Source organism: Flavobacterium sp. MMLR14_040 (assembly GCF_033657265.1).
In the GTDB taxonomy this organism is placed as follows: domain Bacteria; phylum Bacteroidota; class Bacteroidia; order Flavobacteriales; family Flavobacteriaceae; genus Flavobacterium.
In genome coordinates this window covers 57,672-115,342 of sequence record NZ_JAWVWO010000011.1, presented here as the reverse complement: position 1 = coordinate 115,342, position 57,671 = coordinate 57,672, and the positions used below count along the sequence as shown (strand labels likewise).

The following is a 57,671-nucleotide window of genomic DNA, read 5'->3' as shown; positions in this document are numbered from 1 at the left end:
TATAGAAAGCACACAGGATTTGGCTCTGACTTATCCTCATATTACTCAGATTGCAAATGAGAAAGTAATTAAAGTTGAGGGATCTTTTCCTGAATTTACTGTAATTACAAATAAAAACTCATACAAGACTAAAAATATCGTAATCGGAATTGGTTCTGCCAATACTTTTGATATCGAAGGTTTAATGCAATATATTGAACCACACAAAAAAGCTTTACCCGAAAAACAACGTATTCAGCTAAAAAACGACGATCATAAAGTCGCTGATGGCATTTATGTTATTGGAACTCTTGCAGGCTGGAGAAGTCAACTGGCTATTGCCGCAGGAAGTGGCGCCGCTGTTGCAACCGATATTCTGACTTTCTGGAATAACGGAGTACAAACTCACGCTCACGATAGCATTCGGTAAGAAAAATTAACCATATAAGTTATATAAGTTCATATAAAATACTTTGCGCATAGATTATATGAACTTATATAACTTATATGGTTAAAAAATAAATTTATGTTATTATTTCACTGAAACAATCTCTTGTACTTTCATGTGTTTTTCGTCGTCAGTTTTCCAGATTTCTCCTTTTAATGAAACCTCATCTCCTATTTTAACTTGCTTGTAGTTTTGAGGCCCGCCGACATTTACAATGCTGATTGTCGCGAAATAAACTTCTTTTGTATCAGTTATAACTTTTGCTGTGTAACCATCCTTTCCTGATTCTATTGATTCTACTTTTCCTGAAATGGCCTTGTTCGTATCTTTCATAGCTGTACAAGAAATTACAAATGCCATTAAAATTAATAATGCACTTATGCTTTTTAAATTTTTCATATTTTGTTTTGTGTGTATTTAACCGCAACGAACACTAAGATTTACGCAAGGTTCACTAAAGTTTTATTTTGAATTTATAGATACAAAGTTCGCAAAGTTGGAACGAGTAACGTTACATTATATTTTAAAAAATTATTATTATTTAATTATTGCAAAACGACACAGCTTCCGGCGATTACCTGAAGATCTTCATTAAACTGTTTCCACACTCTGATATAACGGTAAGCACCACCTAACGGATTACCATCATAAGTTCCCCTTAATGAAACGGTTACTGCAACAACTGCAACATCATCTATAATAGTAATAAGTTGATCTGAAGCTTCCAACGTTTCAACTTTCATTTTACCCAAACGATACGATTCCAAATCAAATTCTTTGGTAATGGTATTTCCGTCAGGAAGATTGAATAACAAATCGTCATGGAGCATTTTTTCTAAAACTGGAACATCTGCTTTTTTGATTGCCGTTAAAAGTTCGATTTCTGCATTAACAACTTCTTCTGTTTTCATATCAAAAAAAATTAAATTATTTTTTCTTCGGATTTAAAACTGTTTTAATCATTGCATCTTCCTTCAAAATCACATCATAATAATACAGTTCTCCGTATAATTGTCGGGCAAATTCTGCTGTAATGTAGCGATTTACCAACGCTTTTGTTTTGTCTAATTTTAAGTCTAAACCTGTCATTAAAATATAGTTTTGAAACTTTTTGAAATAGGCATCGGAACTTTTCATTTTGGTTAAAAACTCATTAAAATGAAGTCCGGCAAATGCATTTCTGTTTTTATCTAATTCTTCAAAAACAAAGTGTCCTACTATTCCCGTTTGCAATAAATAAGCAACATTTTCATTTCCGTGTTCCGCTTCCATCGGTACAAAAACATCCGGAACAATTCCGCCGCCGCCGTAAACAATTTTCCCTTTTGGTGTTTTAAACTTTAAGGAATCGGCTACTTTTATACTGTCTTTTGCATAAAGTTCTCCAGATTTTATACGATCTTCAGATTCTTTGTAATATTCTTCGTTTCCTTTTTTATACGGTTTTTGAATGGATCTTCCTGTTGGCGTGTAATATCTTGCCACGGTTAATCGAACTGCAGATCCATCGTTGAAATCCATTTCACGCTGTACTAAACCTTTCCCGAAAGAACGTCGACCAACAATAGTTCCGCGATCATTGTCCTGAATCGCACCGGCTAAAATTTCACTTGCCGAGGCACTATTTTCATTAATTAAAATATATACCTTTCCAGTTTCAAAACTTCCGGCCTGTGTCGCATATGTGTTTTCGGTTGTTCCGTTTTTGTTTTTGGTAAAAACAATCATTTGTTTATCTTTCAAAAACTCATCGGCAATAGCCACAGCTTCTTCCATATAACCGCCTCCATTATCGCGAAGATCAATTACAAGTGACTGAATTCCGTTCTGTTTTAATCTTGTCAACCCAGTTTTGAATTCTTTATAAGTAGTTTCGGCAAAACGATTGATCTTAATGTAACCCGTTTTATTATCCAATAATAAGGAGGCGTCGACACTTTTTAGCGGAATAACATCTCTCTTAATTTTAAACTTGAGTTTCTTCTTTTCCGATTTTCTAAAAACGGTTAATTCAATCTCAGAACCTTTTATGCCTTTCAATTTCGAAAATAAACTGTCTGAAGGTAATTTTCGTCCAAATAATTTCGTTTTTCCGGCAAATAAAATTCGGTCACCGGATTTTAGTCCGGCTTTCGCCGAAGGTCCATTTTCAACCGGCCTGATAATCGCCACAGAATCGCGGTACATATAAAAATTGATTCCAATTCCCACAAAATCACCTTTCATGCTTTCGGCAACTTCTGCCTGTTCGCTTGGCGGAATGTAAACAGAGTGCGGATCTAATTTTGATAAAATATTATCTACGGTAAGATTTACAATAGAGTCTGTGTTCACTTTATCAACATATTCATTATTGATAAAATCAATCAGTTTATTCAGCTTGGTTTTTGAACTGGTTTTAGCCAAAAGCTGGTCATCGGCAGGAGCATTGGTCATGCTTCCTACAATAATACCAAGAGCAAAAGTAGCTCCTATAATGATGGGTAAATATGTTGGATTAAATTTCATTTATTCTTCTAAAACAGGAATATGTTCAACTTCGATACCTGCTTTTATTAAAAACTGAATTCCCGAATCGTCACGATAACCATCCTGATAAACGACTCTTTTTATCCCAGACTGATGGATTAATTTACTGCATTCTTTGCAGGGCGAAAGTGTAATATACAATGTCGCTCCTTCGCAGGATTGTGTCGATCGTGCTACTTTTAAAATCGCATTTGCTTCGGCATGCAGAACATCCCAGCGTGTTAGTCCTTCTTCGTCTTCGCAGCAATTCTCAAATCCAGATGGCGTTCCGTTGTAACCATCAGAAATAATCATTCGATCTTTTACGATAATCGCACCTACTTGTTTACGCTTGCAATAAGATAGTAAACTCCATTCTTTGGCAATTCGAAGATACGCTTTATCGTATTTATTTAATTTTATTTCCATTTAATTTTATCTGTTCCAAATTGGGCTTTCTACAATCATCGGAATTACAACTCCGATAATAAAAGCCGACATTACAAGTGCCCAATCGCGTTTTGAAAAACGAAATACGGTTTGCACTATATATGATAATAACAAAACTACAAAAACAACAACTAGTTGTGCCGCTTCGATACCCAACGCAAATTCTCCTAAAGGTAGTAATTTTGACGTTGCACTACCTCCTAAAATTGTTTTAAAATAATTAGAGAATCCAAGTCCGTGAATTATCCCAAAAAACAATGTTACAAAAAATATCAAATTCAGTCCGTCATTTTTAGTTGCTTTTCCTGCTGTAAAGAGGTGATAAAAAGCAGTTATCAGAATCGTAATTGGAATTAAAAACTCAACCAGACTTACTTTGACAGCAATGATTCCAAAAACAGAAAGTACGAGAGCTAAGGTATGACCAACTGTAAAAACGGTAACCAGAAGTAAAATTCTTTTCCAGTCTTTAAAGGTGTAAGGTACTGTTAATGCGATTAAAAAAAGAACGTGATCATAAGCGTGAATATCTAAAACGTGCTTTAATCCTATCTGAAAATAAATCCAAAATTCTGACATAGGTATGATGGTATTAATTGATTAAGGGGTGGTAAACTTACGATTTATTTTGAAAAAACTGAGAAACCCCGATATTAAATCAACGTGGAAAATAAAGTTAAATTTTATGAGAAAATTAAAATTATTAATTTAAAATAACTTTTATCTTTGTTTCATAAAAACTAATTAATTATGTCATTTTCAGATTTATTCGATAGCGAATTCAAACAAAGAAACAAAGGTCACTTTTCAGCAATCGTTCGTGTAGCATTAGCAGACGGAATTGTACTTCCTGAAGAGAAAAGTTTCTTGGATAAATTAGCTGCACGTTTAGAAATTTCAGAGACTGAATACGAAGAAATTCTAAGCGATCCATTAAAATACCCAATTAACCCTCCTTATTTACATGTTCAACGATTGGAGCGTTTATACGATTTAACGAGAATGGTACATGTTGACCATCATCTTGAAGACCAACAGGAGGTAATGTTAAGAAAACTAGGAATTGCTTTAGGTTTTACGCCAAGCAACGTAAATTATATCATTGCAAAAGCATTGTCATTAGTAGACAAAAAAGTAGATGCTGACACTTTTGTTTACGAAATGCAGCACATGCATAAATAGTAATCAGTTTCAATCTCAGTTTACAGTTTTGCACTAAGTCTAAAACTAAGATCGAAATTAAGGTATAAACCCGACAGATTTTTAAAATCTGTCGGGTTTGCTATTTAAAGTCCAAACTGAAAACTGAGACTGAAAACTACTCAAATGATAAACCCGACAGGTTTTTAAAACCTGTCGGGTTGCTGTAACTGAAAACTGAGACTGTAAACTATTGAGCTTCTGCCATAAACTGTTCTGCTTTTTCTACCATATTTTCGCTTCCGCAGAAAAAAGGAACCCTTTGATGCAATTCAGTTGGCTGGATTTCCATAATTCGCCCAAAACCGTCTGTTGCTTTTCCTCCAGCCTGTTCGGCAATAAATGCCATCGGATTACATTCATATAATAAACGTAACTTTCCTTTTGGTGCTTTTGAACTTGTTGGATAAATATAAATCCCGCCTTTGATCATATTTCGATGAAAATCAGAAACCAGACTTCCTATGTATCTTGAAGTATAAGGTCTGTCATCTTCTTCACGCTGGCAATATTTAATGTAGTTTTTTACGCCTTGCGGAAAGTGCACATAGTTTCCTTCGTTTACCGAATAAATATGTCCATCTTTTGGAAATTTCATATTTGGATGTGACAAATAAAATGTTCCGATTGCCGGATTCAGTGTAAAACCATTTACGCCAAAACCTGTTGTGTAAACCAACATGGTCGATGTGCCGTAAATTACATATCCTGCCGCCACCTGATTTACTCCCGGTTGTAAAAAATCCTCGCTTGTAACCGGAGTACCAATTGGTGTTATTCTTCTAAAAACCGAAAAAATAGTTCCCAGAGAAACATTGACATCAATATTTGAAGATCCGTCAAGCGGATCCATTAAGATCACGTACTTATTATTATGACAGTTGTCGCTCCCCTGAACTGTAATAAAATCGTCGTTTTCTTCTGAAGCAATTCCACAGACAATCTCACGGTTTATTAACGTCTGAATAAATACTTCGTTGGCATACACATCTAATTTTTGCTGCTCTTCTCCCTGAATATTTTGTTCGCCCACGGCGCCAATAATATCCACTAACCCGGCTTTGTTCACTTTATAGTTGACGACCTTTGCCGCCAAACGTATAGAGTTGAGTATTCGGGAAAGTTCTCCCGACGAATACTGAAATGCTTTTTGGTTCTCAATAATAAACTCTCCCAGTGTTTTATTGCGTTCTTCCATTGCTATATCGTTATAGTTTTAATTTTAAGTCACAAATATCGCTTATTTTGTGAGAATGATTTAAAAATTATTTTGTTAGTTTGCTACTATTGTATATTTGCTAATTAAAGGCAAAAAGAATACAGGAAAAGCATATTTTTTGGCTTATAAATAATTAATAATAAGAATAATGAATATTAGAAAGGGAAATCCTGAAGACATGAAAGCGGTTTTGGAACTGATACAGGAGTTGGCAATATTCGAAAAAGAGCCTGAAGCTGTTGTGATAACCGAAGAAGATTTAATACGTGACGGTTTTGGCGAAAAACCATTATTTAATGTTTTTGTAGCCGAAATTGAAAGTGAGAAACAGCAAAAAGAAATTGTTGGAATCGCATTATACTACTACCGTTATTCTACCTGGAAAGGAAAAACAATTCACCTTGAAGACTTAATTGTAAAGGAAAAAATGCGTGGTACCGGTTTAGGATCTGCACTTTATGCCGAAATTATGAAACAGGGGAAAAAAGATAATGTGAGAAGAGTGGAATGGAATGTATTGGACTGGAATACACCAGCTGTAAATTTCTACAAGAATTCTGGCGCAAGAATTCTTGACGGATGGCAGGTTGTTCAAATGGACGAAACAGGAATTAATTCTTTCTTAGAGAAAAATTAAAAAATATTTAGCCACAGATTATTAGATTAAAATGATTTTAAAATCTTTGTCAGTTTGCCACGAATTTCACAAATTGGCGCGAATTAAATTAGTGAAAATTTGTGCAATTCGTGGCTAAAAAAAAATCTGGAAAATCATTTTAATCTGTGGTAAAAAAACATAAAAAAATAGCAGTTTTCAGTTAATCTGGAATCTAAAATTAAAAATCTAAAATTAATAATGAGAGTATTTAAATTTGGTGGTGCATCGGTAAAAGATGCTGCGGGAATTAAGAACGTATACGACGTTTTACAAAAAGTGGGTTATGAAGATGTGATTTTGGTAGTTTCGGCTATGGGGAAAACCACAAATGCTCTTGAAGTTGTGATCAAGAATTATTTTGATCAGTCACCAGAGTTGAATACATCTGTACAGGAAATTAAAAATTATCACAATCAAATAATATTAGATTTATTTGAAAATGAAAAACACGAAGTTTTTGCTGCCGTAGATGCGCAGTTTACTGAATTGGAATACTTTTTGGCACATAATAAATCTCCAAATTACAATTTCGTTTATGATCAGATTGTGAGTTTTGGAGAATTGATTTCGACCACAATTTTAAGTCATTTCATGAATTTTATGGGTATCCAGACGAATTGGCTTGACGTTCGTAATTTCATTAAAACAAATGCAAACTACAGAGATGCCGAAGTAGATTGGGAAACAACAGAAGAGCTTATCAGCAAAAATGTACCGAGAAAAACTTTAAATATTACACAAGGATTTTTAGGTGCCGATGAAAACAACTTCACAACAACTCTTGGTCGTGAAGGTTCTGATTATACTGCCGGAATTTTTGCTTATTGCCTTGGAGCCGAAAGCGTAACAATCTGGAAAGACGTTCCTGGAGTTATGAACGCAGATCCGCGTTATTTTGAAAATGCGAGTTTACTAAACCAAATTTCCTATCGTGAAGCAATCGAATTGGCTTTTTACGGAGCGACGGTTATTCACCCAAAAACATTACAGCCTTTACAGAAAAAAGAGATTCCGTTGTATGTAAAATCTTTTATCAACCCGTTATTAAAAGGAACTTGTGTTTCTAAAGGTGTTGATCTTGAGCCTCAATATCCTTGTTTTATTGTAAAAAGAGAACAACTTTTGATTTCTCTTTCATCAATAGATTTCTCTTTTATTATGGAGGAAAATATTAGTGAAATTTTTGGTTTATTCCACGAATTCAAAATCAAAGTAAATTTAATTCAGAACTCGGCGATTAGTTTTTCTGTTTGTGTGGAAGATAAATTTGGGAATTTTAATGATTTGAATGCTATTCTTTCGAAAAAATTCAAAGTTGATTATAGCGAAAATGTGACTTTATATACCATTCGCCACTTTACAGAAAATGCCGCGCAGACTGTTGAAGAAAACAAAGCTGTTTTATTGAAACAAGTGAGTAGAGAAACAATGCAAATTGTGACTAAAGAACTTAATTAAGAGTTTTAGAAGGTAAGTAACGCTAACATATTTCGCACAAAGACGCGAAGACGCAAAGTTTTTCTCATTTTATGTCATTTCGACGAAGGAGAAATCACATCCAGTATTCGACAAAGATTGGCGAATTTCTTTGTGGAGTTTCTCCTGTGATTTCTCGTTCCTCGAAATGACAAACAAAACAGGTTAATTTAAATTCATGGTAAAAGGTTTCACGGAATGTGAAACCTTTTTTTAGTTTTACCTCGCCCTATTATTCTCCGTCTCCCCAATCTCCGATTTCTTATAATTGGTTTTCTTCGAATTCCCAAAACTGTATGTTGCAACAAGCTTAAAATAATTTGTTGTGTATGTTCTGTGATAATATATTTCGGTTTGCCCGACTGTATAATTTCCTGAAACCATGAAGTCGTGAAAAATATCGTTTACTGTAAAGTTTAGTTTTAAAACATCTTTAAAAAAGTTTCTTTCGATTCCTAAAGTAACGGTCGATCGGCTGTTGTCACTTCGTAAACCATAACTTTTGTCACCCAAATACCAGGCAAGCAATTGAATTTTAAACCAATCCGGAATTGTAAAAGTATTATTCGAATACAAATATATTTGTGGTTTTACAGGTCCCAAAGCGTAAGCGTATGCATTATCAACTGCTTTGGTTAAATTCATACTTATGGTATTGGTAGAAGTCCACCATTTTGAAGTAAACGATCTTGAAATTGAAGCAAAATAAGTGTGCTCTTTTTCCAGATTTAAAGATCTTAAAATATAACTGTTTGGTGTATCACCACGCAAAGCTGCGGCAGAAATTGGATCTGTTTTATACGTATAACCTATTTTAAAATCAAACTTTTTGTACATCACTCCAATTTCAAAGGCATGAATTTTTTCGGGTAATAAGTTCGGATTTCCTTCTATTGTCGTAAACGGGTCCTGATAAATAACATATGGATTTAATGCCTGATATCGCGGCCTTGTAATTCTGGAAACATACGAAGCATGCGCTTTTAAATCATCCGAGAAATCGAAATTTAAAAGCAGGTTCGGAAAGATATTGCCGTAACTTTTACTAAATTTTCTATTTCCGTTTGCGTTGGTGAACAATTCATAATTTGTGTATTCACCGCGTGCACCAACCGAAAAATTAAATTTTTCACCAAAGGAATTTCCATAATTAAAATACGCTGCACCAATTTTTTCTTTATAAGAGAAATCACTTGAGAGTTCATTATCCAACTCAAAAACTTCGTCTTCCGGATTTGAAATTAAAAAATCTGTACCCGAATTTATAGTGGCATGACTAAACTTTGCTCCTGTCTCTAACTTTGTACTTTTATTATTTTTTTTAGAATAATCCACTTGTGCCATTACTATATTTATACCATTAGCAACATTATTCTTCAAATATTTTTCAGTATTAATCTCATTTTCAAGACTATTTTCGTCAATAAAGTCATGTATGGTTCCATTATAATTTGAATATTGAGTTCCTATAAATAATGATGAACCTTTGGCATCTGTGGCAACATTATAATTTAAATTGATGAACTGATTTAGTAAAACATCATTTTTAGCAATATCCGTCGCATAAAAATTATTTCCTGTATTATCTTCAATTGAATTTCGGCTTTCAACAACTCCGCCCAAATCTTCAATATTTCCGCTATAAGCCAGAGAAATATAATCTTTATCAGAGAAAGCATATTGCAGTCCAAAACCAAAATTGGAGTAATTATTAAACTGACGTTTCCAATCTGTGGTAAGTTGAGATCGCATAAATTCATCAGGATTTGGCCGCGTTCTTGTTGTGTATAAAAGTTCTCTGCCCTTTCCCAATTGTAATCCGTAATTGGTTATAAAAGAGAATTTTCCTTTAGTGTAATTAAAATCTAAAAGCGTGTTTGTGCTTGTTCCGGCAAATTCTGAATTTGTAATTTGCTGCGTCACCGTTCCCATTTGTCCGTTTTCGATATTTCTTTTGGTAATAATATTGATTACTGCTTTTCCTTCGGCATCATATTTTGAAGATGGATTGGAGATCACTTCTATTTTTAAAATTTGTGAAACCGGAATCGCGGCAAAACGTTCGTAATTAATCAAGATTCCGTTAAGGTAAATAATGGCTTCTCCTTTTCCCAGAACACTAATTTGTCCTTCGGCAACGACAACGTTTGGAACTCTGCTTAATACTTCATTTAGAGAACTGCTTGTAGCCAATAAGGTATTGGCAACATTTACATCAATAGTTCCGTTTGCACCATATTTTAATAGTGAAGTTTGTCTTTTTATTACAACTTCGTTTAACTCATTATTTTGAGGTTCGACTTTCGCTAGAATTGCTGGTTTAGTTTGTGCTTTTGCATTTGTCGAGGCAAAAACAAAACAATAAATAAAGATGAAAACTGAGATTAAAAACTTCATAAATTTTGCGATTGAGGATTTGACTTTTTGTAGTGACAAAAGTCAGCTCAAAACCGCGAAACGAGGTAATAGAAAGGGAATTCAGGAGTACGAATTTATAAATTAAGACTCTGTTTAAGGCTGAAATCCCTGGATTTGAAAGCTTAAAGGCGTTGTTCCGGTATGTTTTTTAAAGGCTGCAAAAAATGTTGATTTTGAATTAAAACCAACATCATAACCTATCGATTCCAGAGTCAGTTTATCATTCGAAGCAATAATTGAGCAAGCTTCATTAATTCTAAACTCATTTACAAAACTTGTAAAGTTCTTGCCCAGATTGTTATTTAAAAACTGCGACAATTGATGACTTGTTATATTTATTTCTCGGGATAAATCCTGTAAACTCAAATTCGGGTTTTTATACAAACTCTTTTCCAGTATTATATTTTCTAATTTTTCAGATAAAATTGATGCTTCTTTTGGATCTAATTTTTTTCCTTTTTGGATATTCAACACAAATAAATCATCTGTTTTTTTTCGATGCAAGAGAATTAGAAAAGCCAAATACAAAACAAACGTAAACGACAAACAACCTGTAACACAAGATATAAAAGGAACTCTGACAAAGCCAAGAAAATAAAAAAGAAATATAATTGCGTTACCTGAGAAAATCATTCCGAACCATTTTTCGGCCGGAGTTGTATCATTATAATTTTGAATCATTTTTTGAAGCAATATTCGACTTTCAAAACCTGATATAAAAAGGTAACTAAACCATTGCAGAAAAATCATTGCCACAAAATAGTCGTTCCATAAAACCGGATAATTTTGATACGGAAATAAAAAACCAATCACGAATATAGCAATGACCCAAATCATCAAATGATATTTCCATGTTTTAGGAATTTTATTAATCGAATGAATTCCCGCTTTTAAAAAATAATATAAAAACGGGCCAATTAACAAACAAGACGAAAGTCCGATTTGAAGATACGTTTTAGGTAAAGCGTTATTAAAATATACAAAAACCGTAACTGCGATTCTGACACTTAAAGCCAAAAGCAAGGAGCCTAGAAAAAGATTAGTCAAATATTTTTTTCTGGTAAAAAATAAAAAGTACGCACTCAGAATAAATCCATTGAATGCGCCCAAAGCACCAAAAAAGAATAATATTTCTTTACCAATATTCATAACCTAAGTTTGTAAAGCCTGAAGCTGATAATTTAGAGGCGTTGTTCCGGTATGCTTTTTAAAAGCTGCAAAAAATGTCGATTTTGAATTAAAACCAACATCATAACCTATCGATTCCAGAGTGAGTTTATCGTTTGAAGTAATGATTTTACAAGCTTCATTAATTCTTAATTCATTGATAAAACTCGTGAAATTCTTCCCTAAATTATTATTTAAAAACTGTGATAATTGATGACTCGAAATATTAAGTTCCTGTGATAAATCCTGTAAACTCAAATTCGGGTTTTTGTATAAACTTTTGTCGCTCATTATTCTTTCTAATTTCTCCCATAATATTTTGGCTTCCGCCGAATCTATTTTCCTGCCTGAATACTTTTGATTGCTCAGCAAAAATAAATCGTCGGTTTTTTTTCGGTATAAAAGAATAGAAATAATCAAATATAAAATAAAAGAAAACACAACTGCGCCACTAATATACGTTGCTCCCGGAGCACCCATAATCGAAAGGAAATAAAAAAGAAACAAAAGAAAATTACCCAGAAAAAGCATTCCAAACCATACTTCGGCAGGGCTTGATTTTTGTCTAGGATCGATTATTTTCTTCAGAATTGTTCGAATGGTATATCCTGAAAAAACAATATAAACAAACCATTGAAAATAAATAAACCTAATTAAATAGCCTCCCCAAAGTTTTGGATAATCTTCATAAGGATATAAAACGCCAACAGTAACAATGACGATTCCCCAAAACAGTAATGCAAATTTCCATGATTTTGGCATTACATTTATTTCTTCAACCGCCGATCTTAAAAAGTAATACAAACACGGACCAATAAAAAAACAAGCCGTTAACCCAAATTGTAAATACATTTTTGGCAAGGCCGGATGAAAATATACAAATACCGATTTGCCAATTCGAATGCTTAAAGCAAATAATAGTGCGCCCAAGAAATAATTAGTCAGGTATTTTTTCTTTGTAAAGAAGAAAAAGTAAACCCCAAGAATAATTCCGTTGAAAGCTCCCAAAGCACTAAAAAAGAATAAAAGTTCTTTGCCAGTATCCATAATTGAAGTTTTATATCTGACAAAGCTAAAAAAAATTGATTCCTGTCAGAATAATTTTGAAAAAGTTTATTTTTAATTTTACAAAAAATAAGATTATTCCTAAATTAAAAATATTTAACTAAATTTACTTTGTACCAAAAGAATAAGTCGATAAATATCAATCCTTTACGATTATGCGAAATGATAACGAACCTAGCGAAGAAACTAAAAATGAGTGGGAAAACGATCCGGATAACTGGATATGGGGAATGTTTTATTATAACCCAAAAGACAAGAGATCTTATTTTCCAAAAAGGATAAAAGAATTTGGCTGGCATGCTAATTATGCAGATCCTAATTACATTGTTATTGTCTTATTGTTAGTTGCAGTAATAGTTCTTTTTATAAAATATGCCAGATAATCAGCATTAATCCATTATAATTACTGCTAAAACTAGAATAGCAGCCACAACATTTCCCAATTATAAATACTACTTTTGGCTTTTTTAGAGTTAAAGTGTTTATGTTGAAAAAATTACTGTTTTTTACGGTGCTTATTTGGTTTTCTGGTCTTCGGGCGCAGGAAACGGAATCATCGTATCAGACAAAAAAAGTAATTGTAACGCGAGATACAATTCACTTAGAAAAATTCAGCATTAATTCGAGCTTTTTCGAACTTTTAAATACTAAAAATGAACCCATTGATTCGACATTTTATAAAATCAATTTTCAAAAGGGAATTTTACTTTTAAACGAAAAATTCTCTTCAAATTCAGATACTTTAGTTGTCAATTATTTAAAATATCCTGACTTTTTAACCAAAGAATATTCGCTTTACAAGGACAGTCAGGTTGTGAGTAACGATGTTGGCTCAGAAAAATTATATAAACTTGAAAATACAAACACCAAAAAAGTGACTCCGTTTGACGGATTGAATACTTCCGGAAGTATAACGCGTGGCGTAACAATTGGAAACAATCAAAATACAGTTTTGAATTCGAATCTTGATCTTCAGATTACTGGAAAAATATCTGATAAAGTTAGCTTGAGAGCTTCACTTCAGGACAGCAATATTCCGCTGCAGGATGGCGGATATTCTCAAAAACTGGATCAGTTTGATAATATTTTTATGGAACTTTTTACCGATGACTGGAATATTCGCGCAGGCGATGTTTTCTTAGAAAATAGAAAAACACAGTTTCTTAGTTTTAATAAAAAAGTTCAGGGACTTTCCACAAGTTTTGATTTTGGCGGCGAGGATAATAAAACCAATGTTTTTGCATCGGTCGCTTTTGTAAAAGGACAATATGCCAAAAGTACTTTTACGGGACAAGAAGGCAATCAGGGGCCCTATAAACTGAAAGGTCAAAATGGCGAATTGTACGTTTTGGTTATTTCGGGTTCTGAACGTGTTTATGTAAATGGTGTTTTGCTGAAACGTGGCGAAAACAATGATTATACGATTGATTATAATGCAGGCGAAATTGTGTTTACGTCGCTTTTTACGATTACCTCAGAAATGCGTATTAGTATTGAATACCAATATTCTGAACGAAATTATAACCGACTTGTTACGTACGCCGGCGCGACACATCAAAATAAAAGCTGGAGTTTTGGCGGTTATTTGTATTCTGAAAATGACATGAAAAACCAGCCTTTGCAGCAAAATCTTTCTCCAGAGCAGGTTCAGATTTTGAGTCAGGCGGGAGATGATCAAAACCGAATGGTAGCGCCATCTGCTTACGAAGATGCTTATGCTGATAATAAAATTTTGTACAAAAAAACGATTATTAATTCTGTAGAGGTTTATGAATATTCGAATAACTCGAGTGATGTTTTGTACAATGTAAAATTTAGTCTTGTTGGCAATAATCTTGGAAATTATATTATTCAAAACAATAACTCTGTCGAGCGTATTTACGAATATGTTGCGCCTGTAAATGGCGTTTTGCAGGGAAATTATGAGCCAATTGTAAAGTTGGTTGCTCCTATGAAAATACAGGTTGCGACTTTTTTAGGAAAATATAATCCTGATGAAAAAACGCTGGCTGATTTTGAAATTGCCGTGAGTAATAATGATCAAAATTTATTCTCAAATATTGATGATGCCAACGATGACGGAATTGCTTTTAAAGCTAATATTAAAAAACGCCTTTTTACCAGAGACTGGACTTTGGATGGTTTTGCCAATTATCAATTTGTTCAGGAAGATTTTAGATCTGTAGAACGTTTGTATAATATTGAATTTAACAGAGACTGGAATTTAAGTACGACAACACTTTTGGGCAATCAAAGTTTGCTGGTTACGGGATTAAATTTTGATTTATTTTCGAAAAAGGAAACTACAAACATTGGTTTATTTACGTATCAATTTGAAAAACTGGATTATACTGAAAGTTATTCGGGAGCACGACATACAGCGAATGCATTTTTTAAATTAAATAAATGGACAATTGAAAATCAGGGCAGTTTCCTGAATTCTGATGCTACGACTTCTACTTCAAAATTCATTCGAAATCTGGCTAAAACCAAATATCATTTTGGCAAAAACTGGGTTGGAGGAAGTGTTCAGATTGAAGATAATCAGGAGAAAGATAAAGTTACAAATGAGTTTTCGGCCCTGAGCCAAAGGTTTTCAGAATATGGCGTTTTTGTTGGACGCGGCGATAGTACAAAAGTTTTTGTTGAACTAGGATATTTGCAACGTCGCAACGATAGTTTGCAAAATGGTTTATTACAACATGTGAACGATTCACGAATGTATGTTTTAAAATCGAAATTGATTCAGAACAAAAAAACAGATTTGGCGGTTTATGCCAGTTACCGAACGTTGAATTTTACGGATGTTTCGCGAAAAAACGAACCTTCATTAAATTCGAGAATTCTATACAACGATCGTTTTTTTAATCAGTTTATGCAAATTGGTACGGCTTACGAAACGAGTTCGGGAACTATTGCGCAACAGGAATTTACGTATGTCGAAGTTCCAACGGGACAAGGCGTTTATACCTGGAATGATTATAATGGCAACGGAATTCAAGAACTGGAAGAGTTTGAAATTGCTCCCTTTCCCGATCAGGCTAAATTTGTACGCATCTTTTTGCCAAATCAAGTTTATATCAAAACCAATCAAAATAAGTTTTCGCAATCTGTAACTTTAAATCCGTTGCAGTGGCAAAACGAAACCGGTTTCAAGAAACTGGCTTCTTATTTTTACAATCAGACATCTTTTATTATGGATCGCAAAGTAAAAAGTGAGGGCGATCGTTTAGAGTTAAATCCGTTTAGTTCGTCTGATGAAAATATGCTGGGATTAAATTCAAGTTTTAGAAACAGCTTTTATTATAACAGAGGAAAACAAAAACATTCTGTTACGTATTCTTACCTTATTAATAAAGGGAAAAACTTGCTTTCTATTGGTTCTCAAAATGTCACCAACAATTCGCATCAATTGCAATACACACATTTGCTGCAAAAGAGCTGGTTGTTTAATTTCTTTACTAAAACCATAAAAACCACTTTAGTTTCTGAAGATTTTACCGAGAAAAATTATGATCTGGATGGCTATCAAATTGCTCCGAAAATCAGTTATTTATTCTCGAAAAACACAAGTCTGGATTTCTTTTATGAGTTGCAAAACAAGGAAAATAAAATGGGGAATTTTGAAACACTGCGTCAAAATAGATTGGGAACTTCTTTTTCTTATGCCGGCGAGAAAAAGATAACAGTAAATGGCGAGTTTTCTTTTTATGAAAATAAATTTGAAGGAAATGAATTTTCATCTGTAGGATTTCAGATGCTTGAAGGGCTTCAGGCTGGTCAAAACCTCGTTTGGAAGCTTCTATTACAAAAAAACATAACACAATTTTTAGACATTAACTTAAATTATCAAGGAAGAAAAAGTGAAACCGGAAATACGGTTCATACAGGAAATATTCAGCTTCGCGCTTATTTTTAATACTTTGAGAACAACATTACTATAATTTGATTATTTTTAATTGAAATTTTAACCTCTCAACTTATGAAAAAATTATTTTTAATCTGTTTCGTGTTTGTTCTTTCCGGTAATTTCTACGCTCAGGAAACAACAACAAAAACGACTAAGTCGAAAACAGAAACTAAAACGAAAAAAGCAAAATCTGATGCAGACAAAGCTGCTGCTGATGCGAAAAAAGAATCTGCAAAAGCTAAAAAAACATCAGACAAAGCAAAATCTGACGCTGACAAAGCAACTGCTGATTCAAAAAAAGAAACTGCAAAATCTAAAAAAGCAAAATCTGATGCTGACAAAGCTGCAAGTGATGCGAAAAAAGAATCTACAAAAGCTAAAAAATCTGCAGATAAAGCTACTGATGCCTCTACAAAAGCTCAAAATGCTGTTGGAACATCAAAAAAGTCTACTACCAAAACTGTAAAAGAAACTACAGAAAAAGCACCCAAGGTAGCAGATAAAGTTACTGGAGAGTATAACGGAAAGAAAGTATATACCGGGCCTAAAGGTGGTAAATACTACATCAATTCAAACGGGAACAAGACGTATATACAGGATTAATTAAAGCTACTGAGGTGCTAAGGTACTAAGGTGCTAAGATTCAATCAAGACTAAGAAGCCGAACTTACGTTCGGCTTTTTATTTGCTGAGAAAAAACTTAAAACCTTAGTACCTTAGCACCTCAGTATCTTAAATAAGAGTTAATAATTTAGTAATATGACCGAAATAGCAGAAAAGACTTATTTATATATCTTCGTCAAAAAGCAAACTTGATATGAGTATTGAATATTCGGCAAACAAAACTATTTTAGTCGCACCGTTAAACTGGGGCTTGGGCCACGCCACAAGATGTATCCCGATTATAAAAGCATTACAGGAAAATAATTTTATTCCGATAATCGCTTCTGACGGAATTGCACTGGCTTTGTTAAGAAAAGAATTTCCATATGTGCAAACTTTAGAATTGCCTTCTTATCATATTGAGTATGCTAAAAATGGTAAAAATTTTAAATGGAAGCTGATTAAAAATCTTCCTAAAATGATTACAGCCATTCGTGATGAAAAGAAAATGGTAAAATCATGGGTTAAAAAACACGGCATTGATGGTATTATTTCAGATAACAGATTAGGTGTTTTTAGCAAAAAAATTCCATCGGTATTTATAACGCATCAATTGAATGTGATGACCGGAAATACCACATGGTTTACGAGTAAATGTCATCAGCATGTTATAAAAAAATACACAGAATGCTGGGTTCCTGATACGAATGAAAAGGTAAATCTTACCGGCGATTTAGGGCATCTTGAAACCAATGAACTAAACTTAAAATATATTGGGCCTTTGAGCAGAATGCGCAAAAAGGAAACTCCAAAGGTTTATGATTTGATGATTATTCTTTCGGGACCGGAACCTCAACGTACTTATTTGGAAGAAAAATTAAAGAAAGAGGTTGTTAATTATGAAGGAAAAGTTGTGTTTGTAAAAGGTGTGGTCGAAAAAGACCAAACCAAACTAGAATCCGGAAATGTTACTTATTACAATTTCATGAATTCAAAACAATTGGAACAAACCTTCAACGAAAGTGATATGGTTTTGTGCCGTTCGGGTTATACTACCGTGATGGATCTGGCAAAATTGGGCAAAAAAGCTTTTTTTATACCAACTCCGGGGCAATATGAACAGGAATATTTAGCGATAAAACTTCAGGATGAAAATTTGGTACCGTATGCATTGCAAGACGACTTTACCATTGAAGATTTATCAAGAGTAAAGTCGTTTACAGGTTTTTCTCAGTTTCAGGATAACATCGACTGGGATTCTTTATTTTCTATTTTTGAGGATAAAGCTTAGAAGTTAAACTGCGCTTGCAATCGCAATAAGTTTCCTTGTTGTCTGTTGATTGGGAGCGCACTGTCTTCAAAAGTTCTGTCGGCAATAACATATTCTGCCGTAAGTTCGAATGCTTTAAGTGGCTGCCATTCTACACCAATTTCGTAATCACGTACAACATAACTTCTGGCGTCTTTTTCATATTTTTTTCCTCCGTCATAATACTGAAATTTGGCGAAAGGGTAAATATGCTGTTTTTTTATGTCTAATTTATAATTCAAAATTACATAACCACCGTTTAGATCTGTTTCATCAATAGTGTTTGTTAGCGTATTATAGCGAGGTCCGGTTCCAATATTGTATTCCGTTTGAATTCCGAATGGCTTTGGATACAAAACAAAAGTTGCCCCAACTCTCTGGTCCTTTACATATTGAGGATCATTGACTGTAACGCCATTTGAAATTTCGCCTGTAAAAGCCCATTTTCCGGTATAGGCCTGAAGTCCCGGTTCAATAATCTGATTTCCGATAACAAACGGGTAAGTAACCCTGGCTACTACATTTAAATCTCTGTTTCCGTCAAGTTTATTAGCAATTTGTCCGTTGTAAACTCCAAAAGCAAAAACTCCAAAATCGCCGGAACCTTTATAACCATCTTTTACCAACATCGAGAAACGCTCCCTGATTTCGGCAGGAGCCCAATAAAAGAATAATCCTAAATCACGTTCGTTTAATATAGCACTGTTCATGGCGTCGTTTCTGTCTAAAGCCAATCGTTGCGAGCTAGATTGCATGTTTTCAAAACCATAAGGAATTTTACTTTGCCCAACACGCACACGATATTCCTTTTTCTTATCAAAAGAAAGATCAAAATACAAATCACGAATTTGAACGAAATTTTGGATTCCGGTACTTGGCGAACTGGCAAAATCTGGCTGGAAGTAAAAAAACACATTTGGATGCACTTGCCCAGAAAACACTAAACGTGCCCGTCTGATAAAAAGTCCGTTGTTTGCTTTTGCATCGGGAGCTGTAGAAGTTGTTCCCCATGATTTATCGCATTGTTCACAAGAAACATTATCGTTTGTAGAAAACAAACCATTGTATCGTATTTGTGCATAACCTCTTAAAGAAATTCTGTCGTACCAGTGTTCATCGTTACTAACGCCCGATTTGGTATCCGGCAGTTTGGCTTTGTTGATAGAATCAAGAAGACGAACTACTTCTTTTTTTACATCTTCTTTGGTTAACTCTTGCGCATTTGCTACACAAGTAATTAGCAATAAAATTGCAATTATTTTTCTTTTCATCATTTTTTTCTCTAATGCACTAAAATTCAAGGTGCAAAGATGTATCACTAATGTTAAGAAATCATTAACACCGTGTTATCATAATAAGAAGATTTGTTTAGAAATAGTTATGCAAATATTATTGGTCTTGTTAAACCTTATTCTTCGGCACTTAATAGCTATGAAGCTTACAATTTTTTAACTTCTACTTTCTGTGCTTTGTATGCTTTTTCGAGTGTAAAAGAGAATTCAGAACCAATTCCGAATTCACTTTCTACATATACTTTCTCTTTATGTGCCTCAATAATATGTTTTACAATGGCCAATCCTAAACCAGAACCACCTTCAGATCGGGTTCCGCTTTTATCGACACGGTAAAAACGTTCAAAAAGTCTTGGAATATTTTGTTTTTCAACTCCTTCTCCATTATCACTAATTCTAATTAAGACTTTTTTCTTGGTTAAATTAACGACTCCAACTTCGGTTAAACCACCTTCTTTTCCGTATTTAATTGAGTTTACAAGTAAATTTTCGAGAACCTGCTGAATTCTGTCCTGATCTCCGCGAACGATAACCGATTTTACATTTCTGCTTTCAAAAGCCAATTTGATTTTTTTCTTTTCGGCTTTCATTTCCAATAAATCAAAAACATTCTGAATCAGCTCAACGATATCAAAATCAGTCATATTCAAATCCAGATCACCAGACTCAAGTTTGGTAATCATATCGAGATCTTCTACTATATATATAAGTCGCTCTACTCCTTTTTCGGCACGCTTTAAATATTTTTTTCTGATGTGTTTATCATCCATCGCACCATCAAGCAAAGTCGAAACATAGCCCTGAACCGTAAACAAAGGTGTTTTAAGTTCGTGTGAAACGTTCCCTAAAAACTCCCTGCGGTATTCTTCACGAATTTCGAGCATTTCGATTTCGAGTTTTTTATCTGTAGCAAACTTTTTTACTTCACGCGAAAGCGTTTCCATATCTGTCGTTATAGGCTGATTGATAAGTGTTGTCGATTCTAATAACGAAACCTCATCGTATATTTTTTTTACTCTTCGGTATATAAAACGTTCTACACGATATTGCAAAACCAGGAAAGAGAAAATATAAATGGATAAGAGAAAAACTAATCCAAACCCTATTTGATGTTTCAGTTGATTTTTATAAAACAACGACATTAAAATCATTACAAATCCTGTCGCAAAAAGACTTATATATAATGCCGACTTTACAGCAAATTTGTATGTTTTTTTAAAATTAATTTTCATTGAATATTTAATAAACCAATTAGAGATTATTATTTTTCACCATATAAGTGATATAAGTTCATATAAAAGTAAAGCTTATTCTATAATCTCAAAAGTCAATCTTTGTCAAAGTTTAATTTGACAAAGATTGACTTTGATTATAAAAAGTACGGGGTATAATTTAATGTTAGATCTCAATAAAATACTTAAAAATACTTAGCAACTTAGTATCTTAGAACCTTAGCATCTTAAAAAGATTAAACTTCAAATTTATAACCTACTCCTTTTATTGTTTTAAAAAGATCTTCTCCAATCTTTTCACGTAATTTTCTGATGTGAACATCGATTGTTCTTCCGCCAACTACTACTTCGTTACCCCAAACTTTATCAAGTATTTCATCTCTTTTAAAAACTTTTCCAGGTTTTGAAGCCAGCAGGTAAAACAATTCGAATTCTTTTCTTGGCAATGCAATTTCTACATTCCCTTTTATGATCTTATATTCTTCGCGGTTAATTTCGATTCCGCCAACATTTAAAGTATCACTAACAACTTCTTGTTCTTTTAACCTTCTTAACAAAGCCTTTACTTTGCTTACCAATAATTTTGGCTTTATCGGTTTTGTGATATAATCATCAGCACCTGCATCGAAACCAGCTACTTGCGAATAATCTTCGCTTCTTGCTGTTAAAAATGTTATGATAACATTATTTAATTCTGGTATTTTTCTGATGTTTTCACAAGCTTCCATACCATCCATTTCTGCCATCATCACATCCATAATAATCAGGTCTGGTAATTCTTTCTGAGCTTTTGCAATCGCATCTTTTCCGTTTGAAGCTGTTACAATTTGATAGCCTTCCTGAGCAAGGTTATAGCCTACGATTTCTAAGATATCCGGTTCATCGTCGACCAATAAAATCTTGGTTTGAGTTTTTTTCATAAAATAGCAAAAATTGAGTTTTCTCATCAAATTTGATCCTAATAAATCTGATGGTTTTTAATTGCGATGGTAAATATAATAATAAATCGACGGTTAAAAATCGCGGTTAACGGTAATTTAATCTCGTAACAATTTGATAATCTACAGAACACAAAAACATAACAAGTGCGTAACATGAACTTTACAGGGCGGTTCTTTCTTTGCAAAAAAATAAATTAAACACAACTAAAATGAAATTCAATCTAAAATTTCTATTATTTACATTATTTATCTGCACGATTTCGGTCGCTCAAAACAAAGGTACAATTTCTGGTGTATTAACAGACAAAGAAATGAACAATCAATCGCTTCCTTTTGCGAATGTTTTAATAAAAGGAACCAACATTAGCGCAAATACTGACATTGACGGAAAATATTCTATATCTGTAAATCCTGGAAGCTATACTTTAATTTTCAGCTTTTTAGGATACCAAACTATAGAAGCTCCGGTTACTGTTAAAGCAAACGAAACTGTAACAATCAACAAAACACTTACTTCTGGAGAAGGTTATGCTTTGAAGGATGTTGTGGTGCAGTCATCTGCCGGAAACAGACAAAAGGAATCAGCTTTATTATTAGACCAAAAAAATGCAGTTTCTTTTAAAGCTGCAATTGGTGCCGAAGAAATAGCACGAAAAGGAGTTAATGATGTAGCAAATGCCGTTTCTAAAGTTAGTGGCGTTTCTAAAAACGAAGATTCAGGAAATGTTTTCGTAAGAGGATTAGGAGATCGTTATAATGTTACAACATTAAACGGACTTCCATTACCATCAAACAACCCTGCAAATAAAAATATACTTTTAGATATTTTCACAACAAATATTGTAGACAATATTGGAGTAAGCAAAACTTTTGAAGCTCAAAATTATGCAGATTTTGGTGGAGCCAATATTGACATCACCGCAAAAAAATTCAGCGGAAAACCATTCGTTAGCTTTTCAATCGGAACAGGCGCTAATACAAATGTTTTAGGACAGGATCATTTTTATCTACAGGATGGACCTACTTATACCGGATTTAAAAAAGTTGGAGTTCCAGACTCTCCATTACAACCATATAGCTATGCAACAAGCTGGGACAGGCAGGAAAACAAAAACATATTAAATGCTTTCTATACTGTATCTGCTGGTAAAAGATTTAATATAAATGACGAAAGTTCAATAGGTACTTTTGTTACTGGTTCATTTAGTGCAAAAAATAAATATACAGAAGGATACAGTAGAGGAGGAATTACTTCTGACGGAGATATCTTTTCTGACTTTATCAGAACGTCATACAAACATAGTACTACTACAACTGTTATGGGTACTGCTGATTATAAAATCAACAATAAAAACTCGATCTTATTTACTTCTTTATTCTTAAATTCAAGTGATCAGGATTACAGTGAATACGAAGGAACAAACCAGAATTTTGACGGTGGTGGAGACGCTCTTCAACAAATTACAGGTTTCATCAAACGTGGAACTTTTGAAAGAACTCAATTAATTGTAAACCAATTAACAGGAAAAAATAAATTCAACGATCAATGGAATTTAAACTGGGGAGTAGGATACAGTATGTCTAACAGTGCAATTCCGGATCGTATGCAAAACTCTTTTGTGTATGCTCCTAATGGTGTAGACTATACATTTTTTACAAACTCTAACATCAATAATCACCGATTTTTTCAGGATCTAAAAGAAAATGAAATCGCTGCAAATGTTGCCCTTTCTTATAACTTCAAAAAAGGCAATGATGATATTTACAAAGGAAAAGTAACTGTTGGTTATTCAGGAAAGTTCAAGAGTGTAGATTACAACATGGAACAATATTCATTTTTCCCAAACAGAACTACAATTTCTTTTCCTAAAGAAGACATACACCATGTAGACAATTATTTAGATCCTGCACATTGGGGTTCATCCTACTCAAACAGAATTAACCAATTGTATAATGGAAATTTAGATATTAATGCTGCATTCGTTAATGTTCAATACTCTTTAACGGATAGATTGAGTGTAATATTAGGTGCAAGACTGGAACAATTGACTCAGAATGTTTTCTATATCACAACTACAGTTCCTGCTGGTGATAATTCTAATGATTCGAAGTTTAACATTTTACCAAGTTTAATTTCTAAATACACCTTAAATGACAAACAGAATTTAAAATTCTCTGCAAGTAAAACCTATACGCTTCCTCAATTTAAAGAAAAGGTGCCAATTATTTATGAAGATGTCGCACAAGCATACGAAGGAAACCCTAATTTATATGCTTCAACAAATTACAACTTCGATTTAGGATGGGAATTTTTCCCGAAAGCAGGGGAATTAATTTCGGTAACTGCATTCGGAAAAATTATTCAAAACCCAATCAACGAAATGTTCCTTAACTCTTCTTCAAATGATATTTCTTATGCAAATACAGGAGATAAGGGAACAGTAGCAGGAGTTGAATTAGAATTTAGAAAAGATATTTTTGAAATTGAAAATAATAACAACCTAAAGACAAAACTTTCTTTTGACGCAAACGGATCTTATTTATACACCAACCAAGATCTAAGCAACGATAAAGTAAACAACGAAAATGATTTTGGAGCAAACTTTACTTTTTCAGAAAGTAAATTAACAGGAGCTTCTAATTTCCTTGCCAATGCTAACTTATCATTTTTAAATGAATTCAGAGAAGGACAGGATTTCAGTGCAACAGTATCTTACTCTTATTTTTCAGATAAATTAGCTGTTATTGGAACCTCAAGAGTAGGAAACCTGGTTGATAAAGCTGTAAATAAATTAGACTTTATCGCTAATACAAGTTTAACTAAAAACTTAAAATTAGGTCTTATTTATAATAACATCCTGAATCCAACTTTTAAACGTGTACAAGAGCAAGGAAAAGTACCAGGAAAAGAATCTGTTGGTGATATTACTGCAGTTTCATATAAAGCAGGTTCAGATTTCAGACTTACTTTAAATTATACATTCTAAGAAAAAACATTTTCTAAATAATATTATAAAGGTGATTAGGTAATTCTAATCACCTTTTTTAATTCAAAAACGGCAATGTAAATTTTACATTAAGTCAAGTCTTATTTACACCGAGATACTTAATGCATTGTTAATATCGCCTTAACTCAGCAAAAACATATGTTCGTTTACTTTGCCTTGAATAAATAAAACAATAAAACACAACAAAAATGAAAAAAAGTTTATTTGCAATGGCTGCAATATTAGGACTTGCTTTAACAAGCTGTAGTTCTGATGATAACAACAACAACAATACGAACAACAGTTCTTTTGTTTTAAAAGTTGACGATTTAAAGGGAGAGATTAAAGATGGTACTGTAACTTTGGACCCAACTCAAACTTATACTTTAACAGGTGGTCTTGTTGTTAAAGGTGGAGCTACTTTAGTTATTCCTGCTGGAACAGTAATTAAAAGTTCTGCTACTGCAGAATCTACTTCTTTATATATCGCTGTAGAAAGAAATGCTAAAATTAACATCAATGGTACTGCTGCTAAACCAGTTATTATGACATCTGGAAAAGCAACTCCTGCTCAAAGTGACTGGGGTGGATTAATTATCGCTGGTAATGGTAAAGTGAACACTGGAGACAATGGTACTTCTGAAGTAGGTTCTTTAAGCTATGGTGGTAATGATAATGCAGATTCTTCTGGAAACATCAACTTTTTAAGAATTTCTTACACAGGTTCTAAATATACTGCTGAAAAAGAATACAATGGAGTTTCTTTCTTCGGAGTAGGTTCAGGAACAGTAGTATCTGACATATACACTTTCGAAAGTGGTGATGACGGAATTGAATTCTTCGGAGGAGCTGTAAACGCTTCTAACTTAGTAATTGTAAACTCTTATGATGATTCTTTAGATTTTGCTGACGGATGGCAAGGTACTGCTACAAACGTATACATTAAAGGTGTTACTAAAGCAGGTGTTGAAGGATCTACAAACGCAAAAGATCCAAGTGGAGCTGTTCCAATGACTAACGCTAAAATCACTAACATCTCTATTATTAAAGGTGATGCTGCTTTCTTAGCTGACGAAAAAGCAATCAATTACAAAGAAGGTGGTGGAAAACAAGCTTACACAAACTTATATGTTGCTGATGGAATGCCTAAAGACCTTGCTAAATTATCTGCAGATGCTGGTGCAGTTGCAAATATCGCTGCTGGTAACTTTACTATCACAAACTATACTTTTGGAGCTTCTGTTACTGCATTTGATGGCCCTAAATTATCTGGAACAACTACTGGTGCTTTAGGTGCTGGTGCTGGTGAAGACTTACCAACTTGGGCTAACTGGACTAAGTAATTAAATGATTTGATTTTCTAATCACTTCACACATAAAATGTTAAAAACATCCTAAAAAATTAGGATGTTTTTTTTTGGCGTAGTTTTTGTATTTTTTTTTGTATATTTACAATAATCAAAACATAGCGATGGTAAAAAACTACTTTTATATTACATTTTTATTGGCTTTTTTCTTTACTACTATAACAGCGTCAGCGCAGGATAATAGTAAGCAATTACCAAAACCTCAAGACGGAAGTACCATTGAGGGCCTGAGCTTGTACCCTAACCCTGTTACCAACGGCAAAGTCTATATAACATCAAAAAACGATTTAGAAAAAGAAATAGTTGTTTTTGATTTGTTAGGAAAAAAAGTAATTCAGGCACATTTAGCTACCAGAGAATTAAATGTTAGTGATTTAACTCCGGGAGTTTATATTATTAAAATAAGTGAAGAAAATGCTTCGGCGACCAGAAAGCTTATCATTCGGTAAAACATAAAATATATCAAAAAGCTCCAAATAACATTGGGGCTTTTTTATTGCCGTTTTTTTTAGTTTCCAGTTACAGTCTGGGTTTTGAGACTCTCTACAGGAAAACTGTGACCTAAAACTGAAAACTATTTACATTTATACTTACCTTTGCACAAAAAAAGTTTTGATTACAGCCAACGATATATTTACCATTTCGAGTCAGAAACAATTTGAAAAAATAGCATTAAAAGTGTTTCGCTTTCAGCATGAGAACAATCAGGTATATCGTGACTTTTGCGACTTTTTAAAAGTAAATCCACAACAGGTAAAATCATTGGAGCAAATTCCGTTTTTACCAATACAGTTTTTTAAAAGTCATGATGTTGTTTCAAATTCTAATCCTGCCGAAGTAACTTTTACCAGCAGCGGAACAACAGGCATGATAACCAGCCGACATTTAGTGACCGATGTTTCCCTATATGAGGAAAGTTACCGCAAGGGATTTTCTCAGTTTTATGGAAATATTGAAGATTACGTTGTTTTAGCTCTTTTGCCGTCTTATCTTGAACGCGATGGATCTTCGCTTATTTATATGGTCGAAGACTTAATAAAGCTATCCAATCAGCCCGAAAGCGGCTTTTATTTACACAATCACGACGACTTAATTAAAAAACTAACCGTTTTAGACGAATCGGGACAAAATGTGATCTTAATTGGCGTTACTTATGCTTTATTAGATTTAATCGAAAAACATCAATTCAACCTTCAAAATACCATTATTATGGAAACTGGAGGAATGAAAGGAAAACGCAAAGAAATGATTCGCGAAGAACTTCATGAACAGCTTTGTAAAGGTTTTGGAGTTTCAGCCATTCATTCAGAATACGGAATGACCGAACTTCTGGCGCAAGCCTATTCTTTAGGCGAAGGCGTTTTCGAATGCCCATCATGGATGCATATTTTAGTGCGCGATCCCGAAGATGCGCTTACTTATGTAAATAATGGAAAAACAGGCGGAATTAACGTTATTGATTTGGCCAATATCAATTCATGCTCTTTTATTGCCACACAGGATTTAGGCAAAAAAAATCCCAACAACTCTTTCGAGGTATTAGGACGTTTTGATAATTCTGATATTCGTGGATGTAATTTGATGGTTTTGTAGTTTAATTCTAATCGTAAAAAAAACTAATCTTTAAACATTTACATATCTTGAAGTTTTTAACTCAATATAACGTTAATCTTTTCTCTTAATTCATACAAAACAATTTCCCGAAACCATTCATTTTTAGCTTGCCAGATATTATTTCTTGGTGAAGGATGTGGCAACGGAAAATATTGCGGTAAATAAGTAGAAAAATTACGAACCGTTTCCGTGAGAGTGCTTTTAGCATTGTCTCCTAAATAATATCTTTGTGCATATTGTCCAATAAGTAAAACGAGTTCTACATTTGGCATTAATTTCAGTAGTTTTTTATGCCATAATGGAGCACATTCTGCTCTTGGTGGTAAATCTCCTGTTTTTCCTGTACCCGGAAAACAAAATCCCATAGGCATTAAGGCAATTTTATCGGCATCATAAAATGTAGTTTTATCAATTTGCAGCCAATTCCTCAAGTTATCACCGCTTTTATCATTCCAGGGAATACCTGTATTATGCACTATACGACCAGGCGCCTGACCTATAATGATAATTTTACTCTTTTCACTAGCCGCAACAACAGGATTTACTCCATCTTTTAAGAAATTTTCACAAACACGACAATTTTTAATTTGTTCGAAAAGCTCTTCCATAAATTGTATACGTTTAAATTAAAGTACTAATTTTTGTATTGTTCAGCAAAAAAAAATCCGATTAAAACTTAATCGGATTTTAAAACTTGAAGAGTTTAGGAAAACTCGAAAATTACTTTGCTCTAATCACAAAATAATTCTTCTTTCCACTTTGCAACAAAACAAACTGATTGTTAATCAAATCATTTGCCGTAAGTGTAAAATCTTCCTTGATTTTTTCTCTGTTTACAGAAATTGAATTTGCTGTTAAAGCCCTTCTCGCTTCTCCATTTGATTTAAAGAAACCTGTTTTTTCGTTTAAAACAGAAACAATATCCAATCCGTTTTCAAGATCAGTTTTTGCAATTTCTGCCTGCGGAACTCCGTCAAAAACTTCTAAAAAAGTCGCTTCATCCAATTGTTTCAAATCTTCTGCAGTTGAACTTCCAAATAAAATATTCGAAGCCTGAATTGCTTTTTCTAAAGCTTCTTTACCGTGTACAAAAGTTGTAATTTCTTCTGCTAATTTTTTCTGCAAAACCCATAAATGCGGTGCTACATCATGTTCTTCAATCAAAGCATCAATTACATCTTTATCTAAAAAAGTAAAGATTTTAATATATTTCTTCGCATCAATATCTGTTACTTTCAACCAGAACTGGTAAAATGCATAAACCGAAGTTTTATCTGCATCCAGCCAAACATTTCCGCCTTCAGATTTCCCAAATTTAGATCCGTCTGCTTTTGTAATTAATGGCGTTGTTAACGCAAAAGCTTTTGCGTTTTCGCCTCCCATTCTGCGCACTAACTCTGTACCTGTGGTAATATTTCCCCATTGGTCAGAACCTCCCATTTGCAAAAGGCAGTTGTTGTTTTTATATAAATGATAAAAATCGTATCCCTGAATTAATTGATATGTAAATTCGGTGAAAGACATTCCTTCCCCTTCTCCGTTAATTCTCTTTTTAACAGAATCCTTCGCCATCATATAATTTACCGTAATACGTTTTCCAACTTCACGGGCAAAATCAATAAACGAGAATTCTTTCATCCAATCATAGTTATTAACCATAATCGGAGCGTTTGGTTCTTTTGAATTAAAGTCTAAGAAACGAGACAGAACACTTTTGATTCCGGCAACGTTTTTAGCCAAAGTTTCTTCGTTCAACAAATTTCTTTCATCAGATTTTCCGGAAGGATCACCAATCATTCCGGTTGCACCACCAACCAAAGCTACCGGCTGATGACCAAAATTCTTTAAATGCACCAATAAAATAATCTGAACCATGCTACCAATATGCAGCGAATCTGCCGTTGGATCAAAACCAATATATGCCGCCGTTACCTCTTTTAGCAATTGTTCTTCCGTTCCTGGCATGCTATCATGGTATAAACCGCGCCACTTTAATTCTTCAACTAGATTCTTCATTTTTAAAATATTTTGCGCAAATATAATCAATGGTAATGGCAATGGCAAAAAACAATAGCACTGTAATTTGCCACAAAGTCACTAAGACACAAAGAATAATTAAAAAACGTTGCATCTTTGCGCCTTTCAGGCAAAACAAAAAAACTTTGTGCCTTTGAGCCTTTGTGGCAAAAAAGCAAAAACTTATCTTTACAAAATGGTATTAGTAACTGGAGGAACAGGTTTAGTTGGTGCGCATTTATTACTTCATTTAATTGAAAATGGAGAAAAGGTCCGGGCTATCTACAGAAACCAAAACAACATTCAAAAAACAAAATCGGTTTTTGAATTGTATAAAAAAGGAGATTTATTCGAAAAAATCAATTGGCTTGAAGCCGATATTTTAGATGTTCCTTCCCTTGAAATTGCTTTTATCGGCATTGAATACGTTTACCATTGTGCCGCTTTAATTTCCTTTGATCCTAAAGATGAAGATGCTCTTCGAAAAACCAATATCGAAGGAACCGCCAATATGGTTAATTTTTCGTTGGCCAAAGGAATCAGGAAATTCTGCTTTGTAAGCTCAATTGCTGCTTTGGGAGATTTACCACCACATGAAACCTATATTACAGAAGAAACAGACTGGAATCCCGAAAAACCTCACAGCGATTATGCTATTTCAAAATATGGCGCCGAAATGGAAGTCTGGAGAGGCGTTCAGGAAGGCTTAGATATTATTATTATTAATCCGGGCGTGATTTTAGGGCCAATCCCCAAAACAAAAAAATGCGAACAAGGAAGCGCTGAGCTATACGTAAAAGTGGCAAACGGACTTTCGTTCTATACTCTTGGAAATACCGGATTTGTTGCTATAAATGATGTAGTGAAAATTGCTTACGAATTAATGAAAAGCACGATAAAAAATGAGCGTTTCACCTTAATTGCAGACAATATTGTCTTTCGGGATATTCTAAACACAATTGCAGAGGCTTTAAAAGTAAAAAAACCAAGTATTCACGCAACTCCGTTTTTTATGAATTTTCTTTGGATTGCCGACAGAATATTCTCGCCTTTATTTTTCCAAAAAAGACGTTTAACGAAAGCAACAGCAAAAGCCTCTTATTCGAAAAATTTGTATTCAAATGAAAAAATAAAAACCGCTCTGGGAACGGTTTTTTTAGATGTACATCAATACATTAAAGAAGTATCGAAGTTATAATTATCTTCTAGCTTTTCGTATTGCCTGTCTTATCGAATCAACATTGATTTTTTTTGCCGGTTGAGTTCCATCAATCTTGGGTGCAGGTCCAGCTGTTGTGCCTTTCTTATTTTTGTTTGCTTTTGCCGCTTTCTTCTCTTCGATCTTAAACAAAGAATCTGCTTTTTTCTGATTCTTTTCTAATCGTTTCGCAATTTGATCAAACATATCTTTATAGCTTTCATAATCTGATGCATAGTACATATTACTTTGCGCAAATTGCAAACTGTCTACTTTATATTTTTGAAGAATAAATCGCTTCGGGCTGGCATCAAGTGAATCCAAGGATAATGGATTGTGATATTTTATGGCATCCAAAACAGATAAATCATACATAATATCAATCATTTTTCCTTTCTCAATAAGTCGTTTGGGCTCTTTTACAAGCTCTTTTTTACAACTTACAGCAAAAAATAAAACCAATATTATAATTACAAAATTCTTCATCTTCCTATTTTATCTGTCAAACAATAATCTTTTTCCGCTGCGAACGTCTTTCACTTTAAAATTGTTATAAACCAATTCGCCGTTTACAAACGTATGGGTAATTCTCGATTTAAAAGTAAAATTTTCAAAAGGAGACCAGCCGCATTTTGATAGTATATTTTCTGATTTTACACTCCATGGCAAACTCGGATTTACAATTACCAAATCAGCAAAATAACCTTCTTTTATAAAACCTCTTTTTTCGATTTTGAAAATTTTCGCCGGATTGTGGCACATTTTCTCTACGATTTTTTCAATAGAAATTTTTCCCTGGTGATGCGCTTCAAACATTGCCACAACAGCATGCTGCACTAATGGCCCGCCTGAAGGAGCATTTAAATAGGATTGATTTTTTTCTTCTTTTGTATGAGGCGCGTGATCTGTTGCAATAACATCAATTCGACCGTCATTCAAAGCTTTCCAAAGTTCTTTTCTGTCTTCGGCAGTTTTTACAGCAGGATTCCATTTAATGAAATTTCCTTTTGTTTTGTAATCTTCATCGGTAAACCAAAGGTGATGTACACAAACTTCTGCCGTGATTTTTTTATCTTCTAATGCAATTTTATTCGTAAACAATTCCATTTCCTTCGCTGTCGAAAGATGGAAAATATGCAATCTTGCTCCTGTTTTTTTCGCCAAAGCCACTGCTTTTGAAGACGAAATATAACAAGCTTCTGCACTACGAATTAAATGGTGCGCCGTTACCGGAACATCATCACCGTATTGTTCTTTAAAAAGGGCAAGATTATTTTTAATTGTCGCTTCATCTTCACAATGAACCGCAATTAACATTGGTGTGCTGGAAAATATTTTTTCTAAAGTTGCTTCGTTATCTACGAGCATGTTTCCTGTTGAAGAACCTAAAAAGATTTTGATTCCGGCAACGTTTCTTGGATTGGTTTTTAAAACTTCTTCCAGATTATCATTGGTCGCGCCCATCATAAACGAATAATTCGCAAATGATTTTACGGCAGCAATTTGATATTTTTCTTCTAAAACTTCCTGAGTAACCGCATTCGGAACCGTATTTGGCTGTTCGATAAAAGAAGTGATTCCTCCCGCAACCGCAGCTCTTGATTCTGATTCTATATCACCTTTATGCGTTAATCCTGGCTCTCTAAAATGTACCTGGTCATCAATTGCACCCGGCATTAAATAATTTCCTTCGGCATCTATCACAATACAATCTGAAGTTTTTAGGCTGATACTGTCTGCAACTTCAACAATTAAGTCGTTCTCGATCAAGACATCGCCTTCAAAAATAGATCCTTCGTTTACAATTTTAGCATTCTTTATTAAAATCCTATTCATGACCGTGGTATTATAATGTATTGATTAATTTTTTTAATCGAAGTGAAATTACCCCAAGAATAGCTTCTTTAATAATGGCATTGCTCATTTTTGAAACTCCTTTTGTTCTGTCTGTAAAAATAATGGGAACTTCGGTAATTTCAAATTTAGCACAATAGGTTCTATACTTCATTTCAATCTGAAACGCATAGCCTACAAATTTTATTTTGTTGAGATTAATTTTCTCTAAAACTTCTCTTTTATAACAAACAAAACCTGCTGTAGCATCATGAATTTTCATTCCTGTAATAAATTTTACATATACCGAAGCAAAGTAAGACATTAATACACGACTTAAAGGCCAGTTTACCACATTTACACCTGTTACATAACGAGAACCAATTGATAAAGCGGCACCCCCAAAATGGCAGGCATCGTATAACTTTTCAAGATCATTCGGATTATGTGAAAAATCGGCATCCATCTCAAAAATGTAATCGTATTTGCGTTCCAAAGCCCATTTAAAACCATGAACATAAGCTGTTCCTAAACCTGATTTTTTGGCTCTCTGTTCTAAAAATAATCTGCCCGGAAATTCTTCCTGCAATGCAATCACCTTGTTTGCAGTATGATCAGGAGAATTATCATCAATAATTAAAAGATGAAAAGGTTTATGTTGTGAAAGTACGGCTCTTATTATACTTTCTATGTTTTCAATTTCGTTATAAGTGGGAATTATGACAATACTATCATTCATTTTTCTTGGCAATTTCATGGCAAAAGTAAACTTTTTATGCCATTTCATTCATAATAAATTTATAATAAAAGTATTGATCCAAAAAATTACTAATTTTGTAACGCTATGATTGAACATCTTCAACCCAGAATTCTAGAGAACAACGATTGGGCAACACTTTTATTTGTGGTGGCCTTTGCTCTCGTTGCTATTACTAAATCAACTTACGAAACGAGATTCAGTGAATTTAGCAAACTTATTTTTTCTGATAAATATGCTAAAATTTATCGCGACACCAGCAACCTGAAAGGCAGCTTTATTGTTGGACTGTTTTTTGTGCAGATTCTTTCGTTTTCATTTTTCATTTTGCTAACAATGGATATTTTCGGATGTAAATCTGCAAACGGATACAATACCTTAAAATCAGATTGGATCCTATACATTCAAATTGCTACATTTTTACTTTATTTTATTCTGGGAAAATTTTTAATCGAAAAAATCGTTGCAACTTCTTTCAACATTGATGAATTTGTAAGCCTTTTCAATCTTCAAAAAGCAACTTACAGAACTTACATTGGTGTTTTAATACTGCCTTTTAACGCAGTTTTGTTCTATTATGACAATATTCCGAAGATTGTCCCGCTAGTAATAATAGGCGTTGCGCTCTGTATAAGTCTATTTTCCTACTTTATTTCAATTAAAACGTATCAAAATATAATAATCGGTAAGTTATTTTATTTTATTTTATATCTTTGCGCTCTTGAAATAGCCCCTTATTATTTCATGTATTATTGGATAACAAAAGAGGCGGCTTAGTAAATGTTTATAATATGAAAGTGAAAACAATTTTGGTGTCACAGCCTGAACCTAAAGTGGAAAATTCTCCTTACTTTGAGCTCCAACAAAAACACAAAATAAAAATTGATTTCAGACCATTTATTCATGTGGAAGGGGTTAACGCAAAAGAGATTCGATTACAAAAAATCGACCTTAATCATTACACTGCGATTATTTTGACAAGCAGAAATGCTGTAGATCATTTTTTCAGAGTAGCAGACGAAATGCGCTACAAAGTTCCTGAAGGATTGAAATATTTTTGTCAATCTGAAGCAGTTGCGTTTTACCTGCAGAAATATGTAGTGTACAGAAAGCGAAAAATTTATGTAGGTGCTAAAGATTTTGCTGATTTATCTCCACTAATTAAAAAATACAAAGACGAAAAATTCCTGCTTCCGGCATCAGATCAGTTAAATGCTGACGCGCCTATTACCTTAAATGGTTTAAAAGTAGACTGGACCCAAGCTGTTTTTTACAAAACAGTAATGAGTGATTTATCTGATTTGGCAGATGTTTATTATGATGTTTTAGCATTTTTTAGTCCAACCGGAATTAAATCATTGTTCAAAAACTTCCCTGATTTTAAACAAAACGATACAAGAATTGCTGTTTTTGGAAGCACAACTCAAAAAGAAGCTTTAGATTATGGTTTAAGAATTGATATTCTTGCTCCAACTCCTGAAACGCCTTCTATGACAATGGCTTTAGAAAAATACATTAGCGAAGCAAACAAAGGGAAATAATTCCTTTTAAAAATATCAAATTTAAAAATTCCAAATTCCAACTTTCTTGTTGGGATTTGGATTTTTTTTTGTTCCAGTTTGTCATCCTGAGCGAAGTCGAAGGAACACAAAGAAACTCCGTAAAGCATGTTGCCAATCTTTGTCGAGCTACTCGCGGAGATCCTTCCTCCGTCAGGATGACAAAAATGCGAGTAGTAGCTTTGAACAAAAACATTTGCAAAAGTTCCTTAGTTGATTTAAAACTTGACAAAGATTAGTTTGAAGTTTGACATCACTTAATTTTTCTTAATCTCTTAATGGTAAAAAAACTCAACGTAAAGAACGCAAATTCAAATCTTCATTTTTTGCGCGCATCTTTGTCAAAGCTTAAAATTTTGACAAAGATTTAAAACGACAATTTTCTATTCAATTAAAACTTTAATCCTTAAATTTGATTTCTATTTAAAACCAAAAAACCAATATTAGTTTCAAACCACAACTCTCATGAAAATCAATTCTCTTTTAATCGAAATTGACGGTATCGACAAAGAAATACTTCGCTATTTAATGGATGATGCCCGAAAACCTATTTTACAAATCGCTAATAAAATTGGGATTTCTGGAGCGGCGATTCATCAGCGTTTAAAAAAACTGGAACAATCGGGTGTAATTTCAGGATCGAAATTTACCGTAAACCCAAAAGTTCTAGGTTATAACACAATGGCATTTGTTGGCGTTTATCTGGACAAAGCTTCCCGAAACTCCGAAGCCGTAAAGGATTTAAAAAAAATCCCCGAAGTTTTAGAATGTCATTATACAACAGGAAACTGGTCGGTTTTAATCAAAATAATTTGTCGTGACAACGAACATTTAATGCAGCTTTTAAATACCAAAATTCAGGCTATCGAAGGAGTTTCAAGAACAGAAACATTTATTTCACTCGATCAGCAGATTGATAGACAGATTCAACTTTAAAATGTGCCAATTAGGTAATTAGTCAATTAGATAATTCTTAAAACGCGTTATAAGCAATTGTCTACTTTTTACAAATAATAAACCCGACAGGTTTAAAACCTGTCGGGTTTGCTAAAATTATCTAATTGACTAATTATCTCATTTTCTCATTAATTTCTCCTGCTTCCAGAATAAATAGAGATATAGTACAACAACGTTGCGATTGATCCGATAGCGGCTACTACATACGTTCTTGCAGCCCATTTTAAAGCATCTTTTGCTCCTGCCTGCTCTTCTTGTGTTAGCATGTGTTTATTTTCTAACCAGGCAAGCGCTCTGTTACTTGCATCGTATTCTACAGGCAAAGTAATAATCGAAAACAAGGTTGTTGCAGCAAAAATGATTATTCCGATCAGTAACAATTGAGGAAAAGTTCTGATCATCAGGATTCCTGCAATCAAAATCCATTGTACATAATTTGAGGCGACGCTTACAATTGGCACTAATTTCGAACGCATTGTTAACCATTCGTAACCGATAGAATGCTGCACGGCATGACCACACTCGTGTGCCGCAACAGCAGCTGCAGCTGCATTACGATGGTTATAAACTGCTTCGCTTAAATTAACAGTTTTATCACTCGGATTATAATGATCTGTTAACTGTCCCGGAGTCGAGATAACACGAACGTCTCTAATACCATTATCTGCCAACATTTTCTCTGCAATTTCTGCACCGCTCATTCCATTTCGAAGTTGCAGTTTAGAGTATAATTCGAATTTGCTTTTTAATTTTGAACTCACCAGCCAACTGAACAACATAATGGCCCCGGCAATAATTAAATATCCACTTCCCATTTTTTTTGATTTTTTGATTGAAATTTAAAGTTACAAAACAAACAGCAATTTACGAACCAATTTCAAAAAATGTCATTTTGGCATTCAGAAGATTTTGTTAATTTAAAAGATTGTTCTTCAAGAGGAAAGTAATTAATTCGGCCACATTTTTTACTTTATATTTTTGAAGAATATTACGTCGATGCGTTTGTACGGTTAAAAAACTCAAAAATAATTCATCTGCAATTTCCTGGGTTGATTTGCCTTTTGAAAGCAATAAAGTAATGTCTTTTTCCCGACGGCTAAGACTCGGAATTCGATCTAAATCTTCAGATTGCGGCTGACTTATAATAGCCCGAACCTCGTCGCTAAACACAATTTCGCCTTCAATTGCTTTATGAATGCAATTTTTAAACTCTTCAAAAGAAGCACTTTTTAAAACATAACCATTTCCTCCATTTTGAACAAATTGCATAACCAGACTTCTCTCTGACTGGCTGCTCATCCCGATAATAATTATTTTAGGATATTTCTGTTTGATGGTTTTACAAAGATCAATTCCGTTTATCACCGGCAAAAAAATATCCATTAAAACCAAGTCCACTTCATTTGTTTCAATATAATCTAAAAGCGCAACGCCGGATTGCAATTTGCCAACAACCTCAACAATATGAAAATCTGACAGTAAACCCGAAATTCCGGAAATCACAATCGGATGGTCATCTACAATTACTGTTTTATATTTTTTAGTCATTTAGCGTTTCGTTTTTAGCCTTCAGCTCAATATATACCGAAGTTCCTTTATTAATTATGCTTACAATTTCTAATTTCCCGTTTAAAAATTCTACACGGTTTTTTATATTTCTTAAGCCCATTCCGGTATTACTTTTTTCCGAAACGTTAAACCCAATTCCGTTATCTTCGACCGTTATAAAAAAAGTTTCTTTATTCTGTGAGCATGAAACAAGGATCTCCGATGCATTTGCATACTTTAAAACATTATTCAATAATTCCTGAATAATGCGATAAATAAAAATTTGATAGTTTTTAGACAAGTTCAATTTCTTAATCAAATACTGAAATTCAATATTTGTGATTGTGTTTGAATTTGCCATACACAAATCCCGCAAAGCATGTTCTAAACTTAGTTTCAGCAAACTTTCCGGCATTAAGTTTTGAGAAATATTGCGGAGTTCTTTAATCGAATTATCCAGCAAAGTATTCACTTCTGTCGCATTTATATTGTCTTTCTCTGCCAGTTTTAAATGAATTTTCAATCCCGAAAGCATGCTTCCAAGTCCGTCATGTAAATCTCGCGCGATTCGTTTTCTCTCTATTTCTTCGCCTTCAATCAAAGCATTTGAAACGGATAATTTTTGCTGATTCTCAAGTGCAGTTAATTCCTGCTCATGATTAATTTCTTTTTGAAAACTTAGCTTCTTTTGGTTTTTATTCAAAATCCATAAAAACAAAACAATCAGAAACAATAAAACCGACAATACAGCAAACAAAAAAGAATTCAACCGATTGTTATAAACCAACAATGCTGCTTTTTCATTTTGCGATTGAAGAGCCGTTATCTTTTTCTCATTTTCGGCTTTTTTGTACTTTGCTTCGAGTTCTACAATCTCTTTTTGAAATTTTGTATTGTTCAGACTGTCGTTTACAATATTATATTTATTAGCATAAAAATAAGCTTTGTCGTAATTTTTAACAGCGCTGTAAACTTTTGACAATTCATTGTAATAGTTCTTTTTATCTACAACAAATGGCGTATTTTCTAAAAGATATTCCAGGTTGTTTTTAGCTTTTTCATATTCCCTTAACTTAAATAGTATTTCATATTCTGCAAATTTTAACCTGTTTAAGGCAATAGCATTCAGATTTTTATTGGCAGATTTTATTCCTTTTTCATAACTCGCCAAAGCTTGTGTGTATTTGTTTTGTTTGGCATAATATATTCCTTCAGAATAAAAATAAGAATCGTTTAGATTGGATTCAGGAAATTTTTTAAGTGTGAAAAAGGCTTTATCAAGTACTTTTCTGGCATCATAAAAATGTTTTAATTCTACTAAATTCTCGGCATTGATAATGTAAGTTTCCATTTTAGATTCTGCCAATGTGGGAGATCGTTTGGTTGCTTTTTCGATATAATTCTGTGCCTCATCCAAATATTCACTTGCTTTTTGACGTTCGTTATTATTCATAAAAATAATAGCAACTGCTTTATACAAACCGCTTATCAGCTCATAATCGCCGCTCTTTTTTGCAAGAGGAATGGCTTCGTTGACCAATAATTTCATATAGCCCTTTTCATTGTTTTTTCGCTGTTGCATAATGCCATAATTCTGCAACAGAATCGCACGGAGTCTAAAAGCTTCTGTATTATTGTATTGTTTTAATTTGGTATTGGCTTCTAATAATGTTTTTTCGAAACCTGCGATATCCCCTTTTTCAATGAAACTAAAGGAATTATAATAAATTGAGGCATCCTTTAAAAAGGGAAAATTAGATTTTAGTTTATTGGCCTGATTTAAGTATTCTTTGGATTTTTCAACATTCTGAACCATCAAAAACATTCTTGATAATCTAAAACTGTAAAGACATTTTATACTATCTGATTTTGTGTTTCTCGTCACTTTTGCAATACTGTCGATATAAACGGTATCATCATCTAAAGAAAGAATAACTTGCGAATTCGCAAAGGCAGATAAAAATAAAAATAGCGTCAAAAAGCAGATTTTCTTCATAAAGTGGTATTTATTCAAATTTATTAAATTAAAAAATGTTTCAAAAAGAATTCGGTCGCTTTTACCTGATATCAGGTAATAGAAATTACATTTTATCAGGTATTGCCAACTGTTTTTCAAGCCTGTAATTTTGTTTTAAACGAATATTAATTATTTAAAGAATTTATTATGAAATCAATTTTTAAAACAGCAGTGCTTGTAGTAACACTTGCTTTTACAGCAGTTTCATGCAGCAGCGACGATGATAACAACTCAGAACCAGTAACAGCATCAAGAGATGTAAAATATGAAATAACAGGAAATTTTACAGGAAAACTTGATGCAACTTATATGGAAAAAAGTGGTGCTCCGCTTATTGAAGATGTTACTTCATTACCCTGGACAAAAGAATTTACGGCTAATGCAGATTCTAATGGAGCTTTAGTACACTCAAGCGGTTATGGCGGTGTTGCAGGACAAACGGTAACAGCTAAAATTTATGTGGGAGGAAAAGTGGTTTCTGAATTAACTGGAACGGCAAATTCAGACGGAATTATTGTAGTACATCCAAACACTTATGTATTTCCGAGATAAGAGCCAGAGGTTAGAAATTTAATTTGATAAAAAAAAAGCTTTGTTTGATCGACAAAGCTTTTGTCATTTAATGTAGTACAACAATCGGAAGAATTTGTCATCATGAGGAACGAAGGATCACAAAAGAAATTCCGCATACAGAATCGCCAATCTTTGTAGTGTTACGAGTGTGATCCTTCGTTCAGGATGACAAACTATACTCAAAATCAAAACAAAAAAAATCCCAAACCCCAATCGTAAAATTGGGATTTGGGATTTATAAAATATTTGGAATTTTATTTATCCAACAAGGTTGATGATCTTCCCAGGAACAATAATCACTTTATTTGGCGTTCTTCCGTCAAGTTGTTTTTGTGTTCTTTCATCTTTCATTATGATTTCTTCGATTTGCGCTGCAGTTAAATCTAAAGGCAATTCGATTGTAAAACGCATTTTTCCGTTGAAAGAAACCGGATATTCCTTATTCGTTTCAACTAAATGTTTGGCATCAAAAACAGGAAAAGCAACCGTTGAAATAGAATCTTTATTTCCTAATTGCGACCATAATTCTTCTGCAATATGCGGTGCGTATGGTGAAACCAAAATCGCTAATGGCTCTAAGATTGCTCTTGAATGACAATTTTGAGTTGACAATTCATTTACACAAATCATAAATTGCGAAACTGAAGTATTGAAAGAGAAACTCTCAATATCTTCTCCCACTTTTTTGATGGTTTTGTGTAATGATTTTAAGTTGTCTTTTGTTGGTTCGTCGTTGTTTACGATTAAACCATTATTTTCGTCAAAATACAATCTCCATAATTTTTTAAGAAAACCAAAAACTCCCGAAATTCCTGCAGTATTCCAAGGTTTTGCTTGTTCTAAAGGACCTAAAAACATTTCGTACAAACGTAATGTATCAGCTCCATATTCTGCACAAATATCATCAGGAGTTACTACATTATATTTTGATTTTGACATTTTTTCGACTTCGCGGCCAACAATGTATTTTCCGTTATCATCTAAAATAAATTCAGCATCAGCGTAATCTTCTCTCCATGCTTTGAATTTTTGAACATCTAATTCATCAGAAGAATTAACCATTGAAACATCAGCGTGAATTGGTTGTACTTTATGATCTCCAATTTTATTTTTAGAAACAAAACTATTTGTCCCTTCAATTCTATAAACAAAAGCACTAGTTCCCAAAATCATTCCTTGATTAATCAACTTTTTGAATGGCTCTTCGGTTGGAGCAAAACCTTTGTCTTTTAAGAATTTGTTCCAGAAACGAGAATACAATAAGTGTCCGGTTGCGTGTTCGCTTCCACCGATATATAAATCTACACTTTCCCAATAAGCTAGAGCTTCTTTGCTTGCAAATCTGTCTTCGTTGTGCGCATCCATATAACGCATCCAATACCATGAACTTCCTGCCCAACCTGGCATGGTGTTCAATTCAAGAGGGAAAATCTCGAAATTATCAACCAAATCAGTATTTACAACTTCATTGTTTTTTGTATCCCAAGCCCAGATAGTTGCATTTCCTAACGGAGGCAAACCATCTTCGGTTGGTAAATATTTCTCTACTTCCGGCAAAATAACTGGCAAATGTTCTGCGGCGATCATTTTTGGCAATCCGTTTACATAATAAACCGGGAAAGGTTCTCCCCAATAACGCTGACGGGAGAAAACAGCATCACGCAAACGGTAATTTGTTTTTCCTTTTCCTTGCTCTATTTTTTCTAAGGCAGCAATTACTTTTTGAGTTCCTGTTTTATAATCTAATCCGTTTAAGAAATCAGAATCTACCAATTGAAAACCTTCTTTGGCTCCAAAAGCAGCTTCAGAAATGTCTTTATCAAAAATATTTTTGATTTCCGGCATTCCGTTTTGACCTTTAAAGAAATTTGCAAAAGCATAATCTCTTTCGTCTCCACAAGGAACCGCCATTACAGCTCCGGTTCCGTAACCTGCCAAAACGTAATCTCCAATCCAAACCGGAATTGGTTCTTTTGTAAAAGGATGTTCTGCATAAGCTCCGGTAAATACTCCCGAAATTGTTTTTACATCGGCCATACGCTCACGTTCAGAACGTTTTGCAGTTTTTTCGATATACGCATCAACGGCATTTTTTTGATCTGCGGTTACAATTTTAGCTACCAAATCATGTTCCGGAGCCAAAGTCATAAAAGTTACTCCAAAAATGGTATCAGGACGCGTTGTAAATACATCAATTACTTCATCATGATTTTTCACGTTGAAAGAAACCATTGCGCCCACCGACTTTCCAATCCAATTACGTTGACTTTCTTTGATAGATTCACTCCAGTCAATATCATTTAAACCTTGCAACAAGCGTTCTGCATAAGCAGAAATTCGCATGCTCCATTGGGTCATTTTTTTACGAATTACAGGATATCCGCCACGCTCAGAAACTCCGTTTACAATTTCGTCATTTGCCAAAACAGTTCCTAAACCGGGACACCAGTTTACTTCTGTTTCTGCCAAATAGGTTAATCGGTATTGCAACAAGATTTTTTCCTGCTCATCTGCTGAAAACGCTTTCCATTCGCCTGACGAAAAACTTTGAATGTTATCATCAGATACGGCATTGACATTTGCATTTCCTTCTTTTTCGAAAATAGCCGTCAAAGTCGAAATATCTTCGGCTCTGTTTGTTTCTTTATTGTACCATGAATTAAATAACTGAATAAAAATCCATTGTGTATGTTTGTAATAATCAGGATTTGAGGTACGAACTTCTCGCGCCCAGTCAAATGAAAATCCGATTTTATCTAATTGTTTTCTGTATCCGGCAATTTGTTTTCCTTCTTTATCTAATCCACCGTCAATATTTACGCGTGTTGTATCTTCCGGACGCTGCCCTGTCTGAATTGCATATTGTTCTGCCGGCAATCCAAAACTGTCGTAACCCATTGGATGCAAAACATTGAAACCCTGATGTCTTTTGAAACGAGAATAAACATCTGAAGCAATATAACCCAGCGGATGCCCAACGTGTAATCCCGCTCCAGATGGATAAGGAAACATGTCTAACACATAATGCTTCGGTTTTTCAGAATTGTTTGATGCAGCAAAAGTTTGGTTTTTAGCCCAATATTTTTGCCATTTTTCTTCGATTTCGTTTGGATTGTATTTCATTCTCTTTAAGGTTCAAAGGTTCAGAGTGACAAAGGTTCAAAGGTTTGTCACCGAATTAAGTCCGCAAATTTACATTTATTGTCGTTTGTACCAAAGCTATTTCACTGACAAACAAATAAAAAAACATATTACTTATTTTTAATTAAGTAAAAATACTTATATTCGTGTTTTTATACTTAGATAAATAGCGTTTTCAGAATCATGAAGAAAAGTTCCGGAGGAACGAAGAATATTGTAGGGCTGGATTTTAATCCAGCACAATTAAAGAATATTATTACACAATAATATCTATTTTTGTAAGATCACTAAAAGAAAAAAATGGATCATATCAAAAAATATTCTGTTGAAGTTCGCCTTTGGATTGAAGAAACTGAAGGTCCATTTCTGGGAATTGGGAAAATCTGGCTTTTAGAGAATATTCGAAAAACAGGATCTATTACCAATGCGGCAAAAGAAATGAAAATGTCTTATCGTCAGGCTTGGCAATTGGTTGAAGAGATGAATCAGCGTGCCGAAAATCCTTTGGTAGAAAAATTGCTTGGCGGAAAAGGCGGCGGCGGAGCAAAATTAACCGAAGCCGGAGAAAAAGCTATTCTTGTTTTTTATGAAATTGAAAAACGCATTAAGGATTTTGCTCTGAAAGAAACCCAAAATTTAAAATTTTAAATCCCATTTTCATTTTAAAAAAATAAAATAACCAAAACCAATTTTTACAACCATCAGTATTCATTTCAAAACATACTGAAATTTTTATTGTCTTATGAAACTAAACCTTTACACATTATTGTTTTTGATAAGTTTAAAAAGCGTTTCTCAAACTCAAAATATAAAAAAAGATCAGGACAGCATCAAAAAAGAAGATTTAAACGAAGTTGTGATTACCGCTTCCCGCCGATCTGAAAATATTATGCGTTCGCCAATAAGTATCGAGCAATTAAAATCGGCGGAAGCCAAAAAAATGGGTTCGCCAAGTATTTATGAAGCATTAGAAAATGTAAAAGGAGTTCAGATTATTACACCGAGTTTGGGTTTTAAAGTAATAAACACGAGAGGTTTTGCCAATTCGACCAACGTAAGATTTGCACAACTGGTTGACGGGATTGATAATCAGGCGCCACATTTGGGCGCTCCAATTGCAAATGCACTTGGAGCAAATGATTTGGATATTGATAAAATCGAAATTATTCCGGGAACGGCTGCGGCTTTGTACGGAATGAACGCTATTAACGGTTTGGCGAATATTCAAACCAAAAATCCATTTGAATACCAAGGCGTATGTGTTCAGCAATTAACGGGTGTCAATCATGTTGGCCATGTTGATCGGTTTTCACCGAAAGTATATTCCCAATTTAATTTACGTTTTGCTAAAGCCTTCAACGAAAAATGGGCTTTCAAAATAAATGCTTCAACCACAGGCGGAACAGATTGGGTTGCTGATGACCGAACCGATTTGGCTCCAAATGTCAATGCTTCGACCAATTTATATGGCACCGATAATCCGGCTTATGATGAAGTAAACGGTTACGGAAATGAATCGGCAAACAGAAAAACTTTAAACTTAAACGGTAAAAATTATGTTGTTGCCAGAACCGGATATCGCGAAACTGATATTACTGATTATGATATTAAAAATTATAAAGCTGATGTTGGTTTTTACTTCCGTCCGAAAAAAGGAAATGAGCTTTCGGTGACTTATAAAACGGCATTAATCAATACGATTTATCAGCGTTCGAATAGATTTAGATTAGACGATTATACATTGAATCAATTTGCGGTTGATTATCACACACCTGTTTTTCAGGTAAAAGCGTATGCCACAACCGAAAATACCGGAAACTCATACAACCTTCGTTCTTTGGCAGAAAATATGGATCGCGCTTATAAATCAGATGATAAATGGTTTGCTGATTATTCGACAGCTTATAAAAATGCCATTACAAATGGATCTGATATTGCCGACGCACACAGAATTGCAAGATCACAATCTGATCAGGGGCGTTTTGAGCCAGGAACTCCGGCATATGAAGCCAAGGAAAAAGAATTAATCGATATTAATAATTGGGATATTGGTGCGGCTTTGCGAGTAAAATCGACTTTGGTTCATGGTGAAGGATTGATCAATTGGGACAAAGCCTTTGTTTCTTTCTTCGAAAAAATAAATGCCAAATTATTAAGTGGTTTTGATTACAGAAACTACATTATTGTTCCTGACGGAAATTATTTTATCAACCCAAAAAGTGCTGCTGAAAACTTAACGTATCAAAAAACCGGCGCTTTTACACAATTAACAAAAGACTTTTTCAACAGCAAATTACGTTTGGGCGCCACAATAAGAATGGACAAATCTGATTATTTTGATGTTAAATTTACGCCTCAGTTTACGGCAGTTTATTCTCCAAAAGAAACTATTAATTTCAGGGCATCTTACCAAAACGGATATCGTTTTCCGAGCATTTTTGAAGGATTTTCGAATGTAAATTCTGGCGGTGTAAAACGTGTTGGCGGATTGAGAATTATGTCTGATGGCATTTTTGAGAATTCATTTACCAAAGCTTCAATTGATAAATTTCAGTCGCAGGTAAATAATGATGTAAATACTCTTGGAATTACGCAGGCAGTCGCAATTGAAAAAAACAAAACCATGATTCAGAAAAACCCGTATACTTATCTGGAACCTGAATTTGTAAAATCTTTTGAGTTTGGTTTTAAAGGAATGGCCTTAAACAAAGAACTTTTTATTGATGCCGATTTTTATTATAACTCTTATAAAAATTTCATCGCTCAGGTTGAAGCCAGCACTGTTAACACAACAGATGAAACACAAATTCCGACGCTTTTATATTCGAGAACAACTCAAAATCGTTACCGTTTATGGACCAATTCTAAAAGCAAAATTTACAATTACGGAGGAAGTTTGGGATTGAAATATCGTATTGATGAAACTTTTACGGCTTTAACAAATCTAACCTACACAAAATTGGACAGAACAGATGATAAAGACGGTCTCGAAGATGGCTTTAACACACCCGAATTTAACGTAAACGGAACTTTAATAGCTAATAATATCTGGAGAAATCTTGGCGCAAGCGCAACAGCACGTTATCAAAACAATTTTGATTATGTTTCTTTTTTAGTTTCCGGAACTGTACCCGCTTATTGGTCAATGGATGCGCAAATCAATTATTATTTCCAAAAATCGGGAATAACTGCAAAATTGGGTGCAACCAATCTTTTGAACAAACCCTACACTTCTATTCTTGGCGGTCCATCAATTGGGGGATTGTATTATTTGTCTCTGGTTTGGGAAACTTTTTAAGGTTTTATATCTGACTTCATAACATGTCTCCCGAGGTTAAAACCTCGCGCTATGTGGAATAAAAAAAAACAATACAAACATAGCTAGCGGTTTCAACCGCTGGAGCATAAAGCAAAATTTTAAAAATACGTCTCCCGAGGTTAAAACCTCGGGCTATATTTAAAAAAAATACAACATTAAAACGTGTAGCCAGCGGTTTTAAACGCTGGAGCATTCGCATGGTCAAACCACGCAGAGAAATAACGTTGCGCACTTGCGAATTGCAGAGATTAAATACAAACAACTTTACGCTCATTGCGTAAATCCTTGCTGACTTTGCGGTTAAATCGGCTTGCAGGATTTTTAATTCTTGATTAAATCCATTTGGAATCGTATATTTATGGTATAAAAGTCAAAACTTTGATCGTTATTAACTTTAAATAAAGAAATACTTTATTATTTTTACCACATAATTTAAGCATACTATGAGTTCTAACTTTGATAAATTTCAAAAGCGCAGGTTAATTTCCTCTTATTTTTCGGTTGTATTAAGTGTATTTCTGGTTTTATTCCTTTTGGGAGTACTGGGATTATTCATTATCAATTCTAAAAAACTGGCTGACGACTTTAAAGAAAAAATTGCAATGACGGTTTTCTTTAAAAACGAAGCCAATGATAGTGTAATAAAAGCTTTTAATACTGAATTGAAAAGAGCTCCTTTTGCAAGATCATATGTTTATGTAACCAAAGAAAAAGCTGCAAAAGAACATACTGATATTATTGGAGAAGATTTCCTTACTTTCTTAGGAGAAAACCCATTATTGAATTCGTTTGACATTCACTTAAAAGCAGATTATGTTGAAAGGGATAGTATCTTAAAAATAGAAAGCAAATTACGTCAAAACACCATGATTGAAGATATTGTTTATGACAAACAATTGGTAAATCTGGTAAACGATAATATCAAAAAAGTAAGTATGTGGATTTTGATAATCAGCGGTTTCCTTACCGTAATTGCTGTTTTATTAATCAATAGTTCATTACGTTTATCGATTCACTCCAATCGTTTTATTATTAAAACGATGCAAATGGTTGGTGCTACAAAATCGTTTATTCGTAAGCCATTTGTTATGAGAAGCGTTAAACTAGGAATTCTTGGCGCGGGATTAGCCATTGTTGCCCTGATTGCACTTTTACTTTATGTAGAAACAAATTTCCCGGGATTAGGAATTTTAGAAGACAAAATCTTAATTGGATTGGTTTTATTGGCCGTTTTCGGTTTAGGAATCTTGATTACATGGGTAAGCACGCACTTTGCAACACAACGTTTCCTGAATTTAAGAACAGACGATCTTTATTAATTTTAGATTTCTGACTTTAGATTTTAGATTTTTTAAAATAAAAACGCCTTCGACTTCGCTCAGGCTGACAAAAAAATAGCAATGAAAAATAACAATAATACAGAACAACAACCACAAAAACAGGAATTCCTCTTTGACGGTATCAACTACAAAATTCTATTAATCGGGATTGCAGTTATTGCCTTAGGATTTATTTTAATGTCTGGCGGGGGAAGCGATAATCCGAATGTTTTTAATGAAGATGTTTTTAGCTTTAGACGTATCCGTTTAGCTCCAACAACTGTTTTAATTGGTTTTGGAATCACGATTTATTCTATTTTCAAAAAATCTAAATAATAGATTTGTTAGATTTCTAATAAGAACGCCCTTCGACTCCGCTCAGGGTGACAAATCTGAAGTCTAAAATCTAAAATCTAAAATTCTACATGAATACATTACAAGCTATCATTCTTGCCATTATTGAAGGAATTACAGAATTTTTACCTGTTTCTTCAACTGGACACATGATTATTGCCTCTTCTTTTTTCGGAATTGCACACGACGACTTTACCAAACTTTTTACAATTGTTATTCAGCTTGGCGCAATACTTTCGGTAGTTGTTTTATACTTCAAACGCTTTTTTCAAACACTTGATTTTTATTTTAAACTCTTGGTTGCGTTTATTCCGGCCGTTGTTCTAGGTTTATTATTGAGTGATTTTATTGATGGCTTATTAGAAAATCCGGTTACGGTTGCTATTTCACTTTTAATTGGAGGTTTGATTTTATTAAAAGTAGACGAATGGTTTAACAGTCCAAATACAGCAGAAACATCTCAGGAAATTACTTATTTACAAGCTTTTAAAATTGGATTATTTCAATGTCTTGCCATGATTCCCGGAGTTTCAAGAAGCGGTGCGAGTATTGTGGGCGGAATGTCGCAAAAATTATCAAGAACTACAGCAGCTGAATTCTCCTTCTTTTTAGCGGTTCCTACAATGTTAGGAGCAACAGTAAAAAAATGCTACGACTATTATAAAAACGGATTCGAATTATCTCACGATCAGGTTAATTTGTTGATTATAGGAAATGTTGTTGCTTTTATTGTAGCGCTTTTGGCAATTAAAACCTTTATTGGATTTTTAACTAAAAACGGTTTTAAAGTTTTTGGTTATTACCGAATTATCGCCGGAATCATTTTATTGTTGATTCACTTTTTCATTCACCCGCTTACCATTATATAATGACAACTGAAGAATATTTAGACGGACAAGTTTTATTGATTGACAAACCTTTAAAATGGAGTTCGTTTCAAGCTGTCAATAAATTAAAATATCTTTTAATCAATAAAGTTGGACTTCCTAAAAAGTTCAAAATTGGCCACGCGGGAACTTTAGACCCTTTGGCAACTGGTTTATTATTGATTTGTACCGGAAAATTTACCAAAAGGATTTCCGAACTTCAGGGTCAGGCCAAAGAATACACGGGGACCTTTTACATTGGGGCCACTACTCCATCGTATGATTTAGAAACCGAAATCGACCAGACTTTTCCAACTTCGCATATCGACGAAGCTTTGATTCATGAAACGGTAAAACAGTTTTTGGGCGAAATCGACCAAAAACCACCCATTTTTTCAGCTATTAAAAAAGATGGTGTTCGCTTGTATGAACATGCACGCGCAGGAGAAACAATAGAAATTGAAAGCAGAAAAACTACAATTCATGAATTTGAAATTACAAGAATTGCACTTCCTGAAATAGATTTTAGAGTTGTTTGCAGCAAAGGAACTTATATACGCTCATTGGCTTTTGATTTTGGAAAAGCCATGAATTCAGGATCACACTTAACTGTTTTACGCCGAACTAAAATTGGCGATTATGATGTTAAAGATGCGATTGATATTACTTTATTTGAGGAAAGTCTGCAACAAAATTAGTCTTATGAAAAAGATTTTATTTGCCTTTATCATCATTCTGCTAGCTAGTTTATCTGTTAATGCGCAAAATAAAAAATTCACTTATCTTCAATTTGATGTTTCTGCCTCTTTGGCCGGAAATAATGAAAGATATGAATCAGAAGATTATCCGGATCAAAAAAATAAGGATTGGTTTGTTCCTGACGGTTTAGGATCAAAAATTGGATTTGGAATTCATTACAAAAAATGGATTACGTTGGGAATTCACAGTGGTATAGACTGGAAATGGGAAGATAAACTTGTGGCCGTTCCTGTATATTTAAATTTTAGTCTGAGTCCGAAAGTAGGCGAAAACACCGTGATTACAGCGCAAGCCGGTTACGGAAAAGGATTTGCATTAGGACGTGGAAATCTAAATGGAGCATATAGAAAGTTAAGAATTGGAATAGGTTCTGATGACTTTATTATTTTCATTGAAACTGCCCAATACGATATTACGCTCCACAATCAAAAAAATCTGAACAGCATCAACTTAGGAATATCTGTCGTAAATTTTGATTTGTAAGTTTTTTAAATGGAATTTGAAATTTATATAGAGAAACTCCAATAAATTTAGAAACACATTACAAAAGGTAGTGCTATTGTAATGTGCCAACTCCTAAATTAATTGTTTTGGAAATTAATAGTGTGGTACATTTTTTCCGTCAAACAATAATCTCGAAAAAAAATCATAAAATTTTTCGAATAACTTTTTCATAATAGTGGATTTTTAATAGTTAAACATTAAAATAAACACCAATAAGAGTAAATCAAAAAATAATAATAGAAGTGGGTTTTCTTATTACTAAGATACAAAACTTTATATTAAAACCAAATATTTTAATAAATTTTATGACTATACAATATTAACTATCAATATATTACATGAAATTGAGAATTACAGCCTATTGTATTTTATATTTTCCATAATCTGAACCAATTCTTCCTGAACAGAAATTCCTTTATCTGCCAAATACCACAATTGCAAATCGGTTTTTATTTTTTCATCAATTACGCCAAATTCTTTTTTATAATTAATCATTAATTCTGAGGCGCCTTTTGGCCTTGGGCCCCAATCAGCACGAACAATTCCGGCTTCTTTACAAATTACAATTACTTTTGGGATTGCTTTTCCGCCATTGGTTAGATACTGACTCATTAATTCGTCATTTTCATCCCTTAAAACAATTTTGAGATCTATTTTTTTATCAGATGCCAAAGCCATTTTATTAAGTATCGGAAGTATTTGTGCCGCATCGCCACACCAGCCTTCAGAAATTACAAGCCATATATAGTGATTGTTTAAGTTTTGCAGCTTCGAAATAACGTCTTCAGAAATTTTAATGGTTTTTTCCAGTCGGTTCATTCTCGCTTCATTTAAACTGGTATAGTGAGTGAGACTTTCAGACTGGTCGTTACCTGTTGATTTGCCTTGTGATAATAAATCTGTGACTAATTTTCGGTACTCAGGATAAGAATAACTATTGAATAATCCTTTGGCTACAATACTTTTCATATTTCTTTCGTTTTGATACGATAAAAATACAAATTTTAAAAAGACGCAAGAATGACTTTTGTCAGATTAGAGCGAAATAAATCTTCTTAAACTGAAAACTAAAAAGAACAAATTAATTTTTTTAAAACATTATTTTTAAAAATAAGAATATGTCTATATTTGCACAAATTAACGCAACAACACATGAAATATAAAAGAATTCTTCTAAAACTAAGTGGCGAGGCCTTAATGGGTGATTTACAATACGGAATCGACCCAAAAAGATTAGCCGAATATGCTGAAGAAATTAAGCAAATTCACAATAAAGGAGTAGAGATTGCTATTGTTATTGGAGGAGGAAATATTTTTAGAGGCGTTGCAGGTGCAAGTGCCGGTATGGATAGAGTACAAGGCGATTATATGGGCATGCTGGCTACTGTTATTAATGGCATGGCTTTGCAGGGTGCTCTTGAAGACAAAGGAATGAAAACACGTTTGCAAACTGCTTTAAAAATGGAATCTATCGCAGAACCATACATTAAAAGAAGAGCAGATCGTCACCTTGAAAAAGGAAGAATCGTAATTTTTGGTGCCGGAACCGGAAATCCATATTTTACAACTGATACAGCAGCCGTTTTGAGAGGAATTGAAATTAATGCAGATGTTATCTTAAAAGGAACACGTGTTGATGGTGTGTATGATTCTGACCCCGAAAAAAATGCATCGGCAGTAAAATTTGATACGATTTCGTTTGATGATGTTTTGAAAAAAGGATTAAACGTAATGGATACAACTGCTTTTACATTAAGTCAGGAAAACAAATTGCCAATCGTTGTTTTTGATATGAACAAAATTGGAAACCTTTTGAAAATCTGCGACGGTGAAAATATCGGAACTGTAGTTAATATATAGTCATCAGTAACAGGTTACAGTCGCAAAGCCGAACCGAACTGAACTGAAAACTGAGAGTGAAAACTGAAAACAAACAAAAGAAATGAGTGAAGAAATAGATTTTATTTTAGAAAGTACTGAAGAATCAATGAATGGTTCGATTGCGCATTTAGAAAAAGAATTCTTAAACATTCGTGCTGGAAAGGCTTCTCCTGCAATGTTGGGAAGCGTTTTCGTAGATTATTACGGATCTGCAACGCCGCTTTCGCAAGTATCTAAAATTAGTGTTCCTGATGCCAGAACAATTACTTTACAGCCTTTCGAAAAAAATATGCTGCAAACTATTGAAAAAGCCATTATGGTTGCCAATATTGGCTTTAATCCAATGAACAATGGTGATGTAATTATCATCAGCGTTCCGCCGTTGACGGAAGAGCGCCGTAGAGATTTGGCAAAACAAGCAAAAGCTGAAGCTGAAGATGCTAAAATTGGTATTCGTAACTCTCGTAAAGACGCTAATACTGATATCAAAAAATTAGAAAAAGAAGGAACTTCAGAAGATGTTTGCAAATCTGCCGAAGAAGAAGTTCAGAACTTAACAAATGCTTATATCAAAAAAATTGACGAATTATTGGCTGCTAAAGAGGCAGAAATAATGAAAGTTTAACTTTATTTGACACAAATTAAAAATCCGTTTAGTTAAAATTGTACTAGACGGATTTTTTTATTGCTATTTTTGCATACCGAAATTAAATTGTTTTCGTTTTGCAACTATAATCCTCTGTATGAAGCTATTTTGTTTATTGACTTTGTTTTTCACGCTTACTATTCAGGCGCAATTTCAAATAAATGGAATTGTAAGTGACTCGAAAAACAAACCGCTTCCTTTTGCTACAATTACCACTTCAGACAATAATAATACAATTACAGACGTCGACGGGAAATTCGTTCTTCATTCCCTGACAGATATTTCTTCTTTTACTGTTTCTTATGTTGGTTTTACTACCAAAACTATTACGGTCTTAAATAATAAAAAGTTCTATTCGGTTTTACTTTCCGAAAAAACAGATAATTTAAAAGAAGTTGTAATTGCTAACGAAAATCCGGCTTTGGCTATTTTAAGAAAAGTTATTGCGAATAAAAACAATAATAATCCGCAAAAAAAGCTGAATAACTTTGAATATAAAACCTATAATAAACTTATTGTAACGGCAAATCCTGATTCTATTGACGGCAGAATCGATTCTTCTGCAGCTTATAAAGATTTCAACAAAAAAGAAATCAACATCGATTCCTCTGATTATAAGTTTAAGGAAATAATAAGCAAACAGCATTTGTTTCAAACCGAAAAAGTATCACAATATCAGTTTGCAAATAATAAACTTAAAGAAACGATTCTAGGTTCTAAAATGGCAGGTTTTAAACAGCCCATTTATGAAATCATCGCCTTCAATTTGCAGTCTATTTCTATTTATGACACTAAATATGAGTTGTTTGAAACTAAGCATGAAAGCCCGATTTCAAACAATGCGATTGCCGATTACAACTACAAACTCCTTGATACTGTAGCTATTAAAGGAAGAAACACCTATATGATTTACTTTAAAAACAAAAAAAGAAGATCAAACAGACTTGAAGGCGTTTTGTATATCGATCAGGAAAATTTTGCTGTAGCAAAAGCCGTAATGCGAATAAAAGGCGTTTTGGATATTAGCGGAATTCATGAATTTGAATATGTTCCGAGCGAAAAATTATGGTTTCAAAGCAATACAACTTTTAAAATCGTAAAAGGAAAAAACGATGAGGATATTAAAATCTTAGGCGGAACTATTCAGTTTGATGCAGATGCCGAAGAAGATTATGAACCAAGAAAAAAAGTAGCTTCAGATTTTACTTATGTCCTTTCTGAAAGCAACAATTTTGACGTTCATTACAACAACAATCCATCAATAAAAAATCCATCACTTTATATTGAAATCAAGGATGATGCCAGCAAACAGCCCGAAACTTTCTGGAATAAATACCGAAAAGACAGCCTTGATTTAAAGGGGCAAAAAACATATCAATTATTAGACAGTCTTTCTATTAGTAAAAGAATAGAAAAACGACTGGGATCAGGAAGAAAAATCATCAATGGCTATTTTCCAATTGGCCCTGTTGATCTTGATCTAAAGAAAATAATAAGCTACAATAATTACGAAGGTTTTAGATTGGGTATTGGCGGAATCACCAATGATCGTTTTTCTAAAGGTTTTAGAATTGAAGGTTACACCGCTTACGGAACAAAAGATGGCGTTGTAAAATACAGTTTAGGCGGAGGAGCTTTATTGGATAAAAACACAAATACCTGGATAAACGGTTATTGTACTGATGATGTTAGAGAAATTGCAAGTACTGTTTTTGCAGTTGACAAACGTGTTTTTAAAATTTATGATCCGCGGCCAATTAACATTAGTACGTTTTATCACTACACAACCTGGAAAACCAATCTTCAAACCAAAATAATTCCTAAAACTGAAGCTGTTTTGGAATTATCAAGAAATTATATTGAGCCAAAGTTTGATTATCTTTTTAATTTAAACGGAAAATTATACTCAAGTTACATTATGACAACCGCAATGTTGTCTATTGTTTGGGCGCCTTTCAGTGAATTTATGCAAACTCCAACAGGTAGAAACGAAACTGATAAAAGATTTCCGAGATTTACTTTTCAGTACACACAATCATTGCCAAATGTATTAGGAAACGATTTTACCTTTGGAAAAATAGATTTTAAAACTGAATATGAAAAGAATTACCTCAACGGCCAAAAAACAAGTTTATTACTGCAGGGAGGTTATGCGATGGGCGACGTTCCAATAACACATTTATACAATACTGCTCCAAACAACTTAACTAAAGAAACGGTTGTACAGCGTATTACTTTTGCCGGAAGAAACAGTTTTGAAACCATGTATTTTAATGAGTTTTTCTCTAGTCAATATATCATGTTTCAGGTAAAACATGGCTTTGAGAGAATTAGATTATTAAGAAAAGTTCGTCCTTCATTGGTATTAGTGACCAGAATGGCATGGGGAAATATGGATCATCCGGAACAACAGGTTGGACCAACATATAAAACACTTAACAAAGGTTTTTTTGAATCAGGAATTGAGTTAAACAAAATCTATAAAGGGTTTGGTTTAGGCGGATTTTATCGCTACGGACCAAATCAATTAATGAGATTTGAAGATAATATAGCAGCTAAGATTTCTTATGTTCTTGATTTGGGACTTTAGGTTTTAAAATTCCAAACGCTAATTTGTCGTTGCGAGGAACGAAGCAACCACACTAACAATATGACAGAAGTTTGATTTAGCGAATAAAATTGCTTCGTTCCTCGCAATGACAAAACTATATCCGTAAAATCTTTGTCAAAGTTTAAAACTTTGACAAAGCAAAATTAAAAATCCCAAACCCCAATCGTAAATTGGAATTTGGGATTTTTTTATTTGAAATTTCCTTCGGAATTATGGTCTCAAAATCAAAACCGAAGGTGTATTATTTAACCATGTACTTTGAGATTCTATTAATTTTTTCCAGCTGTCTAAACTAATAATCATTAAGTTTTGGCTTTCTAAAAAATCTTTCTTGATTGTTCTGTCGTGCATAATCATAATATGATTTGGTGCAATTTGTTCGATCGAACGAATACTTTCCTGAATGTCGCGGGTGTTTTTTACTTCTCCACTGGCATCGAGAACCGTAATTTGAGAACCATTATTATTGATTAACTTCTTGGCATAATCTATCAAAAACGAATCTTCTTTGCTAAAAATTGGCATAAAGATCTGATTGACATCTTCGAGATCTTTATCGATAAAAATTCCAACCGGCATTTTTGTTTTAGCAATAATATGACGTGTTCTTTCATCAAAAGGAGAATTTTCGAACAAACCTTCTTTTCCGGTAAACTTATCAATTAAACGATCCGGATTTACAATTCTGGTTGTAAAACCAAGAATCTTACCCAATAAAGTTCCATCAAAAATAGATTGCCCTAAACCAACCAGTAATAAATCATATTCTCCCTGATTTGCCGTATCGATAATTTCTGTATCAATATCATTTGTTACTTTAAAAACACTAACCATATTTTGGTTCAAACGTTCAGATTCTGCTATAACCGGAAGCAGCATTTTGCGTTCATGATCTTTTACGTCAAACGAGTGAACTTCTGTACTTAAAGACAAGTGCATTGCCGCAACAATAGAATTATCAGGTTGTTTTTTAACCAAACTATTTGCAATTTTAAGCAGCTTTTTTCCTTTTTCAGGAGTTGCAAATGAAAGCAGAATCTTGTATTTACTTTTATTCCCTATTTCTTCAGGAATGGCCGTTACTTTATCTTTAAAAATATACCCAATAAAATCTAATGCTGGTCCTGTCATAAAAGTAGTGACCAAAGCCATAATGACCATCATGGTAAAAATTTCTGTAGAAAGAACACCTAAATCATAACCGATATTTAAAACTACCAATTCCATTAAACCACGCGTATTCATCAAAGCACCAATTGCGAGACTATCTTTCCAGTTTTGACCAACGAATTTTGCTGCCAAAGCACTTCCGAAGAATTTTCCGGCTACAGCCACAGCGATGATTACTGCGGTAACTTTCCATAAATAAGGATCGTTTAACAAACCAATTTGTGTACGCAAACCGGTAAATACAAAGAACAATGGCAGTAAAACAATTATGGCAACGTCTTCAACTTTTTCAATAAAAATATTTCTGAATTTATTGTTTTCCGGCATAATTGCTCCTGCTAAAAATGCACCGAACAAAGCATGAATTCCAATTAGTTCAGATACATAAGAAGAGAACAAAAGTGTTATAAAAAAGATAGCAACTACGGGTTTATTCAAACTTTCGCGAGTCGAATTTAAATCTCCGACACGTTTCAGGAACGGACGAACGATTTTCAACATTACGATTACGTATAAAATTGCCAAACCAATTACGTATAAAGCACTTGTAAATGAACCTGCCTTTACAATAGCAATTACTACTGCCAGAATACACCAGGCCGTAATATCATCTGCAGCGGCACAGGTTATGGCAATGGTTCCGAGTTTTGTTTTTTGCATTCCGCGTTCCTGAACAATTCTGGCCAAAACCGGAAAAGCAGTAATACTCATGGCAATTCCCATAAATAATCCGAAAGAGGCAAACTCCACCCCAACGGGAGCAAAAGTATGATAGATAAAATAAGCCAAACTTAATCCCA

Annotated in this window: 50 protein-coding genes (2 of these 50 cut by a window edge); 27 read left to right on the top strand and 23 right to left on the bottom strand. The window is 33.7% G+C overall.

The window, feature by feature from the left end; all coding sequences use genetic code 11:
- Nucleotides 1-409, top strand: the 3' portion of a protein-coding gene (locus SD960_RS15515) for an FAD-dependent oxidoreductase (RefSeq protein WP_318804539.1). Its footprint begins 197 nt before the window's first position; only the last 409 of its 606 coding nucleotides appear in the window; the start codon falls outside the window, past its left edge; the stop codon is at nucleotides 407-409.
- 102 nt (nucleotides 410-511) lie between these two features.
- Here SD960_RS15515 and SD960_RS15510 read toward each other — a convergent pair whose 3' ends face one another.
- The 5 genes from SD960_RS15510 to SD960_RS15490 all read right to left on the bottom strand — a co-directional run bounded on the left by SD960_RS15510 (nucleotide 512) and on the right by SD960_RS15490 (nucleotide 3,964).
- Nucleotides 512-787, bottom strand: a complete 276-nt coding sequence (locus SD960_RS15510; RefSeq protein ID WP_318804537.1) for a hypothetical protein — start codon at nucleotides 785-787, stop codon at nucleotides 512-514.
- A gap of 185 nt (nucleotides 788-972) precedes the next feature.
- Nucleotides 973-1,338 carry a nuclear transport factor 2 family protein gene (locus SD960_RS15505; RefSeq protein WP_318804535.1) on the bottom strand — a complete coding sequence of 122 codons (366 nt, stop codon included), beginning with the start codon at nucleotides 1,336-1,338 and terminating at the stop codon, nucleotides 973-975.
- Between the two features lie 16 nt (nucleotides 1,339-1,354).
- Entirely contained in the window at nucleotides 1,355-2,935 is a 1,581-nt protein-coding gene (locus SD960_RS15500) for a S41 family peptidase (RefSeq protein ID WP_318804533.1), read from the bottom strand.
- Complete coding sequence (locus SD960_RS15495; protein ID WP_115847970.1) at nucleotides 2,936-3,364, bottom strand: deoxycytidylate deaminase; 429 nt, start codon at nucleotides 3,362-3,364, stop codon at nucleotides 2,936-2,938.
- A gap of 6 nt (nucleotides 3,365-3,370) precedes the next feature.
- On the bottom strand, nucleotides 3,371-3,964 hold the full coding sequence (locus tag SD960_RS15490) for a HupE/UreJ family protein (protein WP_115847969.1): 594 nt from the start codon (nucleotides 3,962-3,964) through the stop codon (nucleotides 3,371-3,373).
- 171 nt (nucleotides 3,965-4,135) lie between these two features.
- Here SD960_RS15490 and SD960_RS15485 point away from each other — a divergent pair, with 171 nt between their 5' ends.
- Nucleotides 4,136-4,567: a TerB family tellurite resistance protein gene (locus SD960_RS15485; RefSeq protein WP_318804530.1), complete on the top strand. Its 432-nt coding sequence runs from the start codon at nucleotides 4,136-4,138 to the stop codon at nucleotides 4,565-4,567.
- 208 nt (nucleotides 4,568-4,775) lie between these two features.
- On the opposite strand, the gene fbp is transcribed toward SD960_RS15485, so the two are convergent.
- Nucleotides 4,776-5,783 (bottom strand): class 1 fructose-bisphosphatase, encoded by a 1,008-nt coding sequence (fbp, locus tag SD960_RS15480; protein WP_318804529.1) that lies wholly within the window; start codon nucleotides 5,781-5,783, stop codon nucleotides 4,776-4,778.
- Between the two features lie 169 nt (nucleotides 5,784-5,952).
- Here fbp and SD960_RS15475 point away from each other — a divergent pair, with 169 nt between their 5' ends.
- Complete coding sequence (locus SD960_RS15475; RefSeq protein ID WP_318804528.1) at nucleotides 5,953-6,441, top strand: GNAT family N-acetyltransferase; 489 nt, start codon at nucleotides 5,953-5,955, stop codon at nucleotides 6,439-6,441.
- A gap of 219 nt (nucleotides 6,442-6,660) precedes the next feature.
- The gene (locus SD960_RS15470) at nucleotides 6,661-7,920 is read left to right on the top strand and encodes an aspartate kinase (RefSeq protein WP_318804527.1); all 1,260 of its coding nucleotides are present in this window, start codon (nucleotides 6,661-6,663) and stop codon (nucleotides 7,918-7,920) included.
- A 237-nt stretch (nucleotides 7,921-8,157) separates the two neighbouring features.
- On the opposite strand, the gene SD960_RS15465 is transcribed toward SD960_RS15470, so the two are convergent.
- From SD960_RS15465 to SD960_RS15455, 3 genes are all read right to left on the bottom strand, one after another.
- A complete protein-coding gene (locus tag SD960_RS15465) occupies nucleotides 8,158-10,335 on the bottom strand; it encodes a TonB-dependent receptor domain-containing protein (protein ID WP_318804525.1) in 2,178 nt (725 codons plus the stop codon).
- Between the two features lie 114 nt (nucleotides 10,336-10,449).
- Entirely contained in the window at nucleotides 10,450-11,505 is a 1,056-nt protein-coding gene (locus SD960_RS15460; protein ID WP_318804523.1) for a helix-turn-helix domain-containing protein, read from the bottom strand.
- Between the two features lie 3 nt (nucleotides 11,506-11,508).
- Nucleotides 11,509-12,570 (bottom strand): helix-turn-helix domain-containing protein, encoded by a 1,062-nt coding sequence (locus SD960_RS15455; RefSeq protein WP_318804522.1) that lies wholly within the window; start codon nucleotides 12,568-12,570, stop codon nucleotides 11,509-11,511.
- Nucleotides 12,571-12,743: 173 nt separating this feature from the next.
- On the opposite strand from SD960_RS15455, the gene SD960_RS15450 reads away from it, so the two are divergent.
- The 4 genes from SD960_RS15450 (at nucleotide 12,744) to SD960_RS15435 (ending at nucleotide 18,392) form a co-directional block, all read left to right on the top strand.
- Nucleotides 12,744-12,971, top strand: a complete 228-nt coding sequence (locus tag SD960_RS15450) for a hypothetical protein (protein WP_318804521.1) — start codon at nucleotides 12,744-12,746, stop codon at nucleotides 12,969-12,971.
- 101 nt (nucleotides 12,972-13,072) lie between these two features.
- Complete coding sequence (locus tag SD960_RS15445) at nucleotides 13,073-16,507, top strand: hypothetical protein (RefSeq protein WP_318804520.1); 3,435 nt, start codon at nucleotides 13,073-13,075, stop codon at nucleotides 16,505-16,507.
- Nucleotides 16,508-16,570: 63 nt separating this feature from the next.
- Complete coding sequence (locus tag SD960_RS15440; protein ID WP_318804519.1) at nucleotides 16,571-17,101, top strand: hypothetical protein; 531 nt, start codon at nucleotides 16,571-16,573, stop codon at nucleotides 17,099-17,101.
- A 214-nt stretch (nucleotides 17,102-17,315) separates the two neighbouring features.
- Nucleotides 17,316-18,392 carry a glycosyltransferase gene (locus tag SD960_RS15435; protein ID WP_318804517.1) on the top strand — a complete coding sequence of 359 codons (1,077 nt, stop codon included), beginning with the start codon at nucleotides 17,316-17,318 and terminating at the stop codon, nucleotides 18,390-18,392.
- On the opposite strand, the gene SD960_RS15430 is transcribed toward SD960_RS15435, so the two are convergent.
- The 3 genes from SD960_RS15430 to SD960_RS15420 form a co-directional block, all read right to left on the bottom strand.
- Entirely contained in the window at nucleotides 18,389-19,684 is a 1,296-nt protein-coding gene (locus SD960_RS15430; RefSeq protein ID WP_318804515.1) for a porin, read from the bottom strand. The genes SD960_RS15435 and SD960_RS15430 overlap by 4 nt on opposite strands.
- A 164-nt stretch (nucleotides 19,685-19,848) precedes the next feature.
- Nucleotides 19,849-20,934: a sensor histidine kinase gene (locus SD960_RS15425; RefSeq protein ID WP_318804513.1), complete on the bottom strand. Its 1,086-nt coding sequence runs from the start codon at nucleotides 20,932-20,934 to the stop codon at nucleotides 19,849-19,851.
- 236 nt (nucleotides 20,935-21,170) lie between these two features.
- Nucleotides 21,171-21,854 (bottom strand): response regulator transcription factor, encoded by a 684-nt coding sequence (locus tag SD960_RS15420; RefSeq protein ID WP_042564703.1) that lies wholly within the window; start codon nucleotides 21,852-21,854, stop codon nucleotides 21,171-21,173.
- A 230-nt stretch (nucleotides 21,855-22,084) separates the two neighbouring features.
- Here SD960_RS15420 and SD960_RS15415 point away from each other — a divergent pair, with 230 nt between their 5' ends.
- From SD960_RS15415 to SD960_RS15400, 4 genes are all read left to right on the top strand, one after another.
- Nucleotides 22,085-24,862 (top strand): TonB-dependent receptor, encoded by a 2,778-nt coding sequence (locus tag SD960_RS15415; RefSeq protein ID WP_318804510.1) that lies wholly within the window; start codon nucleotides 22,085-22,087, stop codon nucleotides 24,860-24,862.
- A 209-nt stretch (nucleotides 24,863-25,071) separates the two neighbouring features.
- Nucleotides 25,072-26,205, top strand: coding sequence for a hypothetical protein (locus SD960_RS15410; RefSeq protein WP_318804508.1), 1,134 nt, complete (start codon nucleotides 25,072-25,074; stop codon nucleotides 26,203-26,205).
- A 128-nt stretch (nucleotides 26,206-26,333) separates the two neighbouring features.
- Entirely contained in the window at nucleotides 26,334-26,678 is a 345-nt protein-coding gene (locus SD960_RS15405) for a T9SS type A sorting domain-containing protein (RefSeq protein WP_318804506.1), read from the top strand.
- A 163-nt stretch (nucleotides 26,679-26,841) separates the two neighbouring features.
- Nucleotides 26,842-27,822 carry an acyl transferase gene (locus SD960_RS15400; protein WP_318804505.1) on the top strand — a complete coding sequence of 327 codons (981 nt, stop codon included), beginning with the start codon at nucleotides 26,842-26,844 and terminating at the stop codon, nucleotides 27,820-27,822.
- A gap of 56 nt (nucleotides 27,823-27,878) precedes the next feature.
- On the opposite strand, the gene SD960_RS15395 is transcribed toward SD960_RS15400, so the two are convergent.
- Nucleotides 27,879-28,451, bottom strand: coding sequence for a uracil-DNA glycosylase family protein (locus SD960_RS15395; RefSeq protein WP_318804504.1), 573 nt, complete (start codon nucleotides 28,449-28,451; stop codon nucleotides 27,879-27,881).
- A 112-nt stretch (nucleotides 28,452-28,563) separates the two neighbouring features.
- Entirely contained in the window at nucleotides 28,564-29,859 is a 1,296-nt protein-coding gene (gene tyrS, locus SD960_RS15390; RefSeq protein ID WP_318804502.1) for a tyrosine--tRNA ligase, read from the bottom strand.
- A gap of 196 nt (nucleotides 29,860-30,055) precedes the next feature.
- Between tyrS and SD960_RS15385 the strand changes: the two genes are divergently transcribed.
- Nucleotides 30,056-31,057, top strand: coding sequence for an NAD-dependent epimerase/dehydratase family protein (locus SD960_RS15385; RefSeq protein ID WP_318804500.1), 1,002 nt, complete (start codon nucleotides 30,056-30,058; stop codon nucleotides 31,055-31,057).
- On the opposite strand, the gene SD960_RS15380 is transcribed toward SD960_RS15385, so the two are convergent.
- The 3 genes from SD960_RS15380 to SD960_RS15370 are packed head-to-tail and all read right to left on the bottom strand — an operon-like array spanning nucleotide 31,058 to nucleotide 33,629.
- A complete protein-coding gene (locus SD960_RS15380) occupies nucleotides 31,058-31,543 on the bottom strand; it encodes a DUF4296 domain-containing protein (RefSeq protein ID WP_318804499.1) in 486 nt (161 codons plus the stop codon).
- Between the two features lie 9 nt (nucleotides 31,544-31,552).
- The gene (locus SD960_RS15375) at nucleotides 31,553-32,893 is read right to left on the bottom strand and encodes a dihydroorotase (RefSeq protein WP_318804498.1); all 1,341 of its coding nucleotides are present in this window, start codon (nucleotides 32,891-32,893) and stop codon (nucleotides 31,553-31,555) included.
- Nucleotides 32,894-32,903: 10 nt separating this feature from the next.
- On the bottom strand, nucleotides 32,904-33,629 hold the full coding sequence (locus SD960_RS15370; RefSeq protein WP_318804625.1) for a polyprenol monophosphomannose synthase: 726 nt from the start codon (nucleotides 33,627-33,629) through the stop codon (nucleotides 32,904-32,906).
- 105 nt (nucleotides 33,630-33,734) lie between these two features.
- Here SD960_RS15370 and SD960_RS15365 point away from each other — a divergent pair, with 105 nt between their 5' ends.
- The 3 genes from SD960_RS15365 (at nucleotide 33,735) to SD960_RS15355 (ending at nucleotide 36,142) form a co-directional block, all read left to right on the top strand.
- On the top strand, nucleotides 33,735-34,424 hold the full coding sequence (locus tag SD960_RS15365) for a DUF4271 domain-containing protein (RefSeq protein WP_318804497.1): 690 nt from the start codon (nucleotides 33,735-33,737) through the stop codon (nucleotides 34,422-34,424).
- 14 nt (nucleotides 34,425-34,438) lie between these two features.
- Nucleotides 34,439-35,188 (top strand): uroporphyrinogen-III synthase, encoded by a 750-nt coding sequence (locus SD960_RS15360; RefSeq protein WP_042564739.1) that lies wholly within the window; start codon nucleotides 34,439-34,441, stop codon nucleotides 35,186-35,188.
- A 483-nt stretch (nucleotides 35,189-35,671) separates the two neighbouring features.
- Complete coding sequence (locus SD960_RS15355) at nucleotides 35,672-36,142, top strand: Lrp/AsnC family transcriptional regulator (protein ID WP_035681816.1); 471 nt, start codon at nucleotides 35,672-35,674, stop codon at nucleotides 36,140-36,142.
- Between the two features lie 149 nt (nucleotides 36,143-36,291).
- On the opposite strand, the gene SD960_RS15350 is transcribed toward SD960_RS15355, so the two are convergent.
- The 3 genes from SD960_RS15350 to SD960_RS15340 all read right to left on the bottom strand — a co-directional run bounded on the left by SD960_RS15350 (nucleotide 36,292) and on the right by SD960_RS15340 (nucleotide 39,707).
- Nucleotides 36,292-36,978 carry a zinc metallopeptidase gene (locus SD960_RS15350; RefSeq protein WP_042564714.1) on the bottom strand — a complete coding sequence of 229 codons (687 nt, stop codon included), beginning with the start codon at nucleotides 36,976-36,978 and terminating at the stop codon, nucleotides 36,292-36,294.
- A gap of 97 nt (nucleotides 36,979-37,075) precedes the next feature.
- On the bottom strand, nucleotides 37,076-37,711 hold the full coding sequence (locus SD960_RS15345; protein WP_318804492.1) for a response regulator transcription factor: 636 nt from the start codon (nucleotides 37,709-37,711) through the stop codon (nucleotides 37,076-37,078).
- Complete coding sequence (locus SD960_RS15340) at nucleotides 37,704-39,707, bottom strand: ATP-binding protein (protein ID WP_318804490.1); 2,004 nt, start codon at nucleotides 39,705-39,707, stop codon at nucleotides 37,704-37,706. Before SD960_RS15340 ends, SD960_RS15345 begins: the two co-directional genes overlap by 8 nt.
- 168 nt (nucleotides 39,708-39,875) lie before the next feature.
- Here SD960_RS15340 and SD960_RS15335 point away from each other — a divergent pair, with 168 nt between their 5' ends.
- Nucleotides 39,876-40,280 carry an MmpS family transport accessory protein gene (locus tag SD960_RS15335; RefSeq protein WP_318804489.1) on the top strand — a complete coding sequence of 135 codons (405 nt, stop codon included), beginning with the start codon at nucleotides 39,876-39,878 and terminating at the stop codon, nucleotides 40,278-40,280.
- Nucleotides 40,281-40,559: 279 nt separating this feature from the next.
- On the opposite strand, the gene leuS is transcribed toward SD960_RS15335, so the two are convergent.
- Nucleotides 40,560-43,424, bottom strand: a complete 2,865-nt coding sequence (gene leuS / locus SD960_RS15330) for a leucine--tRNA ligase (protein ID WP_318804487.1) — start codon at nucleotides 43,422-43,424, stop codon at nucleotides 40,560-40,562.
- Between the two features lie 318 nt (nucleotides 43,425-43,742).
- Here leuS and SD960_RS15325 point away from each other — a divergent pair, with 318 nt between their 5' ends.
- The 7 genes from SD960_RS15325 to SD960_RS15295 all read left to right on the top strand — a co-directional run bounded on the left by SD960_RS15325 (nucleotide 43,743) and on the right by SD960_RS15295 (nucleotide 50,542).
- Nucleotides 43,743-44,090, top strand: a complete 348-nt coding sequence (locus SD960_RS15325; RefSeq protein WP_318804486.1) for a winged helix-turn-helix domain-containing protein — start codon at nucleotides 43,743-43,745, stop codon at nucleotides 44,088-44,090.
- 94 nt (nucleotides 44,091-44,184) lie between these two features.
- A complete protein-coding gene (locus tag SD960_RS15320; protein ID WP_318804485.1) occupies nucleotides 44,185-46,740 on the top strand; it encodes a TonB-dependent receptor in 2,556 nt (851 codons plus the stop codon).
- A gap of 464 nt (nucleotides 46,741-47,204) precedes the next feature.
- Nucleotides 47,205-48,080, top strand: coding sequence for a cell division protein FtsX (locus SD960_RS15315; protein WP_318804483.1), 876 nt, complete (start codon nucleotides 47,205-47,207; stop codon nucleotides 48,078-48,080).
- A gap of 81 nt (nucleotides 48,081-48,161) precedes the next feature.
- A complete protein-coding gene (locus SD960_RS15310; protein WP_318804481.1) occupies nucleotides 48,162-48,416 on the top strand; it encodes a DUF3098 domain-containing protein in 255 nt (84 codons plus the stop codon).
- 89 nt (nucleotides 48,417-48,505) lie between these two features.
- Complete coding sequence (locus SD960_RS15305; RefSeq protein WP_318804480.1) at nucleotides 48,506-49,303, top strand: undecaprenyl-diphosphate phosphatase; 798 nt, start codon at nucleotides 48,506-48,508, stop codon at nucleotides 49,301-49,303.
- The gene (truB, locus tag SD960_RS15300; RefSeq protein ID WP_318804478.1) at nucleotides 49,303-49,998 is read left to right on the top strand and encodes a tRNA pseudouridine(55) synthase TruB; all 696 of its coding nucleotides are present in this window, start codon (nucleotides 49,303-49,305) and stop codon (nucleotides 49,996-49,998) included. Before SD960_RS15305 ends, truB begins: the two co-directional genes overlap by 1 nt.
- A gap of 4 nt (nucleotides 49,999-50,002) precedes the next feature.
- Nucleotides 50,003-50,542: a hypothetical protein gene (locus tag SD960_RS15295; protein WP_318804477.1), complete on the top strand. Its 540-nt coding sequence runs from the start codon at nucleotides 50,003-50,005 to the stop codon at nucleotides 50,540-50,542.
- Nucleotides 50,543-50,914: 372 nt separating this feature from the next.
- On the opposite strand, the gene SD960_RS15290 is transcribed toward SD960_RS15295, so the two are convergent.
- Nucleotides 50,915-51,532, bottom strand: coding sequence for a thioredoxin family protein (locus SD960_RS15290; protein ID WP_318804475.1), 618 nt, complete (start codon nucleotides 51,530-51,532; stop codon nucleotides 50,915-50,917).
- Between the two features lie 183 nt (nucleotides 51,533-51,715).
- Between SD960_RS15290 and pyrH the strand changes: the two genes are divergently transcribed.
- The 3 genes from pyrH (at nucleotide 51,716) to SD960_RS15275 (ending at nucleotide 55,680) form a co-directional block, all read left to right on the top strand.
- On the top strand, nucleotides 51,716-52,423 hold the full coding sequence (pyrH, locus tag SD960_RS15285) for a UMP kinase (RefSeq protein ID WP_318804473.1): 708 nt from the start codon (nucleotides 51,716-51,718) through the stop codon (nucleotides 52,421-52,423).
- Between the two features lie 82 nt (nucleotides 52,424-52,505).
- Nucleotides 52,506-53,069 (top strand): ribosome recycling factor, encoded by a 564-nt coding sequence (gene frr / locus SD960_RS15280; protein ID WP_318804472.1) that lies wholly within the window; start codon nucleotides 52,506-52,508, stop codon nucleotides 53,067-53,069.
- A gap of 118 nt (nucleotides 53,070-53,187) precedes the next feature.
- Nucleotides 53,188-55,680 (top strand): DUF5686 family protein, encoded by a 2,493-nt coding sequence (locus SD960_RS15275; protein ID WP_318804470.1) that lies wholly within the window; start codon nucleotides 53,188-53,190, stop codon nucleotides 55,678-55,680.
- Between the two features lie 231 nt (nucleotides 55,681-55,911).
- On the opposite strand, the gene SD960_RS15270 is transcribed toward SD960_RS15275, so the two are convergent.
- Nucleotides 55,912-57,671, bottom strand: partial view of a cation:proton antiporter gene (locus tag SD960_RS15270; RefSeq protein ID WP_318804469.1) — the 3' portion only. Its footprint extends 511 nt past the window's final position; the window shows 1,760 of its 2,271 coding nt (coding positions 512-2,271); the start codon falls outside the window, past its right edge; the stop codon is at nucleotides 55,912-55,914.

Excerpts from the sequence above, each read along its gene's own strand:
- SD960_RS15510 (WP_318804537.1), bottom strand. The coding sequence starts at position 787 with ATGGCATTTGTAATTTCTTGTACAGCTATGAAAGATACGAACAAGGCC.
- SD960_RS15505 (WP_318804535.1), bottom strand. The coding sequence starts at position 1,338 with ATGAAAACAGAAGAAGTTGTTAATGCAGAAATCGAACTTTTAACGGCA.
- SD960_RS15500 (WP_318804533.1), bottom strand. The coding sequence starts at position 2,935 with ATGAAATTTAATCCAACATATTTACCCATCATTATAGGAGCTACTTTT.
- SD960_RS15495 (WP_115847970.1), bottom strand. The coding sequence starts at position 3,364 with ATGGAAATAAAATTAAATAAATACGATAAAGCGTATCTTCGAATTGCC.
- SD960_RS15490 (WP_115847969.1), bottom strand. The coding sequence starts at position 3,964 with ATGTCAGAATTTTGGATTTATTTTCAGATAGGATTAAAGCACGTTTTA.
- SD960_RS15485 (WP_318804530.1), top strand. The coding sequence starts at position 4,136 with ATGTCATTTTCAGATTTATTCGATAGCGAATTCAAACAAAGAAACAAA.
- fbp (WP_318804529.1), bottom strand. The coding sequence starts at position 5,783 with ATGGAAGAACGCAATAAAACACTGGGAGAGTTTATTATTGAGAACCAA.
- SD960_RS15475 (WP_318804528.1), top strand. The coding sequence starts at position 5,953 with ATGAATATTAGAAAGGGAAATCCTGAAGACATGAAAGCGGTTTTGGAA.
- SD960_RS15470 (WP_318804527.1), top strand. The coding sequence starts at position 6,661 with ATGAGAGTATTTAAATTTGGTGGTGCATCGGTAAAAGATGCTGCGGGA.
- SD960_RS15465 (WP_318804525.1), bottom strand. The coding sequence starts at position 10,335 with ATGAAGTTTTTAATCTCAGTTTTCATCTTTATTTATTGTTTTGTTTTT.
- SD960_RS15460 (WP_318804523.1), bottom strand. The coding sequence starts at position 11,505 with ATGAATATTGGTAAAGAAATATTATTCTTTTTTGGTGCTTTGGGCGCA.
- SD960_RS15455 (WP_318804522.1), bottom strand. The coding sequence starts at position 12,570 with ATGGATACTGGCAAAGAACTTTTATTCTTTTTTAGTGCTTTGGGAGCT.
- SD960_RS15450 (WP_318804521.1), top strand. The coding sequence starts at position 12,744 with ATGCGAAATGATAACGAACCTAGCGAAGAAACTAAAAATGAGTGGGAA.
- SD960_RS15445 (WP_318804520.1), top strand. The coding sequence starts at position 13,073 with ATGTTGAAAAAATTACTGTTTTTTACGGTGCTTATTTGGTTTTCTGGT.
- SD960_RS15440 (WP_318804519.1), top strand. The coding sequence starts at position 16,571 with ATGAAAAAATTATTTTTAATCTGTTTCGTGTTTGTTCTTTCCGGTAAT.
- SD960_RS15435 (WP_318804517.1), top strand. The coding sequence starts at position 17,316 with ATGAGTATTGAATATTCGGCAAACAAAACTATTTTAGTCGCACCGTTA.
- SD960_RS15430 (WP_318804515.1), bottom strand. The coding sequence starts at position 19,684 with ATGATGAAAAGAAAAATAATTGCAATTTTATTGCTAATTACTTGTGTA.
- SD960_RS15425 (WP_318804513.1), bottom strand. The coding sequence starts at position 20,934 with ATGAAAATTAATTTTAAAAAAACATACAAATTTGCTGTAAAGTCGGCA.
- SD960_RS15420 (WP_042564703.1), bottom strand. The coding sequence starts at position 21,854 with ATGAAAAAAACTCAAACCAAGATTTTATTGGTCGACGATGAACCGGAT.
- SD960_RS15415 (WP_318804510.1), top strand. The coding sequence starts at position 22,085 with ATGAAATTCAATCTAAAATTTCTATTATTTACATTATTTATCTGCACG.
- SD960_RS15410 (WP_318804508.1), top strand. The coding sequence starts at position 25,072 with ATGAAAAAAAGTTTATTTGCAATGGCTGCAATATTAGGACTTGCTTTA.
- SD960_RS15405 (WP_318804506.1), top strand. The coding sequence starts at position 26,334 with ATGGTAAAAAACTACTTTTATATTACATTTTTATTGGCTTTTTTCTTT.
- SD960_RS15395 (WP_318804504.1), bottom strand. The coding sequence starts at position 28,451 with ATGGAAGAGCTTTTCGAACAAATTAAAAATTGTCGTGTTTGTGAAAAT.
- tyrS (WP_318804502.1), bottom strand. The coding sequence starts at position 29,859 with ATGAAGAATCTAGTTGAAGAATTAAAGTGGCGCGGTTTATACCATGAT.
- SD960_RS15385 (WP_318804500.1), top strand. The coding sequence starts at position 30,056 with ATGGTATTAGTAACTGGAGGAACAGGTTTAGTTGGTGCGCATTTATTA.
- SD960_RS15380 (WP_318804499.1), bottom strand. The coding sequence starts at position 31,543 with ATGAAGAATTTTGTAATTATAATATTGGTTTTATTTTTTGCTGTAAGT.
- SD960_RS15375 (WP_318804498.1), bottom strand. The coding sequence starts at position 32,893 with ATGAATAGGATTTTAATAAAGAATGCTAAAATTGTAAACGAAGGATCT.
- SD960_RS15370 (WP_318804625.1), bottom strand. The coding sequence starts at position 33,629 with ATGAATGATAGTATTGTCATAATTCCCACTTATAACGAAATTGAAAAC.
- SD960_RS15365 (WP_318804497.1), top strand. The coding sequence starts at position 33,735 with ATGATTGAACATCTTCAACCCAGAATTCTAGAGAACAACGATTGGGCA.
- SD960_RS15360 (WP_042564739.1), top strand. The coding sequence starts at position 34,439 with ATGAAAGTGAAAACAATTTTGGTGTCACAGCCTGAACCTAAAGTGGAA.
- SD960_RS15355 (WP_035681816.1), top strand. The coding sequence starts at position 35,672 with ATGAAAATCAATTCTCTTTTAATCGAAATTGACGGTATCGACAAAGAA.
- SD960_RS15350 (WP_042564714.1), bottom strand. The coding sequence starts at position 36,978 with ATGGGAAGTGGATATTTAATTATTGCCGGGGCCATTATGTTGTTCAGT.
- SD960_RS15345 (WP_318804492.1), bottom strand. The coding sequence starts at position 37,711 with ATGACTAAAAAATATAAAACAGTAATTGTAGATGACCATCCGATTGTG.
- SD960_RS15340 (WP_318804490.1), bottom strand. The coding sequence starts at position 39,707 with ATGAAGAAAATCTGCTTTTTGACGCTATTTTTATTTTTATCTGCCTTT.
- SD960_RS15335 (WP_318804489.1), top strand. The coding sequence starts at position 39,876 with ATGAAATCAATTTTTAAAACAGCAGTGCTTGTAGTAACACTTGCTTTT.
- leuS (WP_318804487.1), bottom strand. The coding sequence starts at position 43,424 with ATGAAATACAATCCAAACGAAATCGAAGAAAAATGGCAAAAATATTGG.
- SD960_RS15325 (WP_318804486.1), top strand. The coding sequence starts at position 43,743 with ATGGATCATATCAAAAAATATTCTGTTGAAGTTCGCCTTTGGATTGAA.
- SD960_RS15320 (WP_318804485.1), top strand. The coding sequence starts at position 44,185 with ATGAAACTAAACCTTTACACATTATTGTTTTTGATAAGTTTAAAAAGC.
- SD960_RS15315 (WP_318804483.1), top strand. The coding sequence starts at position 47,205 with ATGAGTTCTAACTTTGATAAATTTCAAAAGCGCAGGTTAATTTCCTCT.
- SD960_RS15310 (WP_318804481.1), top strand. The coding sequence starts at position 48,162 with ATGAAAAATAACAATAATACAGAACAACAACCACAAAAACAGGAATTC.
- SD960_RS15305 (WP_318804480.1), top strand. The coding sequence starts at position 48,506 with ATGAATACATTACAAGCTATCATTCTTGCCATTATTGAAGGAATTACA.
- truB (WP_318804478.1), top strand. The coding sequence starts at position 49,303 with ATGACAACTGAAGAATATTTAGACGGACAAGTTTTATTGATTGACAAA.
- SD960_RS15295 (WP_318804477.1), top strand. The coding sequence starts at position 50,003 with ATGAAAAAGATTTTATTTGCCTTTATCATCATTCTGCTAGCTAGTTTA.
- SD960_RS15290 (WP_318804475.1), bottom strand. The coding sequence starts at position 51,532 with ATGAAAAGTATTGTAGCCAAAGGATTATTCAATAGTTATTCTTATCCT.
- pyrH (WP_318804473.1), top strand. The coding sequence starts at position 51,716 with ATGAAATATAAAAGAATTCTTCTAAAACTAAGTGGCGAGGCCTTAATG.
- frr (WP_318804472.1), top strand. The coding sequence starts at position 52,506 with ATGAGTGAAGAAATAGATTTTATTTTAGAAAGTACTGAAGAATCAATG.
- SD960_RS15275 (WP_318804470.1), top strand. The coding sequence starts at position 53,188 with ATGAAGCTATTTTGTTTATTGACTTTGTTTTTCACGCTTACTATTCAG.